General features: G+C 68.2%; 32 protein-coding genes. 13 read left to right on the top strand and 19 right to left on the bottom strand.

What is annotated here, in order from left to right:
• Positions 1-484 precede the first annotated feature (484 nt).
• From LzC2_RS06605 to LzC2_RS06590, 4 genes are all read left to right on the top strand, one after another.
• Entirely contained in the window at positions 485-1,849 is a 1,365-nt protein-coding gene (locus tag LzC2_RS06605; RefSeq protein WP_206678588.1) for a sulfatase-like hydrolase/transferase, read from the top strand.
• A gap of 67 nt (positions 1,850-1,916) precedes the next feature.
• A complete protein-coding gene (locus tag LzC2_RS22550; RefSeq protein WP_171185044.1) occupies positions 1,917-3,761 on the top strand; it encodes an AAA family ATPase in 1,845 nt (614 codons plus the stop codon).
• Positions 3,762-3,896: 135 nt separating this feature from the next.
• Complete coding sequence (locus LzC2_RS06595; protein WP_171185042.1) at positions 3,897-5,627, top strand: hypothetical protein; 1,731 nt, start codon at positions 3,897-3,899, stop codon at positions 5,625-5,627.
• A 74-nt stretch (positions 5,628-5,701) separates the two neighbouring features.
• A complete protein-coding gene (locus tag LzC2_RS06590) occupies positions 5,702-6,673 on the top strand; it encodes a TIGR01777 family oxidoreductase (protein ID WP_171185040.1) in 972 nt (323 codons plus the stop codon).
• Here the strand turns inward: LzC2_RS06590 and LzC2_RS06585 are convergent.
• From LzC2_RS06585 to LzC2_RS06575, 3 genes are all read right to left on the bottom strand, one after another.
• A complete protein-coding gene (locus LzC2_RS06585; protein ID WP_171185038.1) occupies positions 6,657-8,420 on the bottom strand; it encodes a 2Fe-2S iron-sulfur cluster-binding protein in 1,764 nt (587 codons plus the stop codon). The two genes, LzC2_RS06590 and LzC2_RS06585, sit on opposite strands and share 17 nt — an antisense overlap.
• A complete protein-coding gene (msrP, locus tag LzC2_RS06580) occupies positions 8,417-9,484 on the bottom strand; it encodes a protein-methionine-sulfoxide reductase catalytic subunit MsrP (RefSeq protein ID WP_171185035.1) in 1,068 nt (355 codons plus the stop codon). The genes LzC2_RS06585 and msrP overlap by 4 nt, the downstream gene beginning before the upstream one ends.
• Positions 9,485-9,605: 121 nt before the next feature.
• On the bottom strand, positions 9,606-9,821 hold the full coding sequence (locus LzC2_RS06575) for a dodecin (RefSeq protein ID WP_171185033.1): 216 nt from the start codon (positions 9,819-9,821) through the stop codon (positions 9,606-9,608).
• A 136-nt stretch (positions 9,822-9,957) separates the two neighbouring features.
• Between LzC2_RS06575 and LzC2_RS06570 the strand changes: the two genes are divergently transcribed.
• The 4 genes from LzC2_RS06570 (at position 9,958) to LzC2_RS06555 (ending at position 16,301) form a co-directional block, all read left to right on the top strand.
• Positions 9,958-11,493 carry a rhamnulokinase gene (locus LzC2_RS06570; RefSeq protein WP_171185031.1) on the top strand — a complete coding sequence of 512 codons (1,536 nt, stop codon included), beginning with the start codon at positions 9,958-9,960 and terminating at the stop codon, positions 11,491-11,493.
• A gap of 67 nt (positions 11,494-11,560) precedes the next feature.
• Positions 11,561-12,508: a signal recognition particle-docking protein FtsY gene (gene ftsY / locus LzC2_RS06565; RefSeq protein WP_171185029.1), complete on the top strand. Its 948-nt coding sequence runs from the start codon at positions 11,561-11,563 to the stop codon at positions 12,506-12,508.
• Positions 12,509-12,838: 330 nt separating this feature from the next.
• Complete coding sequence (locus LzC2_RS06560) at positions 12,839-14,266, top strand: outer membrane beta-barrel protein (protein ID WP_171185027.1); 1,428 nt, start codon at positions 12,839-12,841, stop codon at positions 14,264-14,266.
• Positions 14,267-14,849: 583 nt separating this feature from the next.
• Positions 14,850-16,301, top strand: coding sequence for an ammonium transporter (locus tag LzC2_RS06555; RefSeq protein WP_246254815.1), 1,452 nt, complete (start codon positions 14,850-14,852; stop codon positions 16,299-16,301).
• 284 nt (positions 16,302-16,585) lie between these two features.
• Here the strand turns inward: LzC2_RS06555 and LzC2_RS06550 are convergent, their stop codons facing one another.
• From LzC2_RS06550 to LzC2_RS06540, 3 genes are all read right to left on the bottom strand, one after another.
• Positions 16,586-16,846: a zinc ribbon domain-containing protein gene (locus tag LzC2_RS06550; RefSeq protein ID WP_171185025.1), complete on the bottom strand. Its 261-nt coding sequence runs from the start codon at positions 16,844-16,846 to the stop codon at positions 16,586-16,588.
• A 78-nt stretch (positions 16,847-16,924) separates the two neighbouring features.
• Positions 16,925-17,857 carry a class II aldolase/adducin family protein gene (locus LzC2_RS06545; protein ID WP_171185023.1) on the bottom strand — a complete coding sequence of 311 codons (933 nt, stop codon included), beginning with the start codon at positions 17,855-17,857 and terminating at the stop codon, positions 16,925-16,927.
• 131 nt (positions 17,858-17,988) lie between these two features.
• Positions 17,989-19,110, bottom strand: coding sequence for a M20/M25/M40 family metallo-hydrolase (locus LzC2_RS06540; RefSeq protein ID WP_246254814.1), 1,122 nt, complete (start codon positions 19,108-19,110; stop codon positions 17,989-17,991).
• Positions 19,111-19,352: 242 nt separating this feature from the next.
• On the opposite strand from LzC2_RS06540, the gene LzC2_RS06535 reads away from it, so the two are divergent.
• Positions 19,353-19,625, top strand: coding sequence for a hypothetical protein (locus LzC2_RS06535; RefSeq protein WP_171185021.1), 273 nt, complete (start codon positions 19,353-19,355; stop codon positions 19,623-19,625).
• Between the two features lie 34 nt (positions 19,626-19,659).
• On the opposite strand, the gene LzC2_RS06530 is transcribed toward LzC2_RS06535, so the two are convergent.
• From LzC2_RS06530 to LzC2_RS06505, 6 genes are all read right to left on the bottom strand, one after another.
• Positions 19,660-21,432 (bottom strand): hypothetical protein, encoded by a 1,773-nt coding sequence (locus LzC2_RS06530; RefSeq protein ID WP_171185019.1) that lies wholly within the window; start codon positions 21,430-21,432, stop codon positions 19,660-19,662.
• Between the two features lie 599 nt (positions 21,433-22,031).
• Entirely contained in the window at positions 22,032-23,210 is a 1,179-nt protein-coding gene (locus tag LzC2_RS06525; protein WP_171185017.1) for a DegT/DnrJ/EryC1/StrS family aminotransferase, read from the bottom strand.
• Positions 23,211-23,323: 113 nt separating this feature from the next.
• Positions 23,324-24,139, bottom strand: a complete 816-nt coding sequence (locus LzC2_RS06520) for a hypothetical protein (RefSeq protein WP_171185015.1) — start codon at positions 24,137-24,139, stop codon at positions 23,324-23,326.
• A 42-nt stretch (positions 24,140-24,181) separates the two neighbouring features.
• A complete protein-coding gene (gene ilvE / locus LzC2_RS06515; RefSeq protein WP_171185013.1) occupies positions 24,182-25,060 on the bottom strand; it encodes a branched-chain-amino-acid transaminase in 879 nt (292 codons plus the stop codon).
• Between the two features lie 48 nt (positions 25,061-25,108).
• On the bottom strand, positions 25,109-25,837 hold the full coding sequence (locus tag LzC2_RS06510) for an ABC transporter ATP-binding protein (protein ID WP_171185011.1): 729 nt from the start codon (positions 25,835-25,837) through the stop codon (positions 25,109-25,111).
• 119 nt (positions 25,838-25,956) lie between these two features.
• Positions 25,957-27,744 carry an FtsX-like permease family protein gene (locus LzC2_RS06505; RefSeq protein WP_171185008.1) on the bottom strand — a complete coding sequence of 596 codons (1,788 nt, stop codon included), beginning with the start codon at positions 27,742-27,744 and terminating at the stop codon, positions 25,957-25,959.
• A 306-nt stretch (positions 27,745-28,050) separates the two neighbouring features.
• Between LzC2_RS06505 and LzC2_RS06500 the strand changes: the two genes are divergently transcribed.
• Positions 28,051-31,050 carry an MMPL family transporter gene (locus LzC2_RS06500; protein ID WP_171185006.1) on the top strand — a complete coding sequence of 1,000 codons (3,000 nt, stop codon included), beginning with the start codon at positions 28,051-28,053 and terminating at the stop codon, positions 31,048-31,050.
• Between the two features lie 193 nt (positions 31,051-31,243).
• Here the strand turns inward: LzC2_RS06500 and LzC2_RS06495 are convergent, their stop codons facing one another.
• From LzC2_RS06495 to aroF, 4 genes are all read right to left on the bottom strand, one after another.
• Positions 31,244-32,059, bottom strand: coding sequence for a hypothetical protein (locus LzC2_RS06495; RefSeq protein ID WP_171185004.1), 816 nt, complete (start codon positions 32,057-32,059; stop codon positions 31,244-31,246).
• Between the two features lie 160 nt (positions 32,060-32,219).
• Positions 32,220-33,371: a tRNA 2-thiouridine(34) synthase MnmA gene (mnmA, locus tag LzC2_RS06490; protein ID WP_171185002.1), complete on the bottom strand. Its 1,152-nt coding sequence runs from the start codon at positions 33,369-33,371 to the stop codon at positions 32,220-32,222.
• 149 nt (positions 33,372-33,520) lie between these two features.
• Positions 33,521-34,138 carry a TetR/AcrR family transcriptional regulator gene (locus LzC2_RS06485; RefSeq protein WP_171185000.1) on the bottom strand — a complete coding sequence of 206 codons (618 nt, stop codon included), beginning with the start codon at positions 34,136-34,138 and terminating at the stop codon, positions 33,521-33,523.
• A gap of 10 nt (positions 34,139-34,148) precedes the next feature.
• Positions 34,149-35,177: a 3-deoxy-7-phosphoheptulonate synthase gene (gene aroF / locus LzC2_RS06480; RefSeq protein ID WP_171184998.1), complete on the bottom strand. Its 1,029-nt coding sequence runs from the start codon at positions 35,175-35,177 to the stop codon at positions 34,149-34,151.
• Between the two features lie 281 nt (positions 35,178-35,458).
• On the opposite strand from aroF, the gene LzC2_RS06475 reads away from it, so the two are divergent.
• Together LzC2_RS06475 and LzC2_RS06470 are read left to right on the top strand one after the other, a co-directional pair.
• A complete protein-coding gene (locus LzC2_RS06475) occupies positions 35,459-36,367 on the top strand; it encodes a hypothetical protein (RefSeq protein ID WP_171184996.1) in 909 nt (302 codons plus the stop codon).
• Positions 36,368-36,409: 42 nt separating this feature from the next.
• Positions 36,410-37,672 (top strand): prepilin peptidase, encoded by a 1,263-nt coding sequence (locus LzC2_RS06470; RefSeq protein WP_171184994.1) that lies wholly within the window; start codon positions 36,410-36,412, stop codon positions 37,670-37,672.
• Here the strand turns inward: LzC2_RS06470 and surE are convergent.
• Positions 37,582-38,397: a 5'/3'-nucleotidase SurE gene (gene surE, locus LzC2_RS06465; RefSeq protein ID WP_171184991.1), complete on the bottom strand. Its 816-nt coding sequence runs from the start codon at positions 38,395-38,397 to the stop codon at positions 37,582-37,584. The genes LzC2_RS06470 and surE overlap by 91 nt on opposite strands.
• A 64-nt stretch (positions 38,398-38,461) precedes the next feature.
• Positions 38,462-39,055 (bottom strand): 3-isopropylmalate dehydratase small subunit, encoded by a 594-nt coding sequence (locus LzC2_RS06460; RefSeq protein ID WP_171184985.1) that lies wholly within the window; start codon positions 39,053-39,055, stop codon positions 38,462-38,464.
• Positions 39,056-39,168: 113 nt separating this feature from the next.
• Here LzC2_RS06460 and LzC2_RS06455 point away from each other — a divergent pair, with 113 nt between their 5' ends.
• The gene (locus LzC2_RS06455; protein WP_171184983.1) at positions 39,169-40,212 is read left to right on the top strand and encodes a transaldolase family protein; all 1,044 of its coding nucleotides are present in this window, start codon (positions 39,169-39,171) and stop codon (positions 40,210-40,212) included.
• 79 nt (positions 40,213-40,291) lie between these two features.
• Here the strand turns inward: LzC2_RS06455 and LzC2_RS06450 are convergent.
• On the bottom strand, positions 40,292-40,953 hold a 662-nt coding region (locus tag LzC2_RS06450; protein ID WP_206678587.1), incomplete at its 5' end, for an NUDIX hydrolase.

Raw genomic sequence — 40,953 nt, 5'->3', positions numbered from 1 at the left:
GAACGTCCGCGGCGAACGCACCAGCAATTACCGCCCCAGCCGCATCGCCCAGGGCAAAACCGGCCCCCGCGTCCCCCAAACCAGCCTGCCCCTGAACCAGCAGCCGGACATCCGCGCCGCCTTGAAGGTTCTGCAGCGCCGGTAAGCCGCCAGGGTTTGCGTCGAGTCCATGCGAGCCGCTCTCCTTGGGAGAGCGGCTCGTATCGTTCGATCTCAGTCTCCCGCGTCGCGTTTGGCTCAGAACGCACGCGTGAATCCGACGTCGGTTGCCCCGCTCGGACTCCTTTGAGACGTTCGTGCAGTTCTCTGGCGACCGGTCGCCGTTTGCACTTTTCAGGCGGCGTTCATGTGCGGAGTCGATTGGTCTCAGGTTTGGTACACGGCGCTCGCCGGGCTGTTAGTCAGCGGGGGCGGGACTTACGCGGACGATCCGGCGGGGAACGGGGTCGCCGGCGCTGACGGAGATCGCCCACCGAACGTCGTGGTGATTTTCACCGACGACCACGGCTACGCGGACCTCGGCGTCCAGGGCGTGCGGGATGACGTGCGCACGCCGCATATCGACGCCCTCGCCGCCCGGGGCGTGCGCTTTGCCGACGGTTACGTCACCGCCCCGCAGTGCGTTCCGTCGCGGGCCGGGATTCTCACCGGCCGCTATCAAAATCGATTCGGTCTGGAGAGTAATCCGGACGCCGCGGACGCCGGCGTGATGCAGCGCTTCCGACAGCAGCAAACGCTTCCCGAACGCCTCCGGGACCGCGGCTACGTCACCGGGATGGCGGGGAAGTGGCATCTCGGCCCGCCCCCGCAAATCAGCGGGCACGGGTTCGATCACGTCTTTCTGAAGCAGTCAAACGGCGCCGGCTTCTGGAGCATGAATCTCGACGGCGAGGACGTCCCGCCGAGCCTGCATCAAGGCGGCGGATATCACCTGGAACTTATCGCGGACTTCGCCTGCGCCTTCATCGACCGGCATCACGAGAAGCCGTTCTTCTTCTATCTCGCCCCGCGGGCGCCGCACGTGCCCCTCGACGCGCCGAAGCGATTGCTCGACCGCTTCCCCGGCGAGATGCCGGAACGCCGCCGGCAGGCGCTGGCGATGATCTCCGCGGTGGACGACGGCGTCGGCCGCATCGTCGAGACGTTGCGGAAACACGACCTCGAACGACAGACGTTGATCTTCGTCATCGGCGACAACGGCGCTCCGCTCAAGATGCACATGCTGGACGCCCCCGGCGGCGGCCCCGGCTGGGACGGCTCCCTCAACACCCCGATGAACGGCGAGAAGGGCATGCTCACGGAGGGCGGCGTGCGAGTCCCGTTCGTCGCCGCCTGGCCGGGAGTCATCCCCGGCGGACAGACCTCTTCGGACCCGGTGATCTCGTTGGACGTGGCGGCCACAGCGCTCGCTCTTGCCGGGACGCCGCGGGACGAGGCGCTGGACGGCGTCGACCTCCTGCCTCGTCTCACGGGGGAACCCCCCTCCGCCCCGCCCCGCGCCCTGTACTGGCGCTGGCTCGATCAATCCGCGATCCGCAAAGGCCGCTGGAAGTATCTCCGCGGCGGCGGTCGGGAGTATTTGTTCGACTTGGTCGCTGATCCGGAGGAAAAGCACAATCGGCTCGCCGATCGCCCGGAACAGGCTGCGCAACTATTCGGCGAATTGCGCGCCTGGTCGCGGGAGCTTAGCCCGCCGGGAATCGGGGCGTTGAAGTCGGAGGCGATGCGGTCCCAGGGCGTGAAGTTTTATGACTGGTATCTGGAAGGGATCCGCGATCCCGTGCCGCCTCCCGCGGCGAATCGTAAGCCCCGTCGACCGAACCCCGCGGGGGACGGCGGGCGGCGCTAAGCCGAGGGGAAGCGGCGATACGAGCGGCCCGGTAGTCTGATCCCGTCGCCACACTTGGAATTCGCCCGTGTCCGCCGCTCCCGCGTTCTTTACCGATCTGGCCCGGCTGCTCAACAGCGGGCAAACGCGGGCGGTGGTGCTGTCCGGCAACGTCCACGATCTATTCCCGATCGCCCGACCGCCCCGACAAATGGGCGGCTCCAGCGACGCGGCGTTCGTCCCGCTCGTCCCGTTTATGCTGGAACGGACCGAGGCCGCGGGGCTGATCCGTGTCGTCTATGAATTGAACGGCCCCGTCCGGGTGAGCGAAGCCGATCGCGCGACGCTGAAAGACGCCTGGGTGCGTTGGAAAGCCGGTACGGATGCGGACACCCTGCTGCTCCGCGGTCTCGGCCGAAAGGGCCCGAGCGAAGGGGACCTGCTCGGCCGGGAGTTCGACACCCTGATGCACGAGGCGATCGGCCGCCCTACGCAGGCGCTGGAGTTCCTTCGCCAACTCACGATTTGCAGCCGCGAAGCCCTCAGCGGTTCCCTGCTCATCCTGATCGAAGCGGCGGACGTGCTGCTGCCCGCCGGACAGGGGGGCGTCAGCGGGTTGCCGACCGATCAATTGCGGCGGGTGGCGATCGTCGAGGACTGGTTCTGCGATCCGGACTTTATCGAGGGCAACGACAGCGTCGTGCTCATCGCCGACAGCCGCAGCGCCGTGCACCCGCGGGTCGGACGCCTGCCGCAGGTTTTGGGCGTGGAGGTCCCCGCGCCGGACGTGCGGCTGCGACTCGACTATATTGAGGACTTCCTCAAGGACGCCGATCGCCCGGTGCGCTTGTGGGCGGGGGAGGAAGCCGGCCCGCAGAGCCTCGCAGACTTCACCGCCGGATTAAATCTGCACGCTCTCAGGCAGCTCTTAGCCGGCGCCGCTCATAGCGGGGAGCCGCTGACGCCCGCGGGGGTCATCGGCAAGGTGGAGGAATATATCAAAGCGCAGCTCGGCGAGGACGTCATCGAGTTCAAGAAGCCGGAGCATTCCCTCAAGGACGTCGTCGGTTTTGAAGATCTCAAAGCGTTTCTCCGCAGCGAATTGATCCCGCGGTTCAAAGCGAGCGGCGAAGCGGCGCTCCCCGGCGCCGCGGTCGCCGGGGCGATCGGCAGCGGAAAGACGTTTCTCATGGAGGCGGTCGCCGCGGAACTCGGTCTGCCGGTGTTGGTGCTGAAGAACATCCGCAGCCAGTGGTTCGGACAGACGGACGTGGTGTTCGAGAAGCTGCGGCGGGTGCTCGAAGCGTTGCAGAAGGCGGTGATCTTCGTGGACGAGGCCGACACCCAGTTCGGCGGCGTCGGCAGCGGTTCGCACGAGACGGAGCGCCGCCTGACCGGCAAGGTGCAGGCGATGATGAGCGATCCGAAGCTCCGCGGCCGCATCCTCTGGCTCCTGATGACGGCCCGCATCCACCTCCTCAGCCCCGACATCCGCCGCCCCGGCCGCGTGGGCGACCTCATCATTCCCGTCCTCGACCCAACGGGGCTGGATCGCCGGGCGTTCATTCGCTGGGTGGTGAAGCCCGTGCTCGACGGCGAGCCGAACGAAGCGTTGGTGAATCGGCTCGACGACGAACTCTCGCCCACGACCAGCGCCGCCGCCTTCGCCAGTTTGCGGAGCGATCTCAAAGCCCGGCGGGCGATGGCCTCTGAAGGAAAGCCGGCGGGCGAGCCGTTGAGCGAAGACGCCGTGTTCGCCGCCGTCCGCGATCGGCTGCCGCCAGCGATTCAGCAGACGCGCCGCTATCAGGAATTGCAGGCGCTCGTGAACTGCACCCGCCGCAGCCTGCTACCGAATCCGGACGTCACCGTCGAGGAGCGGGCCGAATGGGAAACCGAGCTGCGGGCGCTGGAACGACTGGGCATCGGCTGAGCGGTTTGCCGTCGCCGTTAGGCGGCGCGCCCGCTCACAAAACGCGCCGCCTAGCGGCGACGGCGAACCGGCGGGAACTTTCCGTGCGGCGCCGGCGTCCAACCAATCTCCGCCTCGCTCGAAAGGGTTCACCCGATGAAACTCGCCCCGCTCGCGCTCCTCCTGCCGGCGCTCTGCTGTCCGACGTCCGCCCGGGCCGACCTCGAACGACTGCCGGTCGTCGAACTGACCGCCTTCAAGGACGGCCACGCGCTCGTCCGACGGGAGGGAACCGTTCCGCTGGACGCCGGCGTCGCCCGGATCGACGGACTGCCGGAGCCGGTCTTCGGCACCTTCTGGCCCTATGCGAAGGGCGAGGGGGTGACGTTGAAGAGCACGACGGCGGGCTATCAGAAGGTCACGCTGAGCCGCACGCCGCTGTCGGCGGAGGAGATGCTGACCGCGGCGATCGGCACGAAGATCATCGTGCACGAGGCTCGCGAGACGGAGGACGTCTCCTACGAAGCAACGATCCTCGGCCGGCCGACGCGCAGCGCTGAGGAGCAGGACGCGAACGACGGCGATCCCGCCGCCGGGGGCGGTCAGCCGACGCTGCCGGTCCGCGGGCCGATGATCCTGCTCGGCACGCCGCAGGGCACCCGCGTGGTCCCGATCAGCAAAATCAATGAATTCACCCTCGTCGGCCCCGCGCCGGAGACGATCGAGGAAGAGGTGATCCGTACCGGTCTGAAGCTCCGCGTGGACGGTCCGAAACCCGATGAGAACGTCACGGCCGGGCTGTCGTACGTGCAGCAGGGCTTCAAATGGGTGCCGCAATACCGCGTGATGCTCGGTGACGACGGCCGGGCGAAGATCACCCTGCAAGCCGCGCTGGTCAACGATCTGATCGACGTGGAGGACGCCACCGTGCGGTTGGTCGTCGGCGTGCCGACCTTCGCCTTCAAGGGGCAGACTGACCCGATCAGTTTGCAGGTCGCCTACGATCAGGTGACTCGGGCGACCAATGGCGCAGTCGACCGCTACGACTTTAACGGCAACGGCGCGTTGCTGATGAACAGCATTCAAACGCAGGTCCGAATGGGACGCGGCCGGCGGGAGGCGGAAGCTGCTCCCGCCCCGGAGGTGACCGGCGGCGCCCGTACGGAGGATCTCTACGTCTACACGCTCGAACACGTCACGCTCGCCAAGGGGGAGCGGATGACGGTCACGGTCAAGGAGTTCGACGTGCCCTACGAGGATCGCTACGAGGCGCTGCTGCCGGTGATCCCGCCGCGGGAACTGCTGTCCGACGACAACGAACGCCGCCGCGTCGGGAGCCTGATCGCCGCCAGCACGGTCGAGCATTCCGTCACGCTCACCAACGAGACCGACGCCCCCTTCACCACCGCCCCGGCGCTGCTGTACCGCGACGGGCAGATCCTCGCCCAGTCGTTGATGACCTACGCCGCCCCCGGCGGCACGAGCGACGTGAACCTCGGGACCGCGGTCGAGGTTCGCACCGACGTGACGGAGTCAATCACCGGCCGTAAGGACGAACCCAACCTGCGGGGCATGGACCGCTTCGAGCGGATCATGCTGAAGGGTTCCATCGACATCACGAACCGTCGGCCGGAAGCGACGACCGTGAACCTCACCAAGCTGGTCCCCGGCGAGGTGACCGCGGTCTCGAACGAAGCGAAGAAGCGGGAACTCGGCCCCGCGGACATGGCCGGCTACCCGGACGGGGCGATCAACCTGTCCCGCTACGGCGTGCCCAACTGGTGGGTCTCGCTGAACCCGACCACCGAGATCGAATGGGAAGTGTCCGTTCCGCCCGGCAAGACCGTCACCGTCACCTACGAGTGGCAGTACTTCTGGCGCTGGTGAGCCGACCCTTCGGAGAGTGAGAACGACCGCGAGCCGGGGGGTTTATCCCTCCGGCTCGTTTCGGTTCATCGAGCATGAAGATCCTTCTACCCGGCGGCTGCGGTCAGGTCGGCACGGTCCTCGCCCGTCACTTCGTTCAAAGCGGGCATGAGGTCGTCGCCCTCAGTCGTTCGCCGCAAGCGGCGCGGGGCTATCCGGCTCGCGTGGTCGGTTGGGACGGGGCGACTCTGGGCGACTGGACGAAGGAACTGGCGGACGCGGAGGTCGTCATCAACCTTGCCGGCCGCAGCGTGAACTGCCGCTACCACGCGCAGAACCGGGCCGCGATCTTGAATAGCCGCCTCGATTCGACCCGCGTCCTCGGCGAAGCGCTCGCCGCCTGTCCGTCGCCGCCGCGGGTCTGGCTGAACAGTTCGACCGCCACGATCTACCCGCACACGGTCGATCCGCCGGGCAATACGGAGGCCGACCCGATCGGCAACAAGCCGGACCCGCCGGACACCTGGGCGTTCAGCTTCGACGTCGCCAACCGCTGGGAGGAAGCCGCGATTGCGTTTAAGCCGCAACTCGATCGTACCCGGCTGGTTCTGCTTCGCACCGCGATCGTGATGAACCCCGACCGCGGCAGCGCCTTCGCGGTGTTTCGGAACCTCGTCAAAGCTCGGCTCGGCGGGCGACAGGGGGACGGCTCGCAGTACGTCAGTTGGATCCACGACGCGGACCTCTGCGCCGCGGTCGATCGGCTCATCGCCGACGACTCGTTCGCCGGCCCGGTGAATCTGGCGGCGCCGAATCCCCTACCGAACGCGGCGTTCATGGCCGCGCTGCGGGAGGCGTGCGGCGTGCGAATCGGGTTGCCGGCGACCGCCGCGATGATCGAACTCGGCACGCTGTTCATGCGCTCGGAGAGCGAACTGGTGCTGAAGAGCCGTCGCGTCATCCCCGCCAAACTGACGAACGCCGGATTCACGTTTCAATTCCCCGAATGGCCCGCGGCCGCCCGGGAGCTGGTGCAGCGGTTCGACGCCGCTACGCCTCGATCGTGAGGGACGCCGTCGTCGCCCGGGCCTGACAGGCGAGGATGTAGTCGGCCTGTTCCTCTTTCTGGCTGAGGGCGTCGCGGTGGGCCATCGTCACCGCCCCTTCCGTACACCGCACCTTGCACTGCCCGCAGATGCCGGATCGGCATTCGTAGGGGATCGCCGCCCCGACCGATTCGGCGGCTTCGAGGACAGTCGTCTCGCCGGGGACCGCGGCAGTGAGGTTCGATCGTGAGAAGGCGATCGCCGCGGACTCGACGGGGGCGTCGCCCTCGTGGGCCTCCGAATGTTGGGGCGGCGCTCCGGCGACGAACTCCTCGACCGTGATCCGCTCCGGCGGGACGCCCTGCGACGTCAGCAGGTCGCGGGTCGCCGCCATCATCGGCTCGGGGCCGCACAGGTAGACCGGCAAGTCGCTGAGATTCGGCACAAATTCGGCGAGTCGCTCCGCCGTCAGCCGACCGGCCGCCACGTCATCGCCGTCGGCGTCTTCACGGGTGAGCGTCGTCAGCAGATGCACGTTCGGGAATCGTGCGGCGAGCGATCGGAGCTCCGCTTCGGCGATGCGATCCGCGCGGGTCTTCTGGACGTTCGCCACGTAGATCTCCCCCGGCCAGGAACGATCCGTCAGCGATCGCAGGAGGGACAGAATCGGCGTGACGCCCACCCCGCCGGCGATCAGCACCACGCCCGCGGCGGTGGGATCCGGGGCGAATAGGAACTTCCCCGCCGGGCCGGCGACGGTCAGCAGATCGCCTTCGGCGACCGTGTCGTGCAGCGCCTGGGAGCCGAGACCGTTCGGATCGCGCTTCACCGTGAGTTCGCAGAACCCGCGGCGAGTCGGCGAAGACGAAATCGAATAGGGACGCCGCAGCGTCGCCGGTTGGTCGACGCCCCCCTCGCCGGGAACCTGCACCGGGAGCGACACGGTGAGGTACTGCCCGGCCTCATAGTCGAACGGCAGATCGCCGCCGTCGGGGGCGATCAGCCGAAAGGTTTTGACGTCCGGCGTCTCCTCGAAGATCCGGGCGACCTTCAACGGTCCCCGCCAGTGCTTCGACTTGGCGGTCGCGGCCACGGTCGCGGGGACCGTCGCCGCATCGGCGGCGATCTTCAGTTCGCGGTAGTGCTTGATCGCCCGAAAGCCGAGCAGCAGTCCCAGGACGGCGGCGAAGGCGAGCGGCAATCGCACGTCGCTTTTGACCTGCATATAAAAATGCAGCACGCCCGCGGCGGCGGAGAGATACGCCAGGCGGTGCAGCCGCTTCCACCAGACCGGCCCTATCCGCCGAATCATGCCGCCGGTGGAGGTGACCGCCAGCGGAACCATCGCCACCAGGGCCACGGCGCCGACCTGCAGATAGCGGCGGGCGAGCAGTTCGTCCCACACGCTTGAGAGAATCCCCGCTCGCTCCCACACGACATACACGACGACGTGCACGATCGCATACAGAAATGCGAACAGCCCCAGCGCCCGCCGCACCGCGATCACGGCGTTCCAGCCGGTAAGCAGTCGAATCGGCGTGACGGCCAGCGACAGCAGCAGAAAGATCAGCGACGTCAGCCCGGAGGTGTGCAGCGCCGCGTTCACCGGATCGCCGCCGAGGTTCCCCCGAGTCGCATCCCAGATCAGCAGCGCCAGCGGCACCAATCCATTCAGGGTCGCCAGCAGCTTGAGAAACTTCGCATCGAACACCGGTGCGTCCCGCCCGGCCGATCCGGGAGCGGCGACCGAGGGGCTGGCAACGCTCAAAACATCTCCGTCAGGTCGATGCCGTTATAAAGGTGGGCGACCTGATCGGCGTACCCGTTGAACATCAGCGTCGGCCGTCGGCCCGGCAGGCCGATCCGTCGCTCGGTCGCCTGACTCCACCGCGGATGGTCGACGTTCGGATTCACGTTGGCGAGGAACCCATATTCGTTCGGCGCCGCTTCGTTCCAGGTGGCGATCGGCTGCGTATCCGTCAGCGTGACCTTCACAATCGATTTGATCCCTTTGAAGCCGTATTTCCACGGCACGACCAACCGCACCGGCGCCCCGTTCTGCGGGGCGAGCTCCCGGCCGTACAGCCCCAGCGCCAACAACGTGAGCGGATGCTGCGCCTCCGAGAGCATCAACCCTTCGACGTACGGCCAATCCAGCACGTTCGTCCTCTGCCCCGGCATCCGCTCCGGGGCGTAAAACGTTTCAAAGGCGACGTACTTCGCGGCGGCGGTCGGGCGGACGGCGTCCAACAACGCGGACAGGGGGATGCCGGCCCACGGCAGCACCATGCTCCACGCCTCGACGCAGCGCATCCGATAGATACGCTCCTCCAACGGTGCCAGCGCTTTGAGCTGCGGCAGCGTGAAGGTGCGGGATTCCTCGACCAAACCGCCGACTTCCAGCGTCCAGTCGTCGGTCTTGAAGTCGGCCGCGACCGTCGCGACGCCGGCCTTATCGGTCGTGAACTCGTAGAAGTTATTATAAGTCAGCGCGGCGACGCGCTCGGTCAGCGGCTCGTCGACCGTGAAGCCGCGTTCGGCCCGCTCGGCGTCGGTCAGTTCCGCGGGTTCTTCGGGCGGCGGTTCCGGCTCCTCGCCGGCTGTGGCGGGAGTTGATGGAGCCTCCGGCGTTTCCGTGACGGATCGATCCAACCCGGCGAGCTTCTCCGTCTCCGCCCCGAGGTCGCCGTCCGCGGCGCCGTTCGTCCCGAGGCGGTACAGCCCCGCGGTGGCCGCGGCGCTGCCGGCCAGCACGCCGGCTTGCAGCAGCCGGCGCCGATTCAAATACACCGGATACGGCGTGACCGGATCGGCGTCGTGATCGTGGGACACGGCGGGCAGCGGGCGAGAGGGCGGGCGATCGGAACGGAGACGTCCCGATCACGGTCGGCGTCCCTTCTAGGGGGTCGCCCCCCCGCCGACAAGCCGGGCCGACGGCCGGCCGCGCTGTCGTTCAGCGACTTTCGGCGATGGTGAAGCCGACTTTGATCGTCACCTGATAGTGCTGCACCTTGCCGTCCTCGAGGTGGCCGCGGGTCTCGACCACTTCGAACCAACGCATGTCCTTGATGGTCTGGCCGCAGCGGTTGACGGCGTTCTGAATGGCGTCCTCGATGCTGGTCTCGGAGGAGCCGACGAGTTCGAGCTTCTTGTAGACGTGGTCGCTCACGGCGGGCGGGGCGGTTGGGGGAGGGGTGGAAAGGAATTGCGTGCCCGAGGAGTGTAGAACCGGACGGCGTCGTGCTCACCGGGCCGACCCCTATCCCTGAATGCCCCACGTTTTGCTCAATCGGATTGCTCCCCCGATGCCCGATCCCGTCTTCCTTGCCGTCGATCTGGGAGCCGAAAGCGGCCGCGTGATCGCCGGTCGCTTCACGCCCCCGACCTCCGAAGCGAGCGGCGAGGGCGGGACGGTGGCGCTGGAAGAGGTCCATCGCTTCCCGAACGGTCCCGTCGCGATTCCCGGTCCCGACGGGGCGCTGTCCCTGCGATGGGATCTGCCGGCGCTGTGGAAAGAGATCGTCATCGGGCTGACGAAGGCCGGCACGCGGTACAGCGGGGAGGTCGTCAGCATCGGCGTGGATACTTGGGGCGTCGATTACGTCCTGCTAAGCGAAACTGGCGAGGCCCTCGGTCTGCCGTGGAACTACCGCGACGCCCGCACCGAGAACGCCTTCGACGAAGCGTTCGCCGACGTGCCGCGCGAGGAGATCTTCGCCGGCACCGGGATTCAATTCCTGCCGTTCAACTCGCTGTACCAACTGCGGGCGACGCGGCGGGATCATCCGGAATTGCTCGCCGCGGCGACGCGGCTGGTCCTCATGCCGGACTGGTTCCACCGCTGCCTGTGCGGGTCGGAGGCCGTCGAGTTCACCAACGCGACCACCACGCAGCTAGTCGATCCGAAGACCCGCGATTGGAACCGCGACCTGATCGCGAAGCTCGATCTGCCGGATCGCATCTTCGGCCCGATCGCGGCGCCGGGTACGGAGCTGGGCACGCTGTTCCCCTCGCTGTCGCAGCAAACCGGCCTGCCGGAAAGCGTGAAAATCGTCGCCCCCGCCACGCACGACACCGGCAGCGCCGTCGCCGCGGCGCCGACCGAACGCACCGGCCACGCCGATTGGGCCTACATCTCCAGCGGCACTTGGTCTCTGGTGGGGATCGAAACGCAGGGGCCCGTCCTGGGCGAGCAGGCGCTCGCGGCGAACGTCACCAACGAGGGCGGCGTCGACGGCACGAACCGCCTGTTGAAGAACGTAATGGGCTTATGGTTGGTGCAGGGCGTGCGGCGGTCGTTCGCCCGGGGCGGCGACGACTTGGACTACGCCGAACTGACCCGCCGGGCGGCCGCCGCCGAAGGACTGGTGAGCCTCATCGACCCGGACGATCCCCGGTTCCTCGCCCCGACGGACATGGCCGCGGAGATCGTGGGCTACTGCCGCGAGACCGGGCAGCCGGAGCCGGAGGACATCGCGGCGATGGTGCGCTGCTGCCTGGACAGCCTCGCCCTCCGCTACGCCGCGGTGCTGGAGACCCTCGCGGACCTCACCGGCGAGCGCCCGCAGGTGGTGCACGTGATGGGCGGCGGCTGCCGGAACGGTCTGCTGAACCAACTGACCGCCAACGCCTGCGGAGTCCCGGTGTTGGCCGGGCCGGTCGAGGCGACGGCGTTGGGCAACGTCCTCATGCAGATGCGGGCGGCGTTCGAGATCGATTCGCTCGCCGAGCTGCGGGCCGTCGTGCGACGTAGTGAAGAGGTGACGCGATTCGAGCCGAACGCCGACGACGACTGGGCCGCCGCGAAAACGCGGCTGCGGAAACTCTCCGATCGAGCCTGACCGCTTGCGGTTTTGCGGCGCCTGGACATCCTAAGCGCCCGCAAAACCGCTAGCGACGCCCGCCCCGATGGCCCTGTTCGAGAAGTTTAAGTCCGGTCTGCAGAAGACCCGTCAGGTGCTCAACACCGACGTGCGCGATCTGTTCAAAGCCGGCGCGATCCTCGACGAGGAAATGCTGGAGGAGTTCGAAGGGCGCCTGATCCGCAGCGATATGGGCGTCGAGGCCGCCGACGAGATCGTCGCGGAGCTGCGCAAGCAGCACCTCGGGCGCACGGTCGACCCGCAGGCGATCGCGGAGACCGTCAATGCGAAGCTCCGCGACCTGCTCTCCGGCGAGGACCGCGCGGAGGGGGGCGAAGAGGAGAACGCGGATCCGCTGACCCGGCTGAACCTCAACCCGGACGGACCGACGGTCATCCTGGTCTCCGGCGTGAACGGCGTGGGGAAGACCACCTCGATCGCGAAGCTGGCGAAGCTGCTGACCGACGCGGGGCAGTCCGTGGTGCTATCCGCCGGCGACACTTTTCGCGCCGCCGCGGTGGAGCAACTGACGATGTGGGCCGGTCGGATCGGCTGCGAGATCGTCACCGGCGAGGCGAACAGCGACCCGGCGAGCGTCGCCCACCGCGGCGCCGCGCGGGCCAAGGAACTCGGGGCGGACGTGCTGATCCTCGACACCGCCGGTCGGCTGCAGACGCAAACCAACCTGATGAACGAACTGGGGAAGATCCGCCGGGTCGTCGGCAAGCAGATCGACGGGGCGCCGCACGAGAGTCTGTTGGTGATCGACGCCACCACCGGGCAGAACGGACTGAGTCAGGCGGAGAAGTTCTCCGAAGCCGCCGGCTGTACGGGCATCGTGCTGAGCAAACTCGACGGCAGCGCCAAGGGCGGCGTCGTCATCCCGATTCGCCGTCGCATGAGCATTCCCGTCAAATTCGTGGGTCTCGGCGAGGGGCTGGGGGATCTCGCGGTGTTCGAGCCGGAGAAGTTCGTGCGGGCCTTGGAGATCTGACGCGGCGAAAAAGCGGACTGATCCATCCTTTTTCGGGACCGCAAGCGGAATTCGATTTTTCGACGGCGAATTCGGGCGCGAATAGGTGGGGTTCTGAGGTCCTCGACCGAGAAATGGAATTTTCGGTCCCTTTTTCTTGGGAGAGATAAAGGGTCGGGCGGCCTGCGGCGCCGATGTATTGCGAGGGGGAACGCCCGCACCACCGCGCCAAGGCGTGCGGGCGGCCGTCCCCCACTCCTGCGTCGACCCGCACTCGAACGACGCCGGAACGCCGTCGGTCATGGAGGCCCACGGCGGTCACGGACGACCCTTCACCTTTAGGAGTTTTTTATGTTGCGCCTTAGCGACACCGCCCTTTGGCGGGCCGGTCGCCGGTGGGCGTGGGCCGGCGGATTCGGCCTGCTGCTCTCCGGAACGACCTCGGCGATGGCCCAGGACTGCGCCCCCGTTTGCGCCGCCCCGGGCGGTTGCGATCCGGTTTGCGCCGCCCCCTCAGGCTGCACCTCCAACTACGATGCCCTGACCCACGGCGCCGTCGGCTGCGGCTCCGTCGTCGGTAGCTGCTGCGACGCCGGTTGCGCCGACGGCTGCGACGGTTGCGGCACCGACTGCTGCAACCTCGGCGATCCGTGGCGCCTGACCGACTGCCTCGACCTCAGCTGCCTGGATCTGGGCAGCTGCTGCGACACCGGCTGCGATACCGTTTGCGACGACGGCTGTGCCGTGGGTTGCGACGGCGGCCTGTGCGGCGACGAAGGCGGCCCGGTGATCGGCGGCTGGGTTCAGTTCGGCTACCACAACAAGTCGACCGGCCAGTTCAACAACCGGCCGGACCAGTTCGCCAACCACCAGAGCTGGGTCTACATCGAAGACGTCGCCGACGGGTCCAACGGTTGGGACCTCGGTTACCGCGCCGACTTCATGTACGGCCTGGACGCCGGCGACACCCAGTCGTTCGGCAACCCGCCGAACACGTTCGACAACCAGGCGAACCCCAACAACTTCTTCAACCGCGGCGCCTACGGCTTCGCGATTCCGCAGTTGTACGCCGAGGCCGCCTACGGCGACTTCAGCGTCATCGCCGGTCACTTCTACACGCTGCTCGGCTACGAAGTCGTTACCGCTCCGGATAACTTCTTCTACAGCCACGCCCTCACGATGTACAACGCGGAGGCGTTCACGCACACCGGCGTGCTGACGACCTACCAAGCGTCCGACGACCTCACGCTGTACAACGGCTACACCTTCGGCTGGGACACCGGCTTCGAAGACTTCAACGACGGCGACAACAGCGACGGGTCGAACTACCTGGGCGGAGCCAGCGTCGCGCTGACCGACAGCATCACGCTGACCTACATCAACACCTGGGGCGACCTCGGCACCATCGGCGAAGGCTACACCCACAGCATCGTCGCCGACTGGCAGATGGACGACGACTGGAACTACGTGTTCCAGTCGGACTACTACGACGTCAACCGCGGCGGCGTGGACTTCCAGTACTACGGCGCCAACAACTACCTGTTCTACACGATCAACGACTGCCTGGCGGTCGGCGGTCGCGCCGAATGGCTCAAGGTGGACGGCGAGAGCATCTACGAAGTCACCGGCGGCGTGAACATTCGCCCGACGGCCAACCTCGTGATTCGTCCCGAGTACCGCTACCAGTTCGGCTCGGCCGCCGGCTACGCCGCCATCGGCGACGGCACCGCGGTCGTCGATCAGGGCATCTTCGGCGTCGATGCCATCCTGACCTTCTGATCCCCTCCCCGGCGCCTTGCCGGGGACGAGTCAGCAGGGACGGAGACGACAAGTACGGAAGTTTGAGGAGTTCGGTCGCCGGCAGGGTGAAGTTCGCCCAGTCGGCTGACCGATAAGAACAGCATCGGACCGACGCTCTTCGAGCTGAGGTCCACAAGCTACGGCCCCGACATCCCGACCGGCTGAAACCCCGCAACGATCGCCCTCGGGCGTGAGTCGCGGTGTCCAGGACGGACCCGTCAGTCGGCGGCCAGGAAACGCCGTCGTTCGCCTCCGGGCGAACGGCGGCGTTTCTGTTTGCGCAGACAGTAGGCACCGGCGCCTGCCCGCCCACGCAGCATTGCTCACACAAAGTGCATCAATGCACCAACAAGAGGCACCCGAACACGCGGCGATCGGGTTTTGGGCGAATTCGCCACGGAAATCCCCGGGAATTGCCAAACCTCCGTTGTGAGACGCTCGCGACGCATGCTCAGCTGATCCACAATCTGGCTCGCCGCTGTGGCGCTCTCGTGATTCGATCCGTGAGCTGCCGCCGCCCGGCCTTCCCGCCTCTCTTCCCCGCCGCTCGCTTCGACTCGCGATGACGTCACTTTCCACCACCCGCCCGGGGGCCTGGCTCCCGCTCCTGTTCGCCGCACTGCTGTGCACGGCGCCGTCCTCCGCCTACGCGCAGGACGACGGCATGGCCGAGGCCGATCCGACGTTGGAGATCGTCGAGGAAGATCTGGCCGCCCCTGAAGATCCGGTGACGGAAGAACCCGCTCCGCCGATCGTCGCGACCGCGGCCGACGTCGACGCCCAGGTCGGCTACACGATCGACAACCTGTTCCTGTTCTTCTGCGCCGTGCTGGTGCTGTTCATGCAGGCTGGCTTCGCCATGGTGGTGGCGGGCTTCTGTCCGTCGAAGCACACGGTCAACATTCTCTTTAAGAACGCCTTGGACCTCGGCGTCGGCGTGCTGCTGTTCTACCTCATCGGGTTCAACCTGATGTATCCGGGTGACGAAGGCCTGATCGCGGACGGGTACGTCGGCAAGATCGCCGTCGGGATGGATGCGACGACCGCCCCGGGCGCCGGCACGCTGAACCCGCAGATCGACTTCCTGTTCCAGGTCGCCTTCGCCGCGACCGCCGCGACGATCGTCGCCGGCGCCGTCGCCGGTCGAATGAAGTTCGGCGCCTACCTTGTCTACTCCGCCATCCTGACCGGCCTCGTTTATCCGATCAGCGGGTACTGGAAATGGGGCGGCGGGTTTCTGGAGCAAGCGGGCTTCTACGACTTCGCGGGCTGCGGCGTGGTGCACATGGTCGGCGGCTTCGCCGGCCTGGCAGGCGCTTTAGTCCTCGGCCCCCGTCTGGGTCGATACACGCCGGACGGCAAGCCGATCGCCGCGCCGGGCCACAGCTTGCCGCTGGCTACGCTGGGAACGTTCATCCTGCTGATCGGCTGGTTCGGATTTAACCCGGGTTCGCAGCTGGCGATCTACGGCAGCGAGAACACCGACGCCGTCTCGATCATCGCGGTCAACACGCTGCTCGCCGCCTCCGCCGGCGCCGTCGTGGCGACGTTCGTCAGCTGGGGGATGTTCGGCAAGCCGGACCTCTCGATGGGGCTGAACGGCATGCTCGGCGGCCTGGTCGGCATCACCGCGAACTGCGACGGGGTGACCAACAGCTCGGCCCTGATCATCGGCGCCGTCGCCGGCGCCTTGGTCGTCGCGGCGATCATCGCGATGGACAAGTTGAAGATCGACGACCCCGTCGGCGCCTTCCCGGTCCACGGCGTCTGCGGCATGTGGGGCCTGCTGGCGATCCCCATCTTCGCTACCTACGGCCTCAACGATGCTGGCGAGCAGTACGGCACGTGGGGAGCACAGATCACCGGCTTGATTTGCTACGCGATCTGGGCGTTCGCCACGATGTACGTGCTGTTCTTCGGTCTGAAGATGATCGGCTTCCTGCGGGTCAGCGCCGAGGACGAAGAACGCGGCCTGGATATCTCCGAGCACGGCATGACCGCCTACTCGACCTGATCCCGAGCCGGCTTCAAGAGCAGCTGCGGAACGCCCGCCCGTCCCGGTTCCGACCGGGGCGGGCGGTTTTTTTTCATGCTTCGACCATCTGGATAGCGAGGCCAGGCCGGCTCGTTCGTTCTTCCAAGACGCCTCGACGCAGCGCCTGCCAGTGCGCCCGTTGGATAAGTTCGGCGCTCGCCTGTGAGCCCGAAGCGCAAGCGAGACCCGGAACCGCCCCGCCTCGCTTGCGCTTCGGGCTTACGAAGGGCTTCGCAGACCGCCACGGCAATCCGTGAAACGTCCTAAAAGATCGCCATTCCGCCGAGCAGGGCGAAGATGGTCGCGACCACGCCGATCACTCCCAGCGTGACGGCCCATTGCGGAACGTTTCGCAGGGCCGTGCTGCGACCGGGGGTGATGTAGTCGCCGCAATACGGGCAGCGCTGGGTTTCCTCGTAAACCGGCTCGCCGCAGGACGGGCACGGCAACTCCTCGGCGTCGTCGTCGCCGTAGGCGTCGTCCTCGTACGGTTCGAACTCGCCGGAGTCGTCGTCCCACGCCATCGCATCTTTGCGGTTCGGGTACAAAAAAGCGTCCCGGACGCTCGGAGCGACCGGGACGCGAGAGCGGGTCGAACCGACTCAGCCCTGCTTCATCAACTCGACCACCTTCTGGGCGATCGCGGCGACCAGCGGGTCGTCCTTGAGCGGCGGGGTGGGCGGCAACTCGCCGGAGGCCTTGCCGGCTGGCTTGCCGATCGGGCCGAAGCTCGGCGGGGGATTAAACGCCTTGGGGGCGTACAGGTTCTCGCCTTCGCTGTCGTAGACTTCGCGGAACGCGGTGTTCCCGACGAGGTCGGCGTCCGGGTAATGGAACCGGGGATCGTCGAAGCCGAGCTTCTGCTTCAGCTCCAGCAGTTCGCGGGTGTGACGCTCCGCGAGGTAGTCGATCGGCCCCATCTGCTTGGCGAGCAGCAGGATGCGGCAGTAGCTGTCCAGCACCTCGGTCTTCCAGTACGCCTCTTCCAACGTCTTATCGTAGGAGATCGTGCCGTGATTCTTGAGAATCAGGTGGTTCGTGCCCTTCAGATACGGCAGCACGGTATCCGCGAACACCTGCCCGCCGGGCGTCTCGTACGCGGCGAAGGGGGTTTCGTGCAGGAAGACCTCGACTTCCGGCAGCACGCCCTGCGGGATCGGCTCGCCGGCGACGCCGAAGGCGGTCGCGTGCGGCGGGTGGCAGTGCACGCAGCTCTTCACGTCGTCCCGGTTCCGCATGATCGACAGGTGCAGCAGGATCTCGCTGGTGCGTTTCCGCTGGCCGTAGATCTGGTTGCCCTGCATGTCCACGCCGCAGATGTCCTCGGGGGTCATGAACCCCTTGCAGATCATCGTGGGCGAGCACAGCACCATGTCTTCGCCGACGCGGACGGAGATATTCCCGTCGTTCGCCGCGGCGTAGCCCTTGTTATAAAGCCGGCGGCCGATCTCGCAGATCTCCTCCTTGACCGCGTCGTCGTTCAGTTCGGGGGCGTCGTTGGGGAAGTCGACGCGGAGGTGTTCGGGGATGGCCATGAGCGAGGCAGATCGAGATTGGCTGGAGTGATTCGGCGGGCAGGTTACAGAACCAAGGCGGAGAGAGCCTCGCCGTTAACGACTCGGCGCTCGCAATCTTCATCCGGTCCGAAACCGCCCCGTAACGGTCGCTACAAGCGATCCACGCCGGGGGTGAAGTCGCTGTCCGACGACAGCGACAGGCAGAACTCGCAGAGCAGATCGGCGGCGGCGTCCAGATCGTCCATCGAGATCACCTCGACCGGACTGTGCATATATCGCAGCGGGATGCCGACGATGCCCGTCGCCGGGCCGCCCCGGGTCAGTTGGATCGCGTTGCCGTCGTTCGACGCCCCGCGCGACAGCGCGGAGACCTGCACCGGCAGTTCATGTTCTTCGCCCAGCTGGACGAGCGAGCGAAACAGCGGCGTATTGATGTTCGGCCCGCGGAAGGCGACCGGGCCGCGGCCGATCCGCACGTCGCCCACCTCGCCCTTCTCGACGGTCGGGCAGTCCGAAGCGTGCGTCACGTCCACGGCGATGCCGACGTGCGGGTCGATCCGGTGGGCCGCGGTCTTCGCGCCCCGCAGACCGATCTCTTCCTGCACGGTGGAGACAGCGAAGATCGCGGCCTCGGGCTTCCGAGCCGCGGCCCGGCGGGCCGCTTCGACGATCACCCACACGCCCACGCGATCGTCCATCGCCGGTCCGGCCAGCACGCCGCCCCGCAGCGCCCGATACCCCAGCCGCAACGTCACCGGATCGCCGACGGCGACCAACTCCAACGCCTCCGCCTTACCTTCCACCCCCAGATCGACCCACAGATCCTTCACCTCGGGCACCTGCTTCCGTTCGTCCTGGGAGAGCAGGTGAATCGCCTTCCGGGCGATCACGCCGGCGACCGGACCGTCGGCGCCGTGCACTTCGACGGCCTGGCCGATCAGCGTTTGCACGTCCCAGCCCCCGACCGCGGAGACCCGCAGGAAGCCCTGATCGTCGATGTGCTGGACGACCAGCCCGATCTGGTCGCAGTGACCGGCGAGCATTACCCGCAATTTGTCGGCGCCGAGGCCGTCCTCGCCGGCGTTCACCGCCGCGGTCAGATTCCCGTGCCAGTCGGTGGAGACCTTGGCCCAACCGGCGGCGTACTCGCCCACGACCGCTTGAATGCCTTCCTCATAGCCGCTGGTGCCGGGCGTGAGGAGCAGTCGGTCGAGAAACTCGCGGGCGTCGTCGGTCATCGGCACGACGGGGGGGAGCGACGGGGGAAGCAAAATCAGATCGGTCGATCTCGGCCCGCGTTATACCCGGCTCGGGGGAAGACGGCGACCGACCGATGTCGGCCGACCGACGCCGGCCGAAAGTAATCCATCAGTCAGATCAAATGCTTGCCCGGATCAGATTGTGACGGTAATCTCGCATCGGCCGGACCCGATTCAAAGTTTCCGATCCGGATCGCCCGACCGACCCCGCGACGATGCCGGGGTTGCCCCCGCTTTGCCGAAGGATGCGGCCGATGATCGCTACAATCGACCGTTTCGAAACCGAAACGCTTCCCCCCCGCAGAGAGACCGTCAGCGATGCGGTGAACCGGCTGGTTCGGGACCGCACCGGGGCGTTGCTTCGCGACCTTCGAGTCGACGTCGCCCCGGCTCCGAGCGCCGATCGCGAGTTCTCCATCATCCTCACCGGCCGGTGCGGGACGTTCTACTGCAAACAACTGGCCGGCGTCGCCGCGATGGCCGCCGCCCCCGGCGGGGTCGTTCGGAACCGCATCGCGGTCGGCTGAGAAGCCCGCTCCGGGGGGCACGTCGGATCGCTCCTTACCGCCCCGCGGGCATCACCGGCCGGGCCGACATCCGCGGGCGATGGCTCTCGCTCAGGATCGTCCCGATCTCGCTCGGCGCCAGCGCGACGACGCGACCGGCCGTCTCGACCCGAGCCAGCGGCAATTCGCGGGCCGCGGGCGGTTCCCGACGGGTCGGCAGCGGGTTGCTCCCCAGCGAGAAGGGCCAGCGTGAGGTCGCCTCGCGACGGGCGGAGCGCGACTCCGGTTCCGGCGCTCCGGCGAAGGTGAGGGTGATCGGTTCGTCCTCGCCGAACTGCACCGCCAGCCGGACGCAACCGTCTTCACAGGTTCCGAGATCCGTGAAGCGGACCGCTTCCCGGCTCGGGTCCGCCGTGCGGGCGGCAACCAGCGGCCGCAGTTCCTGCTCCTCGCCGCGAGCGACGTCCGCCGCGTGGAACACCGCCGACGGCAAGCCCCAGGCCCGGTCGGCGGTCAGAATCATGCCGTGACGCGGGTCGGCCGTGACGGACACGCTCTGACGCAACGCCTCCGCGGCGACCGCCGGCAGTTCGCCGGAGACCGCGGCCGCACACCGTACCAACGCCGCCGGCGGGAGATTCGCCACCGTCTGCGGATCGCGGAGCCGCTCAACCAGCTTCGCCCCGGCCCCTTCCAGATGCGTGCCGGCGTCGGCGTACACCACGCACAACGCGGCGGAGGATTGTTCGCTCTCCAGGTCGGAATCGAGGTTCCGCAGCACGGCGTCCTCGGCGGCGGCGTACCGGCGATGCTTGGCGAGCACCCCGGCCGCGGCGAGGTTCACTTCCCAGGCGTCCCCGCCGCAGGCGAGCGCCTTCTCCGCGGCGTCCGCGGCCCCGGCCACGCCGGTGTGTTCGCGGATCATCGCCACGTTCGCCCAGCCCGCGGCGAGCATCTGATCGCGACGGAAGTGCCCGCCGCCCAGCGTGGCCAAGTGGGCGTAGGTCTGCTCCGCATCGGTGAACATGCCCAACCGCTGCTGCGTGCGAGCCAGGGCGTACCAGTACGGCGGGTGATGGGTCAGGTATCGCTGGAGCCGGGTGAGGCGCCGCAAGCGGGCGTCGGCGTCCGGGTCGGCCTGCACCTCGGCGAGACGGCGGAGGTCGTCGTCGCGGACGAGCCAGCTGTCCGGGATGTTCCGCTTCCGGGCCAGCTTCCAACTGGTGTCGAGGAAGGCACCGCTCTTGTCCAGCACGCCCTTCACGCGGTCGCGATCGACCTTCCACATGCCCTGATCGCGGTCCACCTGCATCCCCCGCAGATCCCACCAGCTGCCGGCGCCGGTGCGGACGGCGCCCGCCACGTCCGCCGTCGCCGCGTGCCCCAGCAGGCTGAACGCGGTGATCGTCGTGTGCCGGGAAACGCCCCGCAGGTGCGACTGCTGCAAAATCGTGCGGTCCCGCTCCGCGATCCGAACGGCGGCGATTTCGTCGAGGACCGCGGTGTAGAGCCGCAGCACCTCTTCGTCCTCGATCGCGGCGAGGTTCAGGTTCGACAGAATGTTCGCCCGCTCCTCCGACAGCACCTGATCGGTCGGGGAACAGCGGATCCGGTACAGGCTGGCCCGGCAATAGTTGAGCGTGACCGCGGCCGACTTGCGGGCCGCCTCCTCCTTATCGAGAACGGCGGGGTCGACCAGCTCCGCGGTCGATGCGGCGGACGGCTCCACCGAGGCGACCTCAACCGAGGCGACCTCGACCGGCGGTTCGGCAGCGGACAACACCGGCGTTGCGAGCAGCAGGGCGCCGGTACAAAGAGAGCGAAACATACGGGTTCCGTGGGGCACGGGCGGGGCGTCCGGGCGGCGGCTCCATCGCCGGCGGACCAATTCGGGCGGGCCGCCCCTCATGGGCGGTGAACGATCTCCGCGGGGCGGGTCGTCGAGAGGACTTCATCGCGAACGGCGTGCCGATCGCATGGCGAAACGACTCCGAAGCTACGATTGCAGGGGCGAGACGCCGTCGACGGACCGTTCCCCGAACTGTAAATCCCACAACGCCCGTGGGTCGGATGCACAACGATTCGCGAGCGAAGTATGCGCCTGCGACTCTGACGACCGTGCCGCGCCTGCCGGGTGGGCGAACCGCATCGAGCGCGAATCGACAGCCCGAGGCGCGAGCCGAGGCCGTGTTCCATGGCCGACCTCGTTCAGCCTCGCTTTAGCGCAGTCCGCGTTGATCAGTAGCGACGGCTTCCAGCCGCCGTCCGCGAGCGCAGCGAGCGGGGGCAAGTAAGGACTCGCCGAGAGTCGGCGGCTGGAAGCCGCCGCTACGACAAACTGCGGTTCGCTCTTGCCATGCCGCGCGCACGAACACGCCCCGGACGGGTGAACCGGCCGGGGCGTGGGTATGTCGACGGTCAGGTCGTTCAGGCGGCGGCCCGCATCACGCGCGGGCGGCTGGGGACGGCTTGGCGGCCGAGGCTTTTGCAGAGGGTTTGAACGACGATCTCCTGCCGTTCCTCGCCCAGTTCGGCGAAGATGGGCAGCGCCATCACTTCGTCGCAGGCCTGCTCCGCGACGGGCAGTTGGCCGCGTTTGTAGCCGAGGTCGGCGAAGCAGGTCTGCAGGTGGAGCGGCTTCGGATAGTAGACGGCGGCGCCGACGCCGGCGGCCCGCATCTTCGACAGCACGCCCTCGCGACGACCGCCCGGCACCCGGGTGACGTACTGGTTGTAGACGTGGCGACGCTCCGGCAGACGGACCGGCGGGACGATCGCATCGGCGACGCGGTAGTCGGCGAGGAGGTCGTCGTAGCGTTCCGCGTTCGCCCGGCGGGCCTCGGTCCAGTCGTCGAGGTGGCGCAGCTTCACCTTCAGCACGGCGGCCTGGAGGGCGTCCAACCGGCTGTTCAGGCCGACTTCCAAATGCTCGTAGCCGCCGACGTCGCCGTGCACACGGAGCCGCGATAACCGAGCGGCGACTTCGTCGTCGTCGGTGGTCATCATCCCGCCGTCGCCGGCGCCGCCGAGGTTCTTGGTGGGGAAGAAACTGAAGCAGGCGATCGTGCCCAGCACGCCGCTGCGGCGACCGCGGTATTCGGCGCCGATGCTTTGGGCGGCGTCTTCGATGATGTGCAGGTCGTGCTTGGCGGCGATCCGCCAGATCGGGTCCATCTCCGCGACCTGACCGAAGATGTGCACCGGCATGATCGCCTTGGTGCGATCGGTGATCGCGTCTTCGATCGCGTCGGGATCGATGTTGAAGCCGTCCGGCTCGATGTCCACGAACACCGGCGTGGCGCCGACGCGGTGGATGCTGCCGGCCGTCGCGAAGAAGGTGAACGGGCTGGTGATGACTTCGTCGCCCGGGCCGACTCCGCAGGCCATCAGGGCCAGCAGCAACGCGTCCGTGCCGCTGGCGCAGCCGATCGCGTGATCGGCGTCGCAGTACTCCGCGGCGTCGGCTTCAAAGCTCGAGACCTCTTCGCCCAGCACGAAGGACTGGTTCTCGAAGACCCGACTGACGGCCTCCATCACTTCGGTGCGAATGGTAGCGTGTTGCGCCCGCAGGTCGATGAACGGGACCGGGGTCTGATTCTGAGACATCGAGGGGCGTTGGGGCGCGGGTGTGCGTGGGAGCGTGTCGGGCGACGCGGGTCTCTCTTAGGTCCGCAAACGACGCGCGCGAAACCCCGGTCTGAAAACTTTCCTCGGCGCCGTCATTCCTGCTGACGTTCCGGGCCTTCGTCCGGCGTTTCGCCCTTCGCTGCGTCCGCTTTCGCTGCGGCCGCCTCCTCCGCCTTGCGGGCGCGGTAGTCGGCGAGCGTTCCCTCCGGGTCCGCCTCGAACGCCGCCACGCAGCCGGTGCAGCAAACGTAGTACGTCTTCCCCGCGTGGCTGACCTCGACCGTGCCGAGACCGCCGCTGACGACGCACTCCGGCCCGCCCAGCGAGCTTTCCGCCAGCCGCTGCCCCTGGCGGGTGTAGCCGACCTCCGCCACCCGGCGAAAGCGGCCGGTCGGGGAGGAACGACGCTCGATCAGCAGGGTGAACCGCTTCTCGTTGAGGCGCTTGAGCGTCAGACGGTCGGAACCGTCGTCGACGGGGAGGAATTCGACGGAGTCGCCCAGTTCCGCGGCGGTGAGGATCGACGTCGCCCCGTCGGCCTGAGTCAGCGTCGCGACGAATCCGGTTCCTTTGGGCGAGGGCCGCACCAGTAGGCGACTGAGTTCCTTCCCTTCCTCGACCTGCAGACGAACCGCCGGGCGACTCGGATCGGAGAAGTCCCAGATCCATTCCCCGGTTTCGCTCCACGCCCCCTGCCGCGAGCCGCGGCGGACCTGTCCGACGCCCCGCCACTGCCCGACGTACGGGTTGAGCGGCGCGAGCGCGAGCTTCGCGGCCTCCGGCGAGAGGGCGCCCGCCGCGGAGGCGCCGTTCTCCGCCGAAATCGCGTTCTGCCCTGCGGGGACAGGCTCGGCGGGCGGCTCCGCGAGGAGCGTCGGGAGCAGCACGGCAAGCGGGAGAATGTTCATATCTCTCCCATTCTACCGCCGCGCCCCACGCGAGTTGCGCTGCTAAACCAACTCCACCTTGATTTCTCCGCGGGTCAACGCTCGGAAGTCGGCGAGCAGGTCGTTCGTGATCGGCCCCGGCTTGCCGTCGCCGATATCACGGCCGTCCAGCGAAACCCCGGCGATCACCTCGGCGGCGCTGCCGGTCAGGAAGCACTCGTCGGCGGTGTAGATGTCGTGCCGAACCAGCGTCTCCTCCCGCACTTCGATGCCGCGGCGCTTGGCGAGTTCGATCACCGCGGCCCGGGTCAGGCCGGCGAGGATGCCGGCGTCCAGCGGGGGCGTCCGCAGCACGCCGTGCTTGATGACAAAGATGTTGTCGCCGGTGCACTCCGCGACGTGGCCGTGATGGTTCAGCATCAGCACCTCCCCCGCCCCGGCGGCGAAGCCCTCGATCTTCGCGAGGATGTTGTTGAGGTAGTTCAGCGACTTCACCCGGGCCGGCAGCGCCGCGGGGTGATTGCGAATCGTGCCCGCCGTGATCAGCTTCAAGCCGCTTTCGTACAGCTCTTTCGGGTATAGGGCGATGTCCGCGGCGATGACGATCACCTGCGGGTTCGCCGTCTTACGGATGTCCAACCCCAGCGCCCCGGCGCCGCGGGTGACGACCAAGCGAACGTAGCCGTCGGTCACGCCGTTGGCCGCGACGGTGCGTTCGACCGCGTCCTTCACCTCTGCCGGCGTCATCGGGATCTCCAGCGAGATCGCCTTCGCGGACTCGAACAGCCGGGCGATGTGGGCGTCGTGCAGGAAGACGGCGCCGCCGTAGACGCGGATGCCCTCGAAGACGCCGTCGCCGTAGAGCAATCCGTGGTCGAAGACGCTGACGGTCGCCTCCGCTTCGGGGACGAGGCGGCCGGCGAGGAAGACAGATTGGGACATGCGCGGGAGTCTAACGCCCGTTCGCCCCGCCCGGGAATCCGTCGACGCTCAGGCGGCGCGACGCAGCGGCGTTTCGATCCGGTCCTCCACCCGCCCCCGCAGCAGGCGGACGGTTCGATCGGCCGCTTTGGCCAGGGCGTCGTCGTGGGTGACCATCACGACGGTCAGCCCCTCGGCGTTCAACTCGCGAAGCAGCGCGATGACCTCCGCTTCGACCTCGCCGTCCAGGTTCCCGGTCGGTTCGTCGGCCAACAGGATCTGCGGCTCGGAGATCAGCGCCCGGGCGATCGCGGCCCGCTGCATCTCCCCGCCGGACAGTTCCTTCGGCGTATGCGTCAGCCGGTGGCCGAGGCCGACCCGGTCGAGGATGTCCGACGCCCGCTGGCGATAGACCTTGCGGTTCTTCCAGTACGCCGGCATCGAATGCCGGATCATCAGCGGGGTGAGGACGTTCTCCAGCAGCGTCAGCTCCGGCAGGAGGTGGTAGAACTGGAAGACGAAACCGAAGACCCGGTTCCGCAGCCGATCGCGGGTGCGGCTGGGGAGGTGATCGATGCGGTCGTCGCCGAGGCGGATCTCGCCGATGTCCGGCGAATCGAGCAGCCCGAGCAGGTGCATCAGCGTGCTCTTGCCGCAGCCGGACTGACCGACGACGGAGACGAACTCGCCCGGGTGGATCGTCAGATTGACGCCCCGCAGCACGTCGACGGCGTGCTCGCCCTTGCGGTACGCCTTTTCGACCGCGACGGCGTGCAGGGGTTGGGGCTGTTCGTTCATCGTGCCGGGGGGTCGATCGATGGTGAGGGGCTACTAACCCGAAGCGTCAGCGAGGGACGAACCCGAGATCGTGACCGGCCCTCGCTGACGCGTCGGGTTGGCGGACCGGCCGAAGCGATTCACTCGTACCGCAGCGCCTGCACCGGGTGCAGGGCGGCGGCGCGGCGGGCGGGCAGGATGCTCGCGGCGACGGCGATAAACACCGCCCCCAGCGCCACCCAGAACACGGTCGCCGGGTCCACCTTGGTGGGGATCTCCGGGAAGTAGTAGATCCGCTCGTCGAACACCTTCCGGCCGGTGATGTACGAGATGAACTTCTCGACTTCGTTGATGTAGTGCACGAACACCAGCCCCAGCACGACGCCGGCGCCGGCGCCGACCATCCCCAGGCTGATGCCGTAGCTGAGGAAGATGCTCAGGATGCCCCGCGACCCGGCGCCGAGGGCTTTCAGGATGCCGATGTCCCGCGTCTTCTCCACGACGATCATGTAGAAGATCGCCAGGATTCCGAACCCGGCCACGGCGACGATCAGGAACAGCAACACGTTCAGGATGGTCGTTTCCATATCGACCGCGGCCAGCAGCGGTCCCTGCTTGTCCTTCCAGGTGCCCACGCTGAACTGCTCCGCGGGGAAGGCTCGCTTGAGCGCGGCGACGGCAGCTTTCTCGTCGACGCCCTCCTTCAGCTTGATCTGAACCGTGGTGACGCTGCGGGAGAGCGGCAGGCAATCGACCTTGGGGATGGAGACCTCCTGCTGCTGCGGGTCGTACCAGTTGCCCAATCGCACCACGGCGAAGGGGCCGTCCGTGCGGACGACCTGCCCGGTCTGCTGGGCGTGCGGCCCGCTGAGCAGCCGCACCTCCCGGCCGACCTTCACGGTGCGATCGTTTTCGTCCGGTACGAGCATGCCGCGGACCTCCTGCAAGCGCTCGATGTTGCAGAAGACGACGCGGCTGTCGTACTCGCTCATGCCGCTCTTGAAGACGTCCGTGACGGTCGCGGCCATCGTGGCGGACTCCGGCGGACCGTTCCCCCCGGCCTTCACCGTGGTCAGGGAGACGCTCTGGCCGGGATGGACCAGCAGTCGTTCCTCGATCTCGCCCTCGGCGGTTTCGAAAGGCACGCTGATGAGTTGTTTGCCGACGTACAGGCGCCCGTCGAGCACGCCGTTCTTCTTGGCGACCGGCTGGGCGGACGGGGCGGCGAACGCCTCGAAGGGGTCCTGCGCGGTGGCGACGGGGGCGACTTCGCTCGGTTCAAACGTCGTGTCGCCGCCCCAATCGTCGCTGGCGGCAGCGCCGTCGTCGGTTCCCTGGGCGGAGGCGCCTGCGGCGGACACGACGCCCCCGCCGGCGTTCTGGGCGGAGGCGAGGTGATGGCGGTACATCATCATCGCCTGTTCCCGCCGGGCGATCTCCATGCCGATCGGGGTGAGGGTCCAGCCGAGCGGTTCGTTCGGCTTCCGCTCCGCCTTCGCCACGATCACGCCGTCTTTGATGACGTCCTGATAGCTGGCGAGGTTCTCCTTGAGCGGGCCGACCTTCGACTTGCCCCGCGGGTCGATGCCGATCAGCTGGACCGGGCGGTGGATCGGCTCGCCGGCGTAGTCGAAGCTCATGACGGCGTACATCTCGACCGTCGGGGTGGCGGCCTCGATCATGCCGGGGGCCGCTTCCATCGCCCGGGCGATCAACGCGTCCGGGTCTTCGTGGCCCTGCAAGCTGTGCGTTTCGATGACCACGTCGGCCAGTAGGCCGCGGATGCGGTCCTTCATCTCCGTGGTGAACCCGGCCATCACGGAGTTCACCACGATCATCGTCGCCACGCCCAGCGTGACGGAGATGATGCTCGCCAGCGCGATATAGCGGGTACGGAGGTACCGCCGGCAGAGGAGGAACTTGTACATCGCGTCCGTGCGAGCGGGGAGGCGGGGGATCCCCGGACGGGGGTTCCCCCTTGACGGGGTCCGCGGGAAGATACGGGAACTGGGTTCCGACGGAAAGATCGGTTCGCGGACGAAGGATTTCCCGGAACGCCGAGGCTCCGCAGAGCCTCGTGTTTTGGAAAGCGTGGCGGAGTTTGACGATTCGCCCGGCGAACCGGGGATCGCGTCGGACGCTCACGCGGTCGTCGCGGTCGGACCGAACACCCCGTTTGGGCACGACGCCCCGCCGTTCGGCACTCCTTTCACTCGGGCAGGACGCCCCGCCGCATGTCATCCCCAGGCGCCGATCGCGGAAGCCAGCACGCCGGGGGTCCGGTCCTGCCGGACGCACTGCGCACCATCACCGCCGCGGTCGCCGCGGCGCCGAAGGTCGTGCTGTTGCTGGTCTTGATGGCCACGGGAGCCAGCGTCGGGCTGACGCTCTGCTACCTCGGCTTCCACAGCGAGCGCGGCGATCTGATCGACCCGCGGGATCCCACCCGCGCCCACTGGGACGCCTACACCGCCCGGTTCGACGACGGGAACGACTTCGTCGTCGCCGTCGAGGGCGAGAACCCCGGCGCCGTCCGCAGCGCGATCGACGATCTCGCGGAGCGGCTGAACCGGGAACCGGAGACGTTCGGGTCCGTCCTCTCTCGCATCAACACGACCCGCAGCCGTCGCAAGGGGCTGCAAAGCCTGTCGCCCGAAGAGCTGGATCGCGTCTCCGAGCGGGTCGCGGAGTTCTCCCCGATCCTCCGCGGCGACGCCAGCCGCGCCCGGCTCGACGTGCAGATCCATGCCCTGACGGTGAAGCTGGACAAAGCGGTCAAGAGCGGGCGGGACGCCGAGGTTCGCGAAGTCGCCGATCGCGCGGAACGGCTCGCCGACGGGCTGACCTCCCACGTGGGCGATGCAAATAACTTCCGCTCGCCCTGGCCGAGCCTGGTCGGCGGGGACGGCTCCGCGGAGATGACCCGCGAACTGGGCGGAGCGACCTATTTCCTGAACGACGCCGGCACGCTGGGGCTGATCCGCGTCGCCCCCGCCCGCACGGCGGACGGCCCGACGTCGCCCGAAGCGGTGCTTGATCGGCTCCGCACCGTGGCCTCCGCGGTCGAAGCGGACCGCGGCACGGTCAAGGTCTCCGTCACCGGCGTTCCGGCGCTGGAGATCGACGAAGTCCGCCGCGGTCGGGCCGACATGCTCCGCGCCGGCGCCGTGGCGTTCGCCGCGGTCGGCATCCTGCTGCTGATCGGCTTCCGGGGCGTGAAGCACCCGGTGCTGGCCCTGTTCGTGCTGGCCGTGGGACTCGCCTGGAGCTTCGGCTTCACCACCTTCGCGGTCGGGCACCTGAACATCCTCAGCGTGTCCTTCGCGGTGATCCTGATCGGGCTGGGGATCGACTTCGGCATCCATTACCTCGCCCGTTACCTCCAGCATCGCAGCGAGGGACTGGACCTGGAAGACGCCCTCTGCGAGACCGCGGCGGGCGTGGGCGTGGGCATCACCACGGCCGCGGTGACCACGGCGCTGGCCTTCTTCTGCGCCACCTTCACCCGCTTCCTGGGCGTCGCGGAGCTGGGCATCATCGCCGGCGGCGGGGTGCTGCTGTGTGCCCTGGCGACCTTCCTGTGTCTGCCCGCCCTGATCGCGCTGGCGGACGAACACGTCCCGGCCAAGCGCCTGCCCAAGCCGATGGGCTTCGGCTGGCTGCGGACCGGCACCGCCCGATTCCCCGCGATCGTGACCGTGCTGGGCTTCGCCGCGGTCATCGGAATCGGCATGCAGGCGGTGCACCTGGACGGAACCGGAGCGGGGTCGAAGCTACAGTTCGACCACAACCTCCTCGCTCTGCGACCGGGCGATGCGGAGAGCGCCGACGGCCGCGAACGCCTGCGGAAAGCCGGCGGACCGAGCCTGCTGTACGCCGTCGCGATGGCGAACAGCGCCGAGGAAGCCCGCGAACTGGCGGCGAAGTTTGAGGCGCTGCCCACGGTGGCACGGGTCGAAGACCTCGCCCGCCGTCTGCCCGGCGGGGATCGGGCGGAGACCAACGCCGGCATCGCCCGGGTGCGGGGGCAACTGGCCTCGCTGCCGCGGAACGCCGGCGTCGGTGACCTGCCGGCTCCCAAGCCCAGCGACTTCGGTCGCCGGGCGGACATTCTCCGCAAGGTCGCTCTCGACAGCGGCCGGGCCGACCTCCAACCGCTGGCGGAGAAACTCGACCGCTTCGGCGAAGCGTTCGCCGCCATGGACGACGGCAACAAACAGGTCGTCGTGCTGGACCGCTATCAGGGCCGCGCGGCCAGCGAGCTGGTGCGGGAGTTCCGCGAGCTGTCCATCGCCTCCAGCGACTCCACGCCGCTCAATATCCGTGACATCCCGACCGTGCTGCGGAAGCGGTACGTCTCCGAGGACGGGAAGTGGCTGTTGCAGATCTTCCCGAAGCAGGACGTGTGGGACTTCGAACCGCTGGGCCGGTTCGTCTCCGATCTCCGCACCGTGGACGCCTCCGTGACCGGCACGCCGGTGCAGAACTACGAAGCGGGTCGGCAGATCATGCACAGCTACCGCAGCGCGGCGCTGTACGCCCTGGCGATCGTGAGCCTCGTGCTGCTCTCCGATTTCCTCGCCCAGGAGAACAAGCTGCTGGTGCTGTTCCCGCCGCTGCTGGTCGTGGGCTTCACCGCGATGACGCTGCTGACCCGCGGGATCGAACTCGACCCCGTGCTGTGTGCGGGGGGCTATGTGGCGATGGTGCTGGTGGTGGGAGCGATCCTCGACTTCACCAACATGCGAGACGCGATGCTGGCGCTCATGCCGCCGCTGGCCGGCGGGGTGATGATGTTCGGCATCCTGGCCCTGTGCGGGATCCCGCTGAACCCCACCAATCTAATCGTCCTGCCGCTGGTGCTGGGCATCGGCGTGGACGACGGCGTCCACGTGGTGCACGACTTCCGCAATCGGTTCGCAACCGGCAGCCTGGGCAAACGGAATGCCTATCAGCCGAGCGTCAGCACGGCGGGGGCAATCGTGCTGACGAGCCTCACCAGCATGGTCGGCTTCGGCAGCCTGTGCATCGCCGGGCACCGCGGGCTGTTCAGCGTCGGCATCACGCTGGTCACCGGCATCGGCTGTTGCCTGTTCGTCAGTCTGTTCCTGCTGCCCGGCACGCTGGCCCTGCTGAGCCGCGAGCCGAAGGAAGCCAAGGCCGTCGCCGGCAAGACCAGTGACCAGGACGACGAAGAAGACGCCCCCCGTCGCCAACGCCGCCGCGCCGCGTGAGCGCGAAGCAATTGCCAATCTGCTAAGCACCTGAGGGAGAGCGGCGCCCCCGATGAACGCTTGCGGTTTCGCAGCGTCCGAGAACTGTGGGACGCCGCGAAACCGCAAGCGACGCCCGCCTCCTGAAGAGACCGCAAACTGCCCCCTGACGCCCAGCAACCGTCGTCTTCCAGCGAACGACTGACGAGCGCCGTCACCCCGGGCCGCCGGGCGTCAGAGGGTTCGACCGGGGCATCGCCGCTTCGATGATCATGATCTTCTGCCAGATCTTGCGGGACAGGCCGGAGCAGAGGTTCTCCACCTCGTTCACCGCGGACAGGGCCGTCGCGTCGTCGAACCGCTGGACGTACAGCGCCGCGACCTTGCCGATCAGGCTCAGCATCTCGCTGCAATAATCGAGGTAGCGGCAGAGATCGAACGCGGAGAGCCGCCGATCCTGGCCGTTCGGCTCCGTCAGAATCAGCTCCGGGTGAAGGATCCGCTCCGGATCCTTATTGAGCTGGTGCATGTCGATGATGTGAGCCATCGCCCGTAGCTCGTGGATCGCCGCCAGCACGCTGTGCCGTTTGATGCGGTTCTCCAGCGTGGTGAGGAACAGCAGGGCGGCGCCGATCAGCACGACGTCGTTGATGCCCGCTTCAAGCACCTGCACGAAGTCGATGAAGCCGAGTTCCTCGGTCGTCGGCTTCGCCCACATCACGACCGTCGCCACCAAGGTGAACGCGACGCCGATCACCAGCAGCCAGATGAGCGCACGAAACCACAGGTTCGGCCGCCCGAACGATTCCGAACGTTCGCCCGCCGATTGTGAAATGCCGTGCAGCTTCCGACAGACGCGGCGCAGCCCCGCGTCGGGGAAGCGATCGGCGATGCGGCCCTCGATCCGAGCGATCGTCTTGACGATCTGATCCGGGTCGAGCAGATCGAAGTGATCGCTCTGCACGTCGTCCGCCGGCGGCTTCGCCAGATCGAGCGCCTCCTGCGGCGAACGAAGGCCGTCAGCCCTCACCCCAGGCGAGCGGAGGGCGTCAGCCCTCTGAGACGGCGAGTCGGCCGCACGCGTCGCGGTCGCAGAAGCGGGAGTCGGGTCGACGGTCACCCCCCGATCATCGCCTCGAAGCGCCGTGGGGGGCAACGCGGGCCGAGCTTCGCAGCTCGCTCGGGGAACCTCAGGGGGCTGACGCCCCCCGCTCGCCTTCGCGAATCCACCCGCCGCCCAATACTCGATCCCCGGTCTCACCGGTGGCCGGATCGCCGTCGTACAGCACGCAGGCCTGTCCGGGGGCGACGCCGTGCTGCGGCTCGTCGAACCGCACGGTGAAGCCCTTTCCGTCGGCCTCAACTTCCACCTCGCAGGCCGCGGCCTGGTGCTGATAGCGGATCTGAGCGAAACACCGCAGCGGGCCAGTCGGGCGGTCGATCAGCCAGTTCGCCTCGCCGGCCGTGAGTCCGCCGCACCGCAGATCGTCACGGGTGCCGAGTACGACGCGGCGGCTCTCCGCTTCGATGCGGAGCACGTACCGCGGCTCGCCGAACGCCACGCCCAGCCCCTTGCGCTGACCGATGGTGAAGCGTTCGTAGCCCGGGTGCTCCCCGATCGGCCGGCCGGCGACATCCACGAACTGGCCGGCGGTGTCCTGCTCGCCGCGGTGCCGCTTCACGAAGCCGGCGTAATCGTTATCGGGAACGAAGCAGATCTCCTGCGAGTCCGGCTTGTCCGCGACCCGCAGCCCGGCCTCACCCGCTAGTTCGCGGATCTCCGGCTTCGTCAGCCCGCCGCAGGGGAAGCGGGTGTGGGCGAGCGCGTCCGGCGTCACGCCGAACAGCACGTAGCTCTGATCCTTCCCCTGATCGACGCCCCGCAATAACGCCGGTCGGCCGTCGTCGCCCGTTTCGACGCGGGCATAGTGCCCGCTGGCGACGGCCTCGGCGCCGATGGACTGGGCGAACTCCCACAGCCGGCCGAACTTCAGCCAGTTGTTGCACTGCACGCAGGGGTTGGGCGTGCGACCGGCGAGGTACTCGTCGGCGAAGTAATCCTTGATGCGGCCGAACTCCCCCGCGAAGTTCAACGCGTGAAAGGGGATGTCCAATCGATCCGCGACCCGGCGGGCATCCGCGGCGTCGCTGGCGGAACAACACCCCTGCTTATGCGCCTTGGCGCTCGGCAACACCGTGAGGGGCGAATCCGTCGCACAGACTTCCGCCTCCGCCCCGCTGCGCATGAACAGCCCGACCACCTCCCACCCGTCCCGCTGGAGCAGCACGGCGGCGGCGCTGCTGTCCACGCCGCCGCTCATCGCTAAGACGATTCGAGGCATGGACGTCGCGAGGAAGGGGGGGAGCGTTCGAGAATACCAGCCCGACGCGCGAGCGTCGGCAGTGCGTCGAGGCACTGTGACGTTGGCGGCTGCGCCGACGGCCGACGCTCGCGCGTCGGGCTGGTACGGCTTCACCAGCTTGAGGAAGACTACGCGACAGACGCGCGTTCGTCCGGCCAAGTTCGCATCGCGACGTCGATCATCGCCCGCAACGCCCGCTCGCTGCGGCCGAGGCGGGCTGCGACGCTCAGGGCATGACGCACGCCATGAAGGTAGTCCGCCAGCGGGCCGAGCGGCTCGCCGGGGGGAAGTTGCTCGTCCGCCTTCGCCCGAGCCAGCCGGGCCCGGAGTTTCGCGTGCAGGGCGGCATCCAGCTCGGCGGCGACGGACTGGGCGTTCTCGTCCGCGTCGGTCGCCGGCTCCGGTTCCATCGCGGCGCACTGCATCGCGATCGGGCAGCCGGGGGGAAGGTCCGGGTCGGTGAACCGGCGGGCGGAGAGGCGCAGGAACCGCTCGATCGCGATGCGACCGTCCGCTTCGCTCTCCAATACGGCGAGCGCCTCCGCGTCGAAGCGCTCCCGGTAGCGGTGCAGCGCGGCGGCGAACAGGCCGTTTTTGTCGTCGAACGCCGCATACAGACTCGGCCGGGAGCCGCCGCTGACGTTCGTCAGCTCCTCCAGCGAGGCGCCGCGGTAGCCCCGCATCCAGAACACGCGCAGCGCCGCATCGAGGGCGGCGTCGGCGTCGAAGGTGCGGGGGCGAGCCACGGTCGGCTCCTCACACGTTCGTCGTGTCCATCGTCAGCCCGACCGCATCGGCGACCTTGCCGCAGGCGATCATCGCCTTGGCGAAAGCATCCGGCGTGAGGGACTGCGGGCCGTCGCTGGCGGCGTTGGGCGGGTCGGGGTGCACCTCCACGATCAGGCCATCCGCCCCGCAGGCGATCGCGGCGTTCATCATCGGCGGGACGAGACTCGCCACGCCGGTGCCGTGGCTGGGGTCGATCACGATCGGCAGGTGCGTGCGGGCGTGCAGGTAGGGCACGGTCGCCAACGGCAGGGTGAAGCGGGTGTGACTCTCGAACGTCCGCACGCCGCGTTCGCAGAGCATCACCCGCTCGTTCCCCCGGCTCAGCACGTACTCCGCGGCCAGCAGGAACTCGTCCATCGTGGAGGACATCCCCCGCTTCAGCAGCACCGCCGCGGGCGACTCGCCGCAGGCTTCCAACAACCGATAGTTCTGCATGTTGCGGGCGCCGATCTGCAGCACGTCCGCATAGTCGCCGACCAGTTCGACGTCGGTGGGCGTCATCACTTCGGTGACGATCGCCAACCCCGTCTCGTCGCGGGCCGCGGCGAGCAGCTTCAGCCCCTCCTCCTTCATGCCTTGGAAGGCGTAGGGGCTGGTCCGCGGTTTGAACGCCCCGCCCCGCAGCGCCGTGGCGCCGGCCGCTTTGACGGCCCGGGCGCTGGTCATGATCTGTTCTTCGCTCTCCACGCTGCACGGCCCGGCGATCACCCCGCAGACGCCGCCGCCGATCGTCAGACTGCCCGTGACGACCTGGGTCGGTTCCGGCTTCGCTTCGAGGCTGGCGACCTTGTACGGGGCGAGGATCGGCATGACGGACTCCACCTGCGCCATGCTGGCCAGCGTTTCGCGGTGGGCCTCGTCCTCGGAGCCGGTCGCGGCGACGACCGTTCGCTCCGTCCCGTTGATCACGTGAGCCATCATGCCGAGGGCGGCGACGCGATCCGCAACGGCGGCGACATCCTCCGACGCGGCGGAGCGGTGGAGAACGACGATCATTGGGGCAGCGAATTGGGGGCGACGGAGCGGCGCGGACGGGCCGCGGGGACGGTACCGGTCCCCTGCTCCGCGGACAAACCGCCCGCCGGGAGGTTCGGCTCGCGTTAGATGGACAGCTCTCCGCCGCGTGAAGAGGCCCGAGTTGTGAAGAGCGTGATGAAGAGTCCGTGAGGATCGGCGGCGAGGGGGGAATCGGGCCTCCGCGGGACCGGCCGCGGTTCTATCGTGGCCCGCCTTGGGGCGCTCCCCGAGATCGCCGCACCGCACGAAGCGAATCCACAATGACCACTCGCCAGCCCGAGGCCGGCGCCCGTCTCGCCAAACGCGCGGGGGACGACTCCTACGGGGAGTCGCACGGCTCGGTGATGGATCTGTCCGGGTTCGATCTCTCGCCCGCCGAAGCGTCGCCGACGGACGCGGGGGACATGGAGGCGATCGAAGACGACGACCTGCCGGACTCGTTGGTCGCGACCAATGCGGACTTTCTCACCGCACTCGATCTCCCCGAGGTGCGGGCGGAACCCAGACGGAAGCGATCCCGGCCTCGCCCGGCGCCGGCTCCGGCGAAGAAGGCCGAGGACGCCAAGTCCGCCGGGGCCGCGGCGGGTCTGCTCGACGCGATCCGTCAGCGGGAAGAGGACGAACTCGAGGGCGAGTTCGAGGATGACCAGTTTGACGTCGGACAGCCGTTGGCCGCCGGCCCCGTGCCGCCGCGTCGGCGGCGCAAGACGCAGTCCGCTGCCGCGACGCCGGAGCCGTCGAGCAAGGTGAACCCCAACGTGCTCGTGCTCGCGACTGTCCTGACGGTCCCGGCGCTGTTGTTCGGACTGAACGCGGCGTTCGGCAAGCATCAATCCACGCGGGCGGAGTGGCGGGAGGCGTTCGACCAGTTGGACGACCTGACGAACGAATTCGTGGACGTCGCTCACGCCCCCGAGCCACAGTGGGTCGCGTGGCGGGCGAAGTTCGACGCGACGCGGCCCGAACTGCGTTATCTGGTCGAAGCCGCCCCGGACGCCTCCGCCGGCGGCGAGATCGACCGGGCGCTCAACACGCTGGAACAGGCCGTCGAACTGCGGTCGGACGGCGCCCCGCCGGAGTTGATGAACAAAACGGCGGAGCGGGCGGTCGCGCACGCCAAGAACGCCGCGGGCCGGCTCGGACTCACCAAACTGGAATGGGCGCGATAGGCTGCGGTTCTCCGCCCCCTCGTCCCCGTTCCCGCCCATCGCATGCCGCCGTCGGGGTTCGCGGACTGGGCATTCATCCTGCCTTTGGCCGGCCTGCCATGGGCCGGGGCGGCGGCGTCGAACGAGTGGCTGACCGGTCTGCTGCGGGCGTTCATCGTGCTGTGGTCGTTCGCCCTGGGGGCGAGCGTCGGCAGCTTTCTGAACGTCGTCGTCTATCGGCTCCCCGCGGGGCTGAACCTCTCGCGGCCGAAAAGCCGTTGCCCGCGATGCGAGACCCCGATCCGGGCGACGGACAATCTCCCGGTGATCGGCTGGCTGCGATTGCGGGGCCGCTGCCGGGCTTGCGGACTGCCGATCGCGGCTCGGTATCCGTTGGTGGAGGCCGTGTGCGGGACGGCTCTGGCGCTGCTAGCGCTGCAAATCGTGCTGATGGGCGGGGTCAATCTGCCGGTCGAAATCGGTCGTTCCTCGCCGTCGGCGCTGTTCCTGCGAGCATTGGAACCGGCAGCGATCGCGGTCTGCGGCGTGCTGTTCATCGGCTCGGCGACGCTGTTCGGGGCGGGGCTGATCGCCTTGGACGGGCACCGCTTGCCGTGGCGGTTCGTCGCGTTCGCGCTGCTGTTCCCGGCGATCGCTGCGGGGCTGTGGCCGGGCGTTCGGATCGGGGCCGCGGAGGTGTGGGGCGGCGGCCCTTGGCAGTTGGCGGAAGGCGGGTTCGCCCTCGGCCCGTATCGCTTCGCTCCGAACCTCGCCGGGCCACTGGACGTGTTGCGAGGCGCCGCGCTCTGTGCGTTGATCGGCGGACTCCTGTTTCCCTTGCTTAGAACCGGTACGGAGAGAACGAACCTCCTGCTGATCGGCGGAATAGCCGGGGCGTGGTGGGGGATGTGGGCCGGCGGCTGGGGCTTGGCGCTGGGCGGGGCCGTCACGGTCGCGGCCCCCATGCTCTACGCCGCCGGCCTGCTGCGATCCCGCGTCGCCCCGCCCACCTTGGCGGCGATGGCGAGCGCCCTCGTGCCGCTCGGATGGATTCTGATCGGGACCGATCCGCCTTCGCTGCTGGTGAGAGCCTGGGGCAGCGGGGCGCCGGCGCTGTTCTTACTGGGCGTCGGCGTGCTGATCGATCGGGCGTTCTTTCCGCACCTCGATCCCGCCCCCTCGAATCCGGCGCCGAATCCCGACGACGCGATCCCTGACGACGCGCCGCGCGACGATCAGGGGAACAGCGGCAGCCGGCAGAGCGCCGCGGCGCCGCCGAAGCAGACGGCGACGTCCGAACCGGGTTCCGAACTACGCTCGGGATAGCGGCCGCGGTAGCGGTATCGGCCGACGACCTCGCCCTCTTCGGCGGCGTGGGAGGCGTCCGGCTCGACCGGCTCGAAGTTCACCGGCAGCGGACCGGCCTCCGGATGACAGCGGACGACTTCCGGCCGCTTGTCGGCGGGCACGTCCGGCGGATGCGGCAGGTTGGCGTTCCAGTAGGCGCCGCGGCCGGGCGGCTCGGAGAGAATCTCCGTCAGCACGCGGTCCAACAGGTCGACGGAGTCTGCCCAAGCGGCGTCTGCACCCCGCCGAAAGCGGCTGAGCGCCGCCGCGGGCACCCCGGCCAACGTCGCCTCGCGGGCCGCCGCGGCGGTGCCGGACAGGAACACGTCCACCCCGAGATTCCCGCCGTGATTCACCCCGCTGAGCACCCAATCGAACGGCCGATCGCCGGAGCCGCCCCCCTGAGCGCCGGCCTCGCGCAGGTCAGCGAAGTGATGCAGGCCGATCCGCACGCAATCGGCCGGCGTGCCGTCCAGCGAGAACCGCCGCACCCGCACGCCGTTCGGCTGATCGGGGCCGTCGTCCTCACGGAACAGCGTGAGCGTTTCCGCCACAGTCACGCGGTGGCCGCAGCCGGAGTGTTCGCGGTCGGGGGCGACGACGGTCACCGATCCGTCCGGTCCCGCGTGCCGGGCGGCGGCCGCGGCGAGGGTCGCCAGACCGGCGGCGCGGATCCCGTCGTCGTTCGTCAGCAGAATGTGCATGACGTCGTTCTATCCGCCGACGCCCGCTTCGCCCACCGGCCGACCGACGAAACGCCCGCCGCGATCAGGCTTTGAACCCGGACAGATAGGGCACTTTCTGTCCCGCCTCGGCGACCTCCGGGGCCGCTTCGAGCAGTTGGGCGAGGAAGTCGTACTGTCCGGTCAACAGCGCGTCGCGGGCGCCGTCGGCCATCGCGACCGGGTACGTTTCGCCGCTGATCGTCACCGTGAGGGCTTCCAGATCGAGCGTCGCTTCGGCCGTCGGATCCGCTTGGATCAGGCGGATCAGTTCGGAACGCACCTCGGGCGTCGCGGTCGCGCAGGCCACGCCGAGGTTCGTGCAGTTCCCGGCGAAGATCTCCGCGAACGAGCCGGCGATGATCGCCCGCACGCCGGCCCGCATCAGGCTTTGGGGGGCGTGCTCGCGGCTGGAGCCGCAGCCGAAGTTGTTGCCGGTCACCAGCAGACCGCCGTCGGCGTACTTCGCGTCGTCGAACGGGTGGCTGGCGTCCTGGGCGCGATCGTCCTCGAACGCATGCTCGCCGAGACCGTCGAACGTCACGCACCGCAGGAACCGGGCGGGGATGATGCGGTCGGTATCGATGTCGTCCCCGGGCAGCGGGATTCCACGGGCGACGATTTGGGAGACGGGGGACATGGGACGGCCGAAAGCGCGGATAACGGGGGGTTGGATGTGACGGACGCCGACACCCCTTAGGATGTTCGCACGATACCACATCCGTTTTCCAACATCCCGACCCCCGCACTCCGATGTCTGCGCTGCAAAGTCTGATCGCCACCGGCACGCGTCTGTACCTCGATAGCGTGGACCCGAAAGAGATCGGCCAGGCGCTGGAAGACGGCGCCGTGGGAGCCACTTCGAACCCGGTGATCATCGGCGGGATCATCGCCGCCGGCGGGTTCGACGACGACATCAAACGCCTGGCCGACGAGGGGAAAGACGACTCCGAGATCGCCTGGGCGCTGTGCGACAAGCTCGTGGCGGACGCTCAGGAGCGGTTCCTGCCAATCTGGGAGAGCACCGGCGGCGAGGCCGGCTGGGTCAGCTTTGAACTCGATCCGCTGCTGGAAGACACCGTCGACAGCATCCCGGAGGCCGATCGCACGGCGCGCTACATCGAACTCGGCAAGAAGTACGCCGCCGGGCACAAGAACCGGATGATCAAAGTGCCGGGCACGCCCGGCGGGATCGCGGCGCTGGAGGAACTGGCCGCCGCCGGCGTGACGCTGAACATCACCTTGCTGTTCAGCGACGACCAATACCGCGCCGCCCGCGACGCGGTGTGGAAGGGCGCCAAGAAGCGGGCCTCGCTGGAAGGCTTCAAGAGCGTCTACTCGATCTTCATCTCCCGGATCGACGTCTACACCAGCAAGAACGTGGATCTCTCGCCGGAGGCCCAAGGCAAAGTCGGCCTGTTGAACGCCAAGCGGATCTGGCGGGAGAACTGCGACTTCTGGGCCGGCAAGAAGATTCCGCTGGCCCAGGAGATGATCTTCGCCAGCACCGGCGCCAAGCTGGAAGGCGACCCGCCGGAGAAGTACGTCGCGGCGCTCGCCGGCAGCGACATCCAAACAAACCCGCCGAGCACCAACGACGCCCTGCGGAAGATGGATAAGACCTTCACCCGCACCGTCGATCAACTCCCCCCGCAGCCCGTACAGGACGAGATCGACGAGAAGGTCGACGCCGCCGCGATGCACGAAGCCCTGATGGAAGAGGGTCTGCGGAAGTTCGCCGAGCCGCAGAAGGACCTCATCAAGCTGATCGCTGACAAGCGGGCGGAGCTGGCGTAACGGCGAGCGGGGGGCGTCAGCCCCCTGAGCGTTTCGCTGCGTCAGGATCTCAGGGGACTGACGTCCCCCGCTCGCCTGGTCACTCCGCGATCTCGTCGCGCAGGAACCACAGCGCGGCCCAGACCTTCGGGTCGACGAGCCGCTCGCTGGTCGTCGACCAGCCTTGGATCCAGGCCGTGGCGCACTCCAACGGGACGCGGTGCACGGTGATCTCTTCGCCGTCCACCCCGCCGCCGGCGCTTGCGCGAACGAGATTCGTCGCTTTGAAGAAGTGGACGACTTCGTCCGAGAGTCCGGCGCTGGGCGGGCCGATGGTGAGCAGCTCCAGCGTCTCGGCCCGATAGCCGGTTTCTTCTTCCAACTCTCGCCGAGCCGCGTCGTCGGGGACGTCGCCGTCGATCGTGTCGCCCACCAGACCGGCCGGCACTTCAAGGACCGACTTGCCCACCGGCAGGCGCTCCTGTTCGACGCAGATGAGGTGCCCCTTATGCACCGCGAAGACGGCGACGATCGTGGTGGCGTTCGGACGGTGGGCGTACTCCCAGGTCCCCTTCGCCCGCAGTTCGAGGAAGCGACCGCCGTGCAATAAACGGTCCTCCGGGTCGGGTGAGTCGTCGGCTGCGGGTCCGGCGGCCGCGACGTCGGGGCTGGGTTGGGGCATGGGACCGTGGCGAGCGCTGGCGAGAACGCCGTACCCTACCACGTCCCGCGCCTCCGTCGGCGAACTCGTCGTCATTGGCG

Source organism: Alienimonas chondri, from assembly GCF_013036045.1.
Taxonomy (GTDB): domain Bacteria; phylum Planctomycetota; class Planctomycetia; order Planctomycetales; family Planctomycetaceae; genus Alienimonas; species Alienimonas chondri.
Note: the sequence above shows the minus strand (reverse complement) of the source record. Positions and strands in the feature narration are given on the sequence as shown.

Coding starts and splice junctions, on each gene's coding strand:
- LzC2_RS06595 (WP_171185042.1), top strand. CDS start 3,897: ATGAAACTCGCCCCGCTCGCGCTCCTCCTGCCGGCGCTCTGCTGTCCG.
- LzC2_RS06590 (WP_171185040.1), top strand. CDS start 5,702: ATGAAGATCCTTCTACCCGGCGGCTGCGGTCAGGTCGGCACGGTCCTC.
- LzC2_RS06570 (WP_171185031.1), top strand. CDS start 9,958: ATGCCCGATCCCGTCTTCCTTGCCGTCGATCTGGGAGCCGAAAGCGGC.
- ftsY (WP_171185029.1), top strand. CDS start 11,561: ATGGCCCTGTTCGAGAAGTTTAAGTCCGGTCTGCAGAAGACCCGTCAG.
- LzC2_RS06560 (WP_171185027.1), top strand. CDS start 12,839: ATGTTGCGCCTTAGCGACACCGCCCTTTGGCGGGCCGGTCGCCGGTGG.
- LzC2_RS06555 (WP_246254815.1), top strand. CDS start 14,850: ATGACGTCACTTTCCACCACCCGCCCGGGGGCCTGGCTCCCGCTCCTG.
- LzC2_RS06550 (WP_171185025.1), bottom strand. CDS start 16,846: ATGGCGTGGGACGACGACTCCGGCGAGTTCGAACCGTACGAGGACGAC.
- LzC2_RS06545 (WP_171185023.1), bottom strand. CDS start 17,857: ATGGCCATCCCCGAACACCTCCGCGTCGACTTCCCCAACGACGCCCCC.
- LzC2_RS06535 (WP_171185021.1), top strand. CDS start 19,353: ATGATCGCTACAATCGACCGTTTCGAAACCGAAACGCTTCCCCCCCGC.
- LzC2_RS06530 (WP_171185019.1), bottom strand. CDS start 21,432: ATGTTTCGCTCTCTTTGTACCGGCGCCCTGCTGCTCGCAACGCCGGTG.
- LzC2_RS06525 (WP_171185017.1), bottom strand. CDS start 23,210: ATGTCTCAGAATCAGACCCCGGTCCCGTTCATCGACCTGCGGGCGCAA.
- LzC2_RS06520 (WP_171185015.1), bottom strand. CDS start 24,139: ATGAACATTCTCCCGCTTGCCGTGCTGCTCCCGACGCTCCTCGCGGAG.
- ilvE (WP_171185013.1), bottom strand. CDS start 25,060: ATGTCCCAATCTGTCTTCCTCGCCGGCCGCCTCGTCCCCGAAGCGGAG.
- LzC2_RS06510 (WP_171185011.1), bottom strand. CDS start 25,837: ATGAACGAACAGCCCCAACCCCTGCACGCCGTCGCGGTCGAAAAGGCG.
- LzC2_RS06505 (WP_171185008.1), bottom strand. CDS start 27,744: ATGTACAAGTTCCTCCTCTGCCGGCGGTACCTCCGTACCCGCTATATC.
- LzC2_RS06500 (WP_171185006.1), top strand. CDS start 28,051: ATGTCATCCCCAGGCGCCGATCGCGGAAGCCAGCACGCCGGGGGTCCG.
- mnmA (WP_171185002.1), bottom strand. CDS start 33,371: ATGCCTCGAATCGTCTTAGCGATGAGCGGCGGCGTGGACAGCAGCGCC.
- aroF (WP_171184998.1), bottom strand. CDS start 35,177: ATGATCGTCGTTCTCCACCGCTCCGCCGCGTCGGAGGATGTCGCCGCC.
- LzC2_RS06475 (WP_171184996.1), top strand. CDS start 35,459: ATGACCACTCGCCAGCCCGAGGCCGGCGCCCGTCTCGCCAAACGCGCG.
- LzC2_RS06470 (WP_171184994.1), top strand. CDS start 36,410: ATGCCGCCGTCGGGGTTCGCGGACTGGGCATTCATCCTGCCTTTGGCC.
- surE (WP_171184991.1), bottom strand. CDS start 38,397: ATGCACATTCTGCTGACGAACGACGACGGGATCCGCGCCGCCGGTCTG.
- LzC2_RS06460 (WP_171184985.1), bottom strand. CDS start 39,055: ATGTCCCCCGTCTCCCAAATCGTCGCCCGTGGAATCCCGCTGCCCGGG.
- LzC2_RS06455 (WP_171184983.1), top strand. CDS start 39,169: ATGTCTGCGCTGCAAAGTCTGATCGCCACCGGCACGCGTCTGTACCTC.